This window comes from Leptospira licerasiae serovar Varillal str. VAR 010 (assembly GCF_000244755.1).
GTDB classification, from domain to species: Bacteria; Spirochaetota; Leptospiria; order Leptospirales; family Leptospiraceae; genus Leptospira_B; species Leptospira_B licerasiae.
In genome coordinates, this window is record NZ_AHOO02000005.1 from 1320258 (window position 1) to 1377648 (window position 57391).

The following is a 57391-nucleotide window of genomic DNA, read 5'->3' on the forward strand; positions in this document are numbered from 1 at the left end:
GTCCGAGTCCGTTTTGAGAATTTTCTGAATCATGCTCACCTCCTAAATGATTCCTGTTTATATAGTCTATTAGTTAATAGTTTATTATTAAAGTAATGGGCCGAAAAATCCGAAAAACATAGATCCCTCCTTTCATATTACGCTGATTTGAGTCCGACAGTCTTGCAGATCTGTCCTAAACTTTTGAGTTCTTCGTCGCTGAGGCAGGACATCTTGCCTTTCAGCTGCTCCAAATAATTTGGGAAAGAAGTTCCGATGAGTTCCTTCCCTTTATCGGTAAGATTGACAATGAAATAACGTCTGTCTTCTTCACTTCTGACCCTAACAACTAGACTTCTTTTTTCTAAGTTGTCTACGATCTGTGTAATATTTCCTTCGCAGGAAAATATTTTTTGACCGATCTCTTTTTGGCACATAGGACCTAGATGGTAAAGAGTTTCCAAACATCCGAATTGGCCGCTGGTCAGATTATATTGGTTCAGGAATTTTTCCTCCATCGTGCGAATGGAATCCGCACAACGGCTTAATTTGATGTAGGCATCGAGTACCTTTACATCTCTAGGCTTTCCTTTATAATGAGTGGCCATAATACTTTAAGATTGAACTATTAATGTATAGACATCCTAAAAAGAAAAAAGTCAACAAAAAAAGAAGCTAAACCCAAGTCTATTTACGCTCCGGTAGGATCCCAGCAAGTCCGAAAGTTCTCATTCCAGGTTTCCATTTCTTGCAGGTCGGAATTACTGAGTTTAAAATCGAATACTTGTGAATTCTCCAGGATCCTCTCCTTTTTGACTGATTTAGGTATTACGACTAATCCTTTGTCGATTGCCCAACGAATAAGAAGTTGAGCAGGAGTTTTTCCATATTTGTTAGCAAGAGAAACAAGTTTTGGGTCTGAAATTTTTTGACCGTGGGCGAGGGGACTATATGCTTCCAGAACTATATTATTTTTTGTGCAAGTGTTTAAAAGTTCATTCTGGTTTAAGAATGGATGATACTCCACTTGGTTCACAGTCGGAATAATCTCTGCATACTGGAATAATTCCTGCAAATGTGGGATCGTATAATTGCTTACTCCGATCGCGCGAACCAAACCTTCTTGATAAACTTTTTCCAATTCTTTCCAGGCCTGTTTTCTGGTTCCTGCGACCGGAAAATGAATAAGGTATAAATCGATCGTATCCAACCCTAATGCCTGCAATGATTCATCCAAATACTTGCGTGGATTTTTTTGGTCGCTATTCCATAGTTTCGTGGTGATGAATAATTCTTTTCGAGGGACCCCGCTCTTTTTGATGGCTTCTCCCACATCGGATTCGTTTCCGTAAATTTTAGCGGTATCTATGTGCCTATATCCGAATTCCAGCGCATTCAAGACTGCGTCTATACATTCTTTTCCGGATCTTGTTTTCCAAACTCCCAGTCCGAATACCGGCATCTCTACTCCGTTATTGAGTCGGATGGATTGATTCAAGGCTAAATTTTGCATATGTTTCCTTAGACTCTTTTGTTTTTAGATCGGATCTATTCTTCTTTCGAAATAACGGAGTTTATTTTTTATGGGAAGAAGCTGTCAGATCGGAAAAAGTTAGGGACTCTTCCTTGAGGTTTAAAACGGATTCCAGAATATTCTCCGCGTATACTAGATCGCTATATCCGGGGCCTTTGGGAAGCCAAGATCCCAAGGTTATAATTCCTAAGAGTTCCGCATCTCCTGGGAGTTGTTTGCCGGAAAGATTGACTCCTTGGACATTGTACAAAAGATCCAAAAACGTTCTTTCTTTGGGACCATTAGAGGACTTTAATGCAACACAAAGTATCTGATTGTCCTTTTCCATTCGTATCGTACGTACATTTCTGATGGAGGAGAGAGGGAAACTTCTTTCTTTATATAATAAACTGCTTAAGACAGGTATTCTGGTAGAATAACGAAGTTTCAATTCGATTGAATTTGCGATTACTTCCGTTTTTTTGAATAAAATGAAGACAGTCATAATTGTGACTATTCCCAAAAAGAAAACGGAAAAAGGGATCAAGAAGATTAGAAAGACCGGATTTTCAAAATTTCCAACGAAAGAGTTTGCGACCGTAAACCATGCCCCATAAAATAACGCTGGGACCAAGATCGTGATAAACGATTTTCCTAGGGATTTTGGTTCTATGATCTCTATCTTTGTTCCTTGGTCTTTCGATTCCGTTTTAACCCATGGAGAAGGTTCTATTTTTTTAGGATCTTGTTTATGAGGTATATCCTTTGAGTCAGGATTTGTTAGCCTTAGTTCCGATTTGTCCAAAATGGGAAGAGGAAGCCTTGTTTTAAAAAATTCTAATCCTTCTTTGAGAGAATTCCCGTCTCTAAAAGTTTCTAGTAAAATACAACTTCCGTCTCTGTATACCAAGTATAAGTCCCAGTATTTCCAAGTGCTGTTTGTATTAATACTAGTTCCGGAAGAATTGGGTCTTTCCATTCTGAATAATATCATGTAAGATATGAATTCGGAAAGAGGAAGCTCCACATCCGACTTACCGGTTTCTCTCAAAGAAAGTAGAGAAGTATTTGTCTGGATCTCAATCGTTTTTACTATATGAGATGCCTTTCTGTAATTTCTCATCGTGATAATAAAAATCGTAACGAGCGAAACACAGAAAAAGAATCCGAATCCCGGAAGGATCTTATCTTCTGCAGTTAGGAATATCACTCCGAAAAAAAAGGAGGCTATACTTCCGAATACGCCAAATGCCAAAATCCCAATAACGAATATGCATCCGCTTGAATAGGGATTTTTAATTTCCTTACGAATACTATCCGATCCGGAGATCCAAGAGTCCAAACTCATAACAAAAAGTCCTGAGAATAGAGAGGACTCTAGGAAAATCAATTTTAAAACGAATCCTTCTTGCATTTTGATTCGGATCGGATTCTTTGTTCGTCATGCAAATTAGTACTGCTATTTCGGATTTAGTATTGGCAATCTTCGCCGTATGGGCCGGTCTCTCAGTCCAGTCCTCTGCCAAAGGAAACGTCTCTAAAAAAGGAGGAGCCTATGGTCTTTTTTTGATCGGGTTAGGCGCTCTTCTTGGTGTTGTTTTCTTTTTAGGGGGAGATTGGATTAGCCCAATCTATAGACCTATCGTGCATGTTGCAGGAGTGGTTGGAGTTCCTTGGATCGGGATCGCATTTTTCAATGCAGGTTTCGGAAAGATAAACGGTAAAACTTGGAATCTACTTAGTTTGATCCTTTTGGTCTTAGCCGTATTAAGTTATCTTTATCCTTTGGGTCTATACGCTACGTTGATCGGTGCGATTGCATTGATCGCTGTTTTAGTAGTATGCATCCAAAAATACAAAGGTTCTCATAAGACAGCTGCATTGTATGGGATTGCAGGAGCCTTACTTTTCATTCTGTCCGGACTTGTGATTGGAACCGTGGGAACGATTGCCGGATTACCTAGAGTGGATCTATTCCATTACGGATTAGCCGCCGCTTCTTATTGTTTAGGATATTCTTTAAAAAGGATAGGATAATTCTAAAGAGCGCCGCAAAAGTAGTATGCAGTTGCGGCGTATACTTTCTTCCTTTCTATTCCACGATCCTCTCTTCCGATTTTTCTAATATACGATTTTTTACAGGATTCGATTTCTGATAAATTTCTTCTGCTTCAAGATCGAATCGTTTTGTAGATCTATGGGAGATTTCCGGAGTCAATTCTATGGAAATCGATCTGGTCGCCCCGCCTGCCGGTTTAGTAAAATTGGCCAAAGTGTCTCCTCCTTTGATGATGGAATGACTAGGTTGATTGAGCACTGCAAATATTATATGTTTTGCATATGTTAACCCCGCTCTTGTTCTAGGAGGGGCCAAGGGTTCCATAGGGATCCAACCGAAGGAAGGGTGCCATACTTCCGCAATTTTATGATTCAACTCCACTTTTTCTCCTACAGGGAGCCAGTTCCAAGCCATTCTGGCCGGTATCCCCGCACTCCTTAGTAGTGAAATCTGAGCGTAACTATGTTCTGTGCAGGAACCATGACCGTTTTGAAGAGCGATCGGTGCCGGATCGAATCTGCCATCTTGCTTATAGACCATGTTCTTTCGGATGTATCTATATACTGATTGTATATATTCTTCTACATTCGAGCTGGAGGATTTAAGCTCATCTCTGATCCGAATAATCTCAGGATCGGAGATTTTATAAGCAGAAGTATCCTCTAAATATTGTTTCCATTCATTCGGGATTTTCCAATCTTCCCAAGAGGTTTGGAAATTGGTAAGTCCGGAATCTATATTATATCTTGCTAATTTAGCTGAATATACCGTTTCTTCCCAGGTTTGTCCAGAGCTTAATGCAGGAATAGAGATGAGTAAGGTGCGATTGTTTTGTTTATCTTCGGTCAATTTTCCGTTCGGATGAAATTTTTCCTCGCTCAGAATTTGAGACGAAGTTTCCTGAGGCGGAATGGCTACTGCAATCTCCGTTTCGGGAGAATTTTCCTTAGGAGTGATCTTTAAGATAAAGCGTATTGTATCCTTGCTTGGTGAAAACCTATAACTTAGATTTCCTTTGAGTACGAAATTTTCCTGTCTTCCCGGATAATAATCGTTCCCGATCTTTATTAGATTTTGATAAATTTCGGACTCCGGGCTGAGGATCACCAGATCGTTTTTGAAACAGGAGATTCTACCTGCTTCTTTGGATTCCAAATGTACTGTAAAACTGTTTTTGATCTTATTCAAAATAGGATCATAAGAATGTAAATTTGTTCCGTCCTTAGAATGCCAAAAAAAGATTTCTTTTCCGGAACAATCGAACGCGAAAGAAACTTTGGGAATAGGCAGATCTTTTTGTTCTATTTCGGATCCTGTTTCCTTCTCGTAAAAAATGAGTTTATTCTCTCTGATCTCGAAAAGTTTTCCCTGAGCAAAACCGATGTTTCCCCAAAAGGCTGTTGTTTGAAAAAAGGGGATCCTTTTTTTGATTTCTAAGGAACCGTTTTTTAAAACTACAATCTCCTTTTTAAGCCTTACATAAATTTGGTCCTCGTCCTTATCCCATGCAAGACCTCTTACGGTTTCCTTTAGATCCAAACGGTTTGTGGCTCCGGTCTTTATATTCTTAATGAGGAGGCCACCTGTGTTCTTTTCGTTCATGTCCGGAAAATTGGCGGGTAAATAAAGATCTTCCCCTACCAATAAACTTCCTTGGGAGGACTTAATCTTCTCTTCAGGGGCTAAGGGAGAAAGAGGGAATGTTTTCGGTTCTGCGGCATCCCATTTCATTGAGGAATAAGCGGATTCTGAGGCCAATTCCACGGCGAATAAACAGAGATATAAGAGGATCGAGAATAAAGGAACGCGTAGATAATCCATCCGCTTTTGGACGGATTCGGCGCTAAAAATCAAACCGTTTTAAGCAGGGATCTGTTCGGAAACCTGGGTCACCCAGGAAGCATAATAGTTGGACAGAGTACGCAGGAACATTAGGTCCATATCGTTCTCGGTTCCTATCGCACGTAACGCGTTTGCGTATTGCGTCCTAAAATCGGTAAGAGGCGCAGTTTCTTGGATATAATTTCTCATAGACTGAGCTTGTTCCGGGCCAAAGCCGTATTCAGTCGACCACTTATCTATCAGTGTCCCGCAATTGTACTTACGGGAAAGAAGTATCTGGGCCAAAATATTTCGGAACATATTCTCAATGGAAACGATCGTGATCTCTTTATGATTTATCGAGATCTCGGTGATGATCTCGTCTTTTTTGTCGATCACCGCCTTAGAAGTCCCCATCTTATTGAAAAATTTAGAGAGATCGTTATAAGCTCTAAAATGTTTTAAGATCAGCTCTCTATCTTTTACATCCACAGTTCTTTGGTCTTCCGGGTGACTCATCTCTTGAAGGATAGATTCTATCACTTGGAACATGATATCGAACGTGAACTGAGTGGATTTGCCTAATAGATATCTGATCTCATTTTGGAATGCCGCATGAACGAATGAGAAAAATGCTTCTAACTTTTCGAGATTCAATACGGTGGAAGTTTTGAATACAGAGATCATATCCCGAACGAACTTGGTTCTGTCAAGGATGGGAAATAGTTCCGGGTGATTGGAATGCGTGCGGATGAAGGTCTCTTTAACTACTTTGACCGAGCCTCCCCGAACTTCTTCACTTCTGAACAATACTCGATAGAGAAGAACTGAGATCTCTCGGGAAGTTTTTTTATCTTTCAGAGTTTTTAAGTCGGAAGCTTCGAGAATTTCTCTGCTTCCTGCAGGTTTGCTCTGGATTTCACCCATGAATGGTTATGCCGATATTCCCGAACGATTGTTAGGTCGATCTTGCTAGGAAAAAGTTAATTGTAAAGCAGATTTGGTTGATGAGGTAGAAATCCCATTGATTTTTCAACTGAGCGTTCGAAAATCGAGCGAAATCTATGCAAAAAATTATCGGACCCGAAAATCAAGTACACTACGGAGTTTGGGATGGTCCGATCGAATTCAATCATCAAGATTTTACTCTTCTAGATTTTTTCGGAAAGGAGATCAAAGGGCTTAAAAAGAAGTTCGCGTTCCATTCTTTCAATTATCTAGGGATCATGATGGAAGACTGCCTGGTCGGTATTGCGGCAGTAAGTCTTGGATATGCGTATAACGTGTTTGCTTATCTGTATAAATTCGATCAGGGCAAGGTCTACGAATTCGATGTAAAAGGCCCCGACTTGGGTCTTGCTTTAAAATTCCCGGCCAATCCGGATGAATATGAGATCTCTTTCAAAAAGGGAAAGTCCTTCCTGAATATCCGAAAGTCCCATTCCGAAGGAAAACTTCTATTAGAATCAAACTTTGGAAATAAATTAGAGATCTCGGGAGAATTTCCGTATTCTCTGATCACTCATAATCCTCTTCGGGTCTTAAATCCTTCCGAACCGAGTCGTTGGACATTCACAGAAAAATGTTCTCCTTTGATCCCTGACCGTATCAGCGTAAAATACGAAAAAAAGGAACTGGTTAGTGATCCTTCCAGAACTACTATGGTTTACGATTGGTCGGGCGGTTATTTGAGAAGGGAGACAAATTGGTATTGGGCCGCGTTCTCCTCCGTTCTTCCGGATATGACTAAGATAGGGGCTAACTTTGCCGCTTTAGTAAACGAAAGTTTTTTTCCGGAGAATGCTTACTGGATCGATTCTGAAAGGCAAAGAGTTAGCAGATGTATATTTGATTTTTCTCATAAAGATCCTTATAAACCTTGGAGACTCTGGGACGAGGATGGGCGTATTCGTTTAGAATTCGAACCAAAGGGAGAAAGAAGAGAAAAAGTAAACCTGATCTGGACCAAACTATACTTCAGACAGTTTGTAGGGAAATTTTCAGGAAGTTTCAGGCCGGAAAAGGGAAGGGAAGTCCAGATCAAAGATGTCTGGGGTTTCACGGAATTTCATAGATCTCTTTGGTAGTATTCATAAATTGAAATCCGAAAATCGAATTCGTATCCTATCTATAGATCTTTTGAGAGGATTGACTGTAGCCGGGATGATCCTGGTAAATAATCCTGGCACCTGGTCCAATATGTATTGGCCTCTTAAACATGCAAAATGGGACGGGTGTACTCCTACCGACTTAGTGTTCCCTTTTTTTCTTTTTGCGGTAGGAGCTTCCATTCCTTTCTCCGTATCGAATGGAATACAAGAATTTCCTAAAATACTAAAACGTTCAGTCATTCTGATCTTTTTAGGATTGTTTTTGAACTTTTTCGGAGAATGGAGTTTTTCTAATCTTAGATTTCCAGGTGTTTTACAAAGGATCGGATTCGCGTACTTTTTCAGTGCGATTGCCTACCGTGAGAAAAATTTAAAATTCAGGATCATTCTATTTTTAACCTTATTGATTTCATATTGGTATCTTCAGGAGTTTATTCCACCTCCCGGAGCTGCGGAACCCAGTATGAAAGAAGGAAAAGACTGGGGGGCCTGGTTAGATCGAGAAGTTTTCGGACAGGCACATTTATGGAAATTCGGTAAGGTCTGGGATCCGGAAGGACTTTTGACCTCCTTTACTTCGATTGCTTCCGTATTCTGTGGGATCTTTGCGGGAGAATTTCTAAAAGTCCATTTGGAGAAAAAGGAATCTCCTCTTTCTATTTCAGGAAAGATTGTGTTGGGCGCTTTTGCTGTGTTGGTGGTAGGCGGCGTTTGGGGGATTTATTATCCTATCAATAAAAGTTTATGGACCGGGACATATTCTCTTTGGACAGCGGGCTGGGCCTTACTTGCAGTCTCGTTATTTCTAATTTTAGAAAAATATAATAGATTCGGATTTGGAGCTCTACAGGGCTTTCTTCTTCCTTTTGGTAAGAACGCTTTGTTAGTGTTTTTTGGTTCGGGGATATTTGCCAGGAGTTTGAATATAATCTTGGTCTCTTCTCCGGAAGGGAAAAGTATCCCTTTGAAAAATCTGATCTATCTAAAATATTATAAAAGCTGGATAGATTCCCCGGAGTTGAGTTCCTTTTTGTATTCGATAACTGTGCTGGCTTTGTGGTTTTTGGTCCTTTTCTTTTTGGATAGAAAAAGATTATATTGGAAAATTTAAGAACCGATTAGATGTTTTACCGCTGCGAGAAGGTCCTCGTCGTTAAAAGGTTTGATCATCCAACCCTTCGCTCCTGCTTCCTTTCCTTGCGATTTCATTGCGTCGCTTGACTCGGTAGTGAGAATAAGTATTTTCATACTTTTTCCTTTTTCAGTCTTTAGGACTTCCTTAGTGAGTTCTATTCCGGTCCTACCAGGCATATTTACGTCGAAGATGCCTATATCGAAAGGTCCTTCCGATTCTATTTTGGTAAGAGCTTCGTCCGGGCCGGCGGCCTTACATACGGAATAACCTTCTTCCGTAAGAGTGAAATCTAAAAGTTTTAAAACCGTGGGAGCGTCATCTACGCAGAGTATCTTTGTCATTTTTACCTTACCTTTGATTAATTATAACTGTTTGCCGTTCCGAAACATAGTTCCGAAATTTTTTCCGGAATATTATCGAGAGAGATTTGTTCTTTTACTCCACCCATCTCGTAAGCCTCTCTAGGCATTCCATATACTACGGATGTGGATTCGTCTTGCCCAAATGTTAATGCGCCTTTTTCGGAGAGTGCCTTGAGTCCTTTAGCTCCGTCCTTTCCCATTCCGGTGAGAAGAAAGGCGGCACAATAAGATGCCAAAGGAGATTTTGAAATTGAATTGAATAATACGTCTACGGAAGGTCTATGGCCTGAGACCTTCTCCCTTTTGTTTATTCGAATATTATAATATGGTGGATCTCCAAGTTCCATATGATGATCCCCCCTGGCTACATAAACGTTTCCTTTGGAGATACTTTGTCCTTCCTGCGCCTCCTGTACCCTTAGGGAAGAAACGGAATCCAATCTTTCCGCAAACATTCCCGTAAAATATTCGGGCATATGTTGCACTATCAAAATAGGTGGGAGTTCTGCGGGAAGATTTCGAAGCAAATATTCAATTGCTTGAGTTCCTCCGGTAGAAGCCCCTATAGCGATCAATTTAATCTTGGAAATTGTCGAACCTGTCTGTGATTTTGTTTGAGAGATTTTTTGGTTACGATTTATAACGTCGGAAACATTTGTTTTGGCGCAGGCTCGGATCTTATTCTTTAGTTCCAATACCATTCTAAGGAAATCCTCTTCGCTTCCGTCCGCTTTTTGAACGAAATCTAAGGCTCCTGCTTGTAATGAATCTAACGTAACTTTGGCCCCGGCTTCGGTAAAGGAGCTGAGCATAATGACTGGTATCGGGAATTTAGGCATCAGCCATTGTAGGAATTCGATCCCGCTTATATCGGGCATTTCCACATCTAACGTGATCACGTCCGGTTTGGCTTTTAGGATATCTTTCATCGCTTCGGTTGCTGTAGAAGATCCTACCACTGTAAATCTAGGATCTTCCTGCAATTGCGAGGCGATTATCTCACGGACAATCCGGTTATCATCTATGATATAAACCCTTATCATTCTAACTTATGCCATTCTTTCCAGACTTAGATTTGAATTCTCGCCGGTAGCCCCAGCGTTGGTCCCGTGGAATTTTTCGAATAAAAATTTGGTATCCAGAATTAAGCTCACTCTTCCGTTTCCTAAGATCGTAAATCCGTTCACTCCTTGGGCCTTTTGAATGGAAGTGGAAAGAGGTTTGATCACAATATTCTGATTTCCTAATACTTCATCCACGAGTATTCCCAAGTATCTGTCCTCATTTTCTAAAATGATCAAGACTGGATTTTTACTTTTATATTCCAGCCTTTCCCTGAGACCGAGTAGATCATTGATCCGTATCACAGGTATGTAGATCCCTCTCAGGTCCAGTACTTCTTGGTCCTTGTAAGGGTGGATTAATTTCTGATCTTTTAGACTGACCAATTCGCTGATTTCTATCGTCGGCAGGGTGAGATATGTTCCTCCCACTTCAAAAACAGTACCTTCGATAATCCCTAAGGTGAGAGGAATTCTTAGAATGAAAGTTGTACCTTCTCCTTTTTTGGAACGTACCTCCACTTTACCGTTCAGCTTTTTGATATTTTGCAGAACGATATCCATTCCGACTCCTCTACCGGAAATATCGGTGAGTTTTTCGGCAGTGGAAAATCCGGGTGTGAATATAAGTTGGAAAACTTCCTTATCACTCATCTCTTCCGGATTTCCTTTTAGGATTCCTTTCTCTCTCGCCTTGTTTATGATCTTTTCTCGATCAAGACCTCTTCCGTCATCCGCTACTAGGATCCAGACTTCGTTTGCGGATTGTCTTGCTTGTAGACGAATGATCCCTTTATCTTTTTTGCCAAGTTCAGCTCTTTCTTCCGACGATTCTAAGCCGTGATCAATGGAGTTCCTTAATAGATGGATGATCGGATCTTGTATGATCTCAACTACCGATTTATCTACTTCAGTGTCTTCTCCCCCGATCTTAAAATCCAATTTTTTCTGAGAACGTTTTTGTAAGTCTCGAACCAATCGATTCATTTTTTGGAATGTGGAAGATAGAGGGACCATCCTCATGGACAATGTGACCTCTTGCAGATCTCTGACGATCTTGTGGAGATGCCTGGCGGCCGAACGAAACCCTTCCAGCCTTAATCCTTCCAATTCAGGATGATGAATTACGTTAGACTCTGCTATTACCAATTCTCCCATGAAATCCATAAGTTGGTCCAGCTTATCAGTAGTGATACGAATGTCTTTTTTTCTCTCTACTGATTGGACTTCTTGTATAATCGGATTAACTTCTGGAGAAGTAGCCGGAAGTTTTTCTACGATTGCAGGTTTGCTCTCTTCTTCAAAAAATCCGAATCCTTTTGGTGGTGGAGGATTACTTTCCTCGAAAAACCCGAATTTGTTCTCTGCAGAAGAATTTTCCTTTTCCGGACCTTTGGAAATCCGATCCAATTGTTCTTTCAATTTATTACGGATAATCTCCGTTTCCTGTTCGAAGCCTGAGTCAGTCCTTTCCTCTTCTACTCGATCGAAAATTCTACGGAGAAGATCCAGAGTTTCCATTAAGTCGTCACTGAAATCGAACTCGGTAACTTTCTTCTGATTTCTTAATATATCAAGAAGGGTCTCTCCCAAGTGAGTGATCTTTACCACTGTTTCCAGTTTTAACAGACCGGAAGAACCCTTAAGTGTATGGAAAAAGCGAAAAGCTTTGTTTAAAGTCTCCGGGTTTCCTTGGCCTACGGTTTCAATCTCTTCTTCTAATGTTAGAAGAGAAGTTTCCGCAGAGTCGATCAGGTCGCGGGCTTCCGAAACGAATTCCGAAAGAAGATGTTCTCGATCCATATTTTATACTTTGATTTCGCCTGAGTTCTCTTCTGAACCGGAAGAATGTTCTGACTGGCTGGTTGCCTCGGAGTCTTCTTCGATCAGCGGGAGGAAATTTTTTCCGTTGGAAGCCTTTTTGGTATCACGTTTTGCATTTCCGAATTGGGAAGCGGCATGTTTCAGATCAAAATGAGGAGCATGGAAATGCGACTTGATCGGTTGATTTGTGATCGAAGTATCTCTATCCTGCTTTTTGGATTTTCCTTTGGAGGCAATTAACACTTCTTCTCTTATCTTGATCAGAGTTCCCATTACTTCTAAAAGAGTTTCCGCCTGTTCGTTTAATTCCTTTGCGGTAGAAGCTAACTCTTCGGATGCTGCTGCATTCTCTTGAGTAGCTTGGTCTAATTGTACCATTGCGGTATTGATCTGAGTGATACCTCTTGCTTGTTCATCTGAAGAAACGGAAATTTCTTGGATCAGCTTCGCAGTATTCTCTATACTTGGAACAATCTCTTCTATCAGTTTTCCTGCGTCTTCTGCACGTTCTACTGAATCTTTTGAAAGACCGTTTATCTCCTGGGCGGCAATTTGGCTTCTTTCAGCTAACTTTCTTACCTCGTCGGCAACCACCGCGAATCCTTTTCCGTGTTTGCCGGCTCTCGCAGCTTCGATGGCAGCATTTAACGCTAGTAAGTTGGTCTGGTACGCGATCTCTTCTATGATGTTTACTTTTCCTGAGATCTTTTTCATTGCATTTAAGGTTTCTAAGACGGATTTTCTGCCCTTACTTGCGTCTTTTGCAGAAGATTCCGCCATAGTGTTGGTCTCTTTTGCGTTATGTGAGTTTTGTTCAATGGTAGAAGACATCTCTTCTACTGCAGCAGTTGTTTCTTCTAGGCTTGCCGCTTGTTCGTTTGAGGATTGACTTAAGGAGAATGCGGTAGCAGAAACTTGAGCCGCCGCAGAAGAGACGGAACCTACTACTTCTAATGCAGTACTTAATGCCTTATTGACCGAAACTGTGATCCAAACGGCGCAACCCACGGCAATCAGAGAGGAAAGGATTGGGATGAGGATCATTAAGAAGGTAGTTTCCGCATACAACTCGTCCGTGTTCTTGTTTGCATCGTCCAATTCTTTTTGGGCACGATCGATCATTTGGTTTAGGAAACCTTCCATCTTGTCCAAATAACTTCTAAGCTGTATTTGGGATATCTGTCTTGCTTCAACGTTTTTGTTGATAAATGCGAGATCTAAGACTTTTTTTAGAGTGGCTCTATAATCTTTTTCTACTACTCTGAATTCCTCCATGTTTCTTTTACCCGCTTCTTGGAGCAGAGGATAGACTTCAGGTCCCAATTGGGATATGATTGCTAAGTTGGTTTCCGTTTCACCGATATATTTTTTCATATCTTCTTCTTCGGTAGAAAGGATTGTGTTTTTTTCCGCTCGAGTAACCTTGAGTATTGCAGTTCGCATTGCTAAGAGCATAGTCGATTTTTTAGCGGAAACATTAACCGCTTTAGTGACTACTGCATTAAAAGTATTCAATCGATATATTGCAAATCCCGCTACGAAGATCAGCAGAACAACTACGGTTGAGAATCCTATGGTTAATTTGGCTTTGACGCTCATTCTTCTATCCTTGCTTTATTATAAATTTCTTTTATTGGTTGTTTAGGCCGGAGTTCCGGTTTCAGGGAGTTTATCATGTAGGATCTCCAACTCATCGTCTCTCAGCAGTTTGCGCACATCGAGTAGGATTTTGACGGAATTTTCTACTTTACCAAAGGAGGCGATAAAACGGTTTGCTTCTCCATCTCCCATTTTTGGAGCAGGTTCTGTGTTTTCTGAAGGGATACTAACAACTTCGCGGACAGTGTCAACGATGAGCCCAAGGCTCTCTCCTTCGATATTTAAGATGATTACGCAGGTTTTTTCGGTATAGGGAATGGACTCCATGTGGAATCTCAGCCTAACATCGATTAATGGAACTACTTTGCCCCTGAGATTCGTTACCCCTTTGATAAAGGCCGGCATGTCGGGAACTTCCGTGATCGGTTGCATCCCGATGATCTCGATAATATATTTGATCTCTAATCCGTATTCTCTTTCGGCCAGTGAAAAGACTAAAAATTTATTCTCTAATGTATCTTCATCATCCGCTTCGTCTTCTTCCAGAAGAAGATCTATTTCGTTTTCTGCCATATTTATCCTCGATATTCTTCTTCGAATAACATTGATACTCGAAGAGAATTTGTTTTGTTTGTCTCGAATTCAACATAGCCCGTCGATTTTAACACAAAGATCGCGGGCAGACATACTAAAATAATTTATTTAAAACGATTCTTAGAGCCTTAAATTATGTCGGATCATTTTTTCGAAGCTTAGGGATCTTTCTAATACTTATGATGAATAATCCGAGTTTCGTTTTTTCAAACCGATCTTTTGCGGTTCTATCTTTTGTAAAAAACTAGACCGGTGAGATGTTCGATGGATAAAAAAATAATCCTAAAATATTTCTATTCTTTTTTGATTCCAGGCTTCTAAATTTTCGTAAGACGAACTTAACATAGAAAAAACGATACGGACTTTAAGATCTTATAAAATTATTTTAGTACTAGCTCTGAAAAAATAGAGCTAAAGGATTACTCGAGATTTTCTCGGATGAATTTTGTAGACGATTGTTCACTGTAATGCTTGATCCGATTTTGTATTTCAAAAAAACGTAAATAGATTTTCCGGAATTTCGTTGGGAATTTTCCGAAAAATATAATTTCTCTTTCTTCCTAGGAAACTGTTGTTACATTAGGTTGATTTTAAAAGTCGTATTAGAGTATACTATAGCGCAGGCGGATTGTTTGGAATCAAATCGAGTCATTGAGAAAGAGAAAAAAATCCCGTCGGTGTTTGTTAATGTAGGAGAATGTTTGTTTTCACAAACTCCGATTGCGATGAAAACCCTCTTAGGTTCCTGCGTATCGGTTTGCTTATTCGATCCGTTCAATGGATTTGGCGGAATGAATCATATACTTCTTCCAGGAAAATCGGGCGTAGATGATTCTGCAAGATTCGGGATCAATGCTATGGAATTATTGATCAATGAATTTGTAAAAAAAGGGATCCCCAGAAGTCGTTTGCAGGCAAAGATCATCGGTGGGGGCAAGGTTCTAAGGTTAGGTCCTAAAAGCGTTCCCATTGGCGAAAGGAACGTGGAGTTCGTAAAAGAATTTTTAAGATCGGAAGAAATTTCTGTTTCCGGCGAAGAAACCGGAGGGCAATATTATAGAAATCTACGTTTTTTCACTCATACTTTCGAAGTGTTTGTAAAACGTGTACAGATCGATCTAGAGAAAAATATGATCGAGAAGAATGAAGCGGCTTATTTGGACAAAATACGGGAGAATATGCGGAGAAAAACGCCGACCACTTTCTTTTAATTTCAAACGAAAATTTAGAAAGTTTGCAATTAACGATCGGCGCCGCCTAGGAGAAACGATTGAATTCCCTCGTACGCAATTTATTAGCACCCGCTATTCTTACCGAAGAGAACGGAAAAATTATAGATTCAAATGACAAGTTTGCCGAGTTGATCGGCAAAGAATTGGATGCTACTTTCGATTACCATGATTGGATCCATCCCGTGGACAGAGAGCATGAGGCCTCTTTATGGGAAAAGGATCCTAGTCTTAAACATTATGAAATGGTAAAACGTCTGAAAAATACGGACGAGATCTATTTGGCCTATCATACGGTCACTTCAAGAACGACAGACGGGAATTTGTTAACTCTATTTTTACCTATGGAAAATAGAGTTCCTTCCGATTTCAAAAATATCTCTATCCATCCGACCGGCGAAAGCGTGAAGAAGGCGGAAATTGAAATTTATCGTAAGGCTTTAGAGTTATTCGATTGGAAACAATCTCTCAAGGATAGATATTCTTCAACGGCTTGGATGGATTCCGCTATCAAGCAGATCAATATCACTTTAATGCAGGGAACCGGTGTAGGAAGTTTGATGACTGTACTTTCTATGATACTTTCCAAAGCAAAGAAAAAAGAAGGCGCGGAATTTGTAGAAATACGCTCTAATCTTTTCGATCTTCTGCAAGACGGGGTAGCAAGCGCTTCTAGGTTCACTAATTTTTTATCTTCCGCACAAGCACTTTTTGAGGAGAGCGAAACTCCGGATGAAGTAGGAACGGTCGCGGAGTTCGTGGACGTATTAAGGGAAGTTATCGATGATATCAGGCCTTCCGTCGCTCTCAAAGATCAGAAGATCCTCGTATCAGACAATTTGCATATTCTTTCCAATCGGTTGAGATTTAAGAAGCCATGGATCTTCACCATTGCGAAAGAGGTTTTGATTAACGCTTTAAAATATTCTCCGGAGAAATCCAGCGTTCTAATTTTAGTTCTTCGGATCGGAGATGAGCTACAATTTAAGGTAATCAACGATCCTCCTTTTGCAGGTTATCTCCAGGAATTCCATGAGGATCTTGTGTTCGAACCCTTCTATAGGGGTGTCAAGTTTATGGACGAACGTTTTGATCAAGAACAGTTCGGAATGGGCCTCGGTCTCCCGGTCGTTAAAAAATTGGTGGAATTACAGAATGGAAAAGTGCATCTGCAGACAATGAACCTGAATCTGGACGATACCAGAAAGGAAGGGATCTGTCTTACGATGCGTTTTCCGGTCATTGAGTAGAAGATCGATCTTCTAAACTTTTTGAGAAATGGGTAGATCCATTTCCATGAGCACCATTGTTTCTTCTTCCTCGTCCAAAAAGCTTGTCACATTGAACGTGGAAATTTTGCCCTCATGGTTCGAGACTATTTTTTCCACCAATGGCAGACCTAATCCATAATCCAAAGTTGGAATGTCTTCGTGTACATATTTTGTCAGTCTTGCAAAAGGTTGGAATACGAACTCCGATTCTTCGTTTGGGATCCCTTTTTTACTTCCTCCCTCTATCTTGGGAGAGTTTAGAACTGAAATCAAAAGTTTTCTTTTTTTCAGAGTAAATAATACATAGATCGTTGTTTCCGGTTCCGAAAATTTAATCGCATTCAGCAAGAGTTCTCCGACAGCTTTTTTAAAACTATCTTCGTGAATACCTACGATCGCTCTAGAACTTATATACTTGTCTTCGCAGATTTTTATGTGTAATCTTTTGAATCTAGCTAGTTCGTATACGTTCTGTATTTCTTTTCTAAACAGATTATGTATTTGAGAAATGGAATATTCTTCCTTAACCTGAGGGTTGTGGATAAAATAATCCATCTCGTTAAAAATTTCTATGATCCTATTTGCCGTTTCCGCATTGGATAGTAACAGATCTATTAGAGTGGCAGGAACCTCGTAATGTGTTCCGTTCCGTTTTGCCTTTTTGCGTATCAATCCGATCGCGGAGACCAATGCCCCAAAGCCGGAGCCTTGACTTAAGGAAGTTCTAATATTAGAGATCAGATAAGCGCTTTTTGTCTGTAGGTCTTTTCTGATAAGATCCTTACGAAATGAATTCCAATCTAGATCGCCCTGTATTTTGTTGAATCTTTCCGTTTCCAAATTATCCCGTAGTAGATCTAGCTCCCAATTCTCTTTTATATACCGGAGAGTTTCTTTTATCTCCTGGTGAGAAGTCTCTTTTACATCGATACAATCTAAAGCCCCCAATCGAAGCGCCTTGACTATAGTTTTAGTGTCGGGATCGTTCAGGCCCAATATAAAAGAAGGAGACCTTTTGACTGAGGAAAATTTTCGGGTTAATATCTCGAATTGAGTAATATCTAACTCAGAGTAAACGATCCCGAAGTCTCTGTCTATTTTCAGATCCTCTAATAGAGGGAAATGAAAGACCGTAAGGCCTACGTCCTCACAAATTTTGGTAATTAGTTCCGTCCTTTCGGGATCAGCCCCAACTAACAAAAAATTCTTTTTAGTCCGGTCTTCCGATAGCCGAACTTCTTTTTTTTCTAATTTAGCGTTCGTCATAGACGAGCTCCATCCAAAAGCATTCCCGAATACTCGGAAAATATCTATGTAATATATTTTTAATGAGCCATAACTCTAGAATAACGCAGGAAATTGAAATATTTAATTTTATGACTTTTGTATACTAAGATGATAAAAAGGAAAAAAATGTTTTTCTAAATTATGAGTATCAGATATTCAAAAATAATGTAACAGGAATTTTCAGAACAATAACACTTTTGGAGTATATTATAATTTACGACTAAATAGAATGTGTTAGGTGGTTCGATTGGGAATCTGGAGGCTGAATTCAAAAAAACGCCGCTTCCGGAAAGGAAAACGGCGTTTTGGAAAATCGAAAATTTGAAAGTTTAGATTCTTTCGATTACGGTCGCGATCCCCATTCCTCCGCCGATGCAGAGTGTAATAAGTGCGTAACGTTTATTCCTTCTTTCTAATTCGTCTAAAGCGGTTCCGAGTAGAATCGCTCCTGTTGCTCCCAGTGGGTGCCCTAAAGCGATCGCTCCTCCGTTTACATTGATCTTTTCCATAGGAATACCCAAGGTTTTTTGAGTGTAAAGAACTACGGAAGCAAATGCTTCATTGATTTCCCAAAGATCGATATCTTCGACTTTTAGTCCTGCCATATGCAGCGCTTTTTTGGAAGCGGAAACAGGCCCTGTCAACATGATGGTCGGGTCTTCTCCGGTAGCTACAGTGGATAGGATTTTTGCTCTTGGTTTTAAGCCGTATTTTTTGATCCCTTCGTCGTTAGCGATCAGAACGGAAGCTGCACCGTCTACAATCCCGGAAGAGTTTCCAAGCGTATGGATGTGGTTGATCTTTCCTACATCAGGATAGGATCTAAGTGCGATTGCATCTAATTCCTTTTCTCCTACAGTTTTAAAAACTGCACCTAATCCGGATAAGAATGCATAGTCAGACTCGATACGCGGGTTTTCATCGGTATCCACTACTGTACCATCTTCTAACTTAACCGGAATAATGGATTTTTTGAATGCACCTTCTTTGATCGCCTTGTCGGCTTTCAACTGGGATGATTCCGCGAATTTGTCCGCTTCCTCTCTAGTGATATTGTATTTAGTCGCAATCAGGTCCGCAGAAATTCCCTGAGGAACAAGATTATAATGTTTTTGAATATTAGGATTTCCTATATTAAAATCTCTATCTCCTAGATCCGCTCCCATTTTTACGCGGCTCATGGATTCAACTCCGCCTCCTAAACCTACAGCCATTGCTCCAGATTGAACATGATTGGCGATGTTGTTTACTGCTTGTAATCCCGATCCGCAGAAACGGTTTACGGTATATCCCGGAACGGAATTCGGCCATTGTGCAGCCATGACCGCGTAACGGGCAATACATGCAGCTTGGTCGTCCACTTGGGAAACACAACCTAAGACAACTTCTTCTACGATTTCTGGTTTTAATCCGTTTCTTTCTTGGATAGCAAGTAGAGTAGAGGCGGAAAGTTCTTGCGGGTGAACTGTTGCAAGAGTTCCTCTTTTTTTACCTTTCCCTCTTGGGGTGCGAACCGCATCGATAACGTATGCGTTGGACATAGTATTTCTCCTATAACGAAAGCCGTTCGGTTATTCTTGAACTTATGTTCAAAAACGAAATATGCTTCCAGCTTGAGTTTAGAAGAAAGGAGGGAAAAGCAAGCCGTTTTGTTTTAACGTTCTAATCGGTTTTGTCGGAAAACTTTTTGGATCTTATGAACTTCTTCTTATTCGAATATGACTTTATCGAAGACCCTAAAATACCAGCAGTCTCCCTTTAAGTTTTCATAAAATCCGTTATGACCGCCGTACTTTTGGATGAATATCCTTAGCTTGGAACTTTTAGGGATCTCTTTGAATTCGTCGGGACGTATAATCGGATCGTCCGCAGATGTTACTATTGTCAGATCCACTTTTAATTTTTCGAAATCCTTTGGGCCCAATGTATAAGAATTAAAATAATCGTCCGAGTCTTTGAACTCCGAGGAAGAAGCTACGATCCTATCGGTCATTTCCATGACGGTTTTTCCTTTCATAATATTCGGATAGGGATGTAGTTCCGGGAAGTGTACATTCTTTTTAGCTAAGGATTGTCTCCATTTGTCTAAGAAGTATTTTCCTATGATCAGTTTGGAATCCATCATTTCGGTCGCGGACTTTGGATGAAGTGGAGGGCTGACAGCGATACAATGTTTTAAATTCGGGATACTTTGTTTATTTCTGGAATGTTCTCTTGCAACTCGTATCGTAAAATTCCCGCCCATGGAAAATCCGGCCAAATATACCGGAAGTTTATGTCCGAAGTCTTTTGCCACTTTGCGGACAGCTTCGTAAGTCTCTCGTATTAAACTTCCATTAAATGGTTCCGGATTTAGATGGTGAGTGTCCCCATGATCTCTTAAGTTCAATCGAAAGATAGAAACCCCTTTATCGTAAAATCTTCTGGAAGTCCTTTGAATGTAATTTGAATCCATACTTCCTTCCCATCCGTGTATAAGCACTAGTAAGGCTTTATTTTGCGGCGATCTGGAATAATGACCTAATAATCGAACACCTTTACCCGCATTTATAACGATAGGAGATGCGGCCTTATCCATAGGATGATCCGGAGTATTCTGCCTCATTAAAGATGCTAATACAGTTTGCACAAAAGGATGTCTAAGATGAATGGGAGGTTTAAAGGGACGAAGAGTGTCCATGCCGACAATTTTTCGGATCTGGTTTTGTTAGACAAGCATTCGTCAGAGAAAATCGGTAAGAACTTTATACAATTGTTTTGGTTGGAATGGTTTGCCGATAAAACCTTCTATTCCGTGCTGAGCGCATTTTTCATAAGCTTCCGAAAAGGAACTAGCCGTAACTGCAACGATAGGAGTTTTTGCATTAGAGGAATGTAAAGCATGTATAGCGTCGGCGGTATGGTATCCGTCCATCTCGGGCATTTGTAGATCTAATAGGATTAGATCGTATTTTTTTTCGTTCGTATCTAAAAGTTTTAACGCTTCCTGACCGCTTAGAGCGGAGTCGGATTTGATCCCGGTTTTACTTAAGTGTTTGGCAAGGATCTTCAAATTGATCTCGTTATCATCCACAATAAGAACTGAACTTGAGGAGAATAAAGGAATGTTTTCGGATTGGTTCTGAGTCGGTGTGAAGGCGGATTCCGTCCCTGTTCTCAAAGGAAGAATGACGGAAAATTCAGAACCATAACCTGGTTTGGAATCTAAACGGACTTCTCCTTTCATTTTAGAAGTAAGTCTTTTGACTATATAAAGTCCAAGTCCCACTCCTTTGTATTTGCGAGTGTCCGCTAAATCTTCTTGGTGGAATGCGTCGAATATTCTTTGCCTTGCTTCTTCCTTAATTCCAATACCCGTGTCTTTTACCTTGAACACGATCGATGTCTCTCCTTCGAGATCCAAAGAAAGTGTGACCGATCCTTTATCGGTAAATTTGATGGAGTTCGTAATTAGGTTCAGTAGCACCTGTTCTATTCTTGTCCTGTCTCCTACGATCACTCTAGGAAATTTTTCGGAGATAAATATCTTGAATTCGATATTCTTTTCAGAAGCTTTAGGTTCTATTAATATACGTATAAAATCTATGAATGTTTTGATCTCGAAAGGTTCTTCCTTGATCTCCATTTTTGCGGAATCCAAGGTGATGATCTGTAGAAGATCGTCGATCAATCTGGATAAGATCTCCGTGGAATCTGAAAGATCTTTTAGATATTCCTTCTGTTCCGGATCTAATTTAGAACCTGATAGCAGGTTTGCCATTCCGAATATTCCGTTCAAAGGAGTTCTCATCTCATGCGAGATCATTCCTAAAAATTCTGACTTGGCCTTGTCTGCTTGTTCGGCCCTTTCTTTTGCTTTTTCTAAGGCCAGCTCCGATTGTTTTGCAGCGGAGATATCGGTATGAGTTCCTACGATACGCGTAGGGTCTCCATTCTCATCTTTGATGATAAGTGCTCTAGAACGAATAAATATATACTCTCCCGATTTTGTTTTGAATCTTAATACTTTATCGAATCTTTCCGTTTCTTCGGACTGATGTCTTTGGAATGCAGAAAGCGCAATCCTCAAATCTTTTGGATGAACCAATCTTCTCCATACTTGAGTGTCGTCGGAAGGAATCTCTTCGTCCGTAAATCCAAGCATCGTTTTCCATCTTTCGGAAAGAAAAAGTCGCTCAGTCTTCATATTATAGTCCCAGTATCCGTCATTGGATGCCAGATAAGTGAATTCTAATTGTTCTTTTTGTATTCTAAGTTGGTTCTCTACGTTCCGAATTTCCGTAATATTCTTACTACTAATTACGAGACCTTCGTAAACACGGCTGATATGGAGAAGATAAAATTTTAAATTTCCCTGAGCGTCTTTGATCTCGTATTCTTTTTTTTCCGCCTGTTGCGTGAGATATACTTTCTTAAAATGATCGAACATCCCTATATTCACATTTTGAGGGAATATACTATATAAATTTTTGCCGATCGAGATCTCTTTAGGAATTCCCATTTCAGCTTCTGCTGCTGGATTCATATCCTTATATGAAAAATCTATAATGGATCCTCTCTCATCGAAGACCGGTTCCAAATAATAGATTGCATCCTCATTCCTATACGCTGCCTCTCTGAAAATATCCTTTTCTTTGATCTCTTGGTTTAAGTCTTTTGCGATGGAAATGATCCAATCGTCTTGGTGGCAGAGCATAGTGGAGTCAAAATACTTTCCTGAGATTACGGACTGACGAATTCCTCTCCATTCTGAGCCGGCTTTACTGATAGATTCCATAAAAGCAGCGAACTCAGGTTTAACTTCATTCACGTCGGATCTTAGCTGTGTGAAATTTCTTCCGATAACGAAGTCCTTCTCCATTTTCAAAAGTTTAGCGCCTTGCTCATTACAATAGTGGAGTTTTATATCTTTGATCTTACCTTTATCGTCTCGGAGAAGTTCGTTCAAGTATACGGAAGTCCCATCCGAATTTTCAAAAAACTTAATAAATGTAAGTATGTCAGTCGGGATCTCGTTCATCTTCGTACTGGGGTTTTTACATCATTATAGGACGGTAGAGATCGCGAAAAAGGCCTGTAATTTCCGGAAAGAAGGCCTTAAATCCTAAATGAAAATAGCCCAGGTCTAGTATCTAAAAGAAACGAGTTGGAAAGGATTTTTTACAGGGGAGAAGAAGAAAATTCTCCCATCAAGAAACTTCCTCATCCGGCCCTGGACTTAAGGATCCATCTTCGGGGACTGCTGGGGGAGTAAGTTTCCAAAGATCGGATCTCAAAGGGTAGGTTTCTGCGATTTCCGCGGTTCGTTGTTTGGATTCTAATTTATTGCATAGATCTTGGAAGGGATGGCGAAGAAAGGAAGCTCCACGTATGCTCATATCCTCATAATTTAATAATGAGACTCAATATCAATAAAATCTTTTCCTTTTGAAAATTTTTATATTGACATTGGAAACAATAAAAGGTGATTTTGTTTCCAATGGCTGGAAACAAAATATACTATAAATGTTTCCCATTGGATGTTATGCAGCACAAACAGAATCAGGCAACCTTTTACAGCTTTGTTTACTTAGGCATTTTTCTAAGTTCATTTTCTATCTTCGGAGATACTCGAGACGATCTAGAGAAGGAAAGAGTTTGGACCACCACATCTCTTATTCGTTACTCTTTGGAGAATTCAGTTCAGGCAAAGATGAGCCGGCTGGACTTAGAGAACTCCGAATATGATTGGGAGAAGGAGAACGGTAAATACAATTTTATCGGAACCTTATCCGCTAATACGCAGAAGACCAATAATTTACCTCTTCCTCAATACACTTTGCAAGGTAGAGAGATCACAAGTAACACACTCTCCGCGGGTCTATCAAAAGTTTTTAATACAGGGACCACTGCTAGTTTAACCGTTTCCGATAACCGTTACGAAACTGACGCGGGGAAAAGACCGGAGCAACAGGGCACGATCGCTCAACAATTCGCGCAACCAAGTCTTCATTTTGCAAATCTCGGTTTTACTTTGAAACAGGAATTATTGAAGAATATTTTCGGGTACCAGCAAAGAAGATCTTTGGAGATCAGTCGGAGAAGTTCGGCTGCAAAAAGATTGGATGCGATGAATACTCTTTCCAGATCCGTAGTCCAGTCTCTATTATCTTTTTGGAATCTATCGTTAGCGGATGAAAATCTTAAAACCGCAGAGCTACTCGTCAAAAGTGTAAAAAATGTAAAAGATATTACAACTTCTAAGGTGAGGATGGGAGTGGCTGAAGATTACGAGTCCGGGCAATGGGCTGCACTTTTAATTTCGGCGGAAAACCAACTCAGACAGGCGAAACTTGAAAAGGATAAGGTTAGAAGGGACCTATTGGTCTCGCTTGGGAAAGATCCGGAGACTAAGGTGAATTTTTCCCTGGTCCTGGATGATTCTCTCCCTTCTTTAGGCGCAGAAGATTCCGAAACGGAAGAAGCCTTTCAACATCGATACGATTTCAAGAGTCTCGCATTACAAAAACAAAATGCGGGGACTGCACTGGAGATCTCCAAGAACGGATTATTGCCCTCTCTCTATGTGAGTGGGACTTATAATTCCCGCGAATACGATCGTAATTTTCCGCAGAGTTTTGATGGAATAGGTGCGGGGAGATTTACCCAGAATTCAGCAGAGATCAAGATGGATTATCCCCTCGGAAATGATACTGCTAGAGCGGAATATAAGAATTCTTTAACACAAAGTAGAAAGATGGATCTTCTTTTGGAACAAACAAAAGAGCAGGTCAAAACAGACGTAAGACAAGGGTTACAAAAGATCAGCACCACTTACGAGATCCTGGAAGAATCCAAAAAGAATCTATCTCAAGCGGAGAAGTTTTACTCGGGCATTCTGCCCAGATACAGATACGGAAGAGCCACGTCCGTAAACGTTAAGAACGCATTGGACCTGGTAGCCCAGGCTAGATACGGACTGATGCAGGCAAAAGTGAATTATAACTCGGCCCTAGTACAATACGAACTCTCTAAGGGCACACTATTCCGCAAATACGGAATGGATGCCGAAGAAGTTCTGAACCAAAACACCGGAGATCAAAAATGAATTTTGCGGAACTATCGATCAAACGACCGATATTTATTACCTGTACGGTTCTCATCATTCTTGTTTCGGGATATCTTTCCCTGAATAAGTTGGGAGTAGACCTTTTTCCTAACGTAACAATTCCGGTGGTCACAGTAACTGTGCCTTATCCGGGAGCTGCACCCAACGAGATCGAAACTCTGATCGCCAAACCTGTGGAAGACGAACTTTCCACAATCTCAGGAGTAAAAAGGATCCGATCTACTTGTAGTGAAGGGTCGGGAACGATCATCCTTGAATTTACCTTGGAAACCGACGTAAAATACGCGGAACAACAGGTAAGAGATAAGGTCTCCGCTGTAAAACCTAAATTACCGAACGATATCAAAGAACCGATCATCAGAAGGATAGACCCTGCGGATCAGCCGATCATCATTCTTGCATTGAATGCAAACTTAAGTGAAGCTCAGATCTACGATATCGCAAACGAAGAGATCAAACAGAATCTTTTAACTGCAAAGGACGTGGGAAATATCACGATCTATGGCGGTCGTAAAAGAGAGATCCATGTCGCTTTAGATAGACAAAAATTAAAACAACATATGATCCCTGCTTCTGTGGTTTCCAATCGTTTGGCTTCCGGTGGTACTAATATCCCTGCAGGTAAAGTGAGTAAGGCGGATTCGGAGTTGGTATATAGAACCATCAACGAATTCAAATCTCCTCAAGAGATCAGGGACACCCCGATTTCCTTATTCGGGAACGAGGTTCCGGTAAAGATAGGACAATTGGGTGAAGTAGTAGATACTTTAGAGGATGAAAGTACTCGCGCGTATTTTAACGGTAAGAAAGCAGTCTTCTTATTAGTATTTAAACAATCAGGGTCGAATACTGTTGCGGTAGCGCAAGAGGTCAAAAAAAGGATCGATGATTTGAATAAGGAACTTGCGAGAAGAGAAGGTGGCGCAGTCCTTTCTATTGCAAACGATAATTCCATTCAGATCGACGATAACATCTACGATGTAAAAGAAACGATCATCATAGGTATCGCACTCACGATCGTAGTGGTTCTATTATTCTTAGGAAGTGTTCGATCCACAATTATTACCGGACTTGCATTGCCTAATTCGCTTTTGGGCGCATTCATCTTGATGGCGGTTGCAGGATTTACCGTAAACGTGATGACACTTCTTGCATTGAGCTTGGCAGTCGGACTACTCATCGACGACGCAATCGTAGTTCGGGAAAATATTTTCCGACATAGGGAGATGGGCAAAACCGCAAGAGAAGCTTCTACCGAGGGAACTAAGGAAGTAACATTAGCGGTAATCGCAACTACTATGACGGTGATCGCAGTGTTCTTGCCGATCGCATTTGTGAGCGGAGTAGTAGGGCAGTTCTTAAGAGAATTCGGACTTACAGTATGTTTCGCACTTTTGATCTCTCTTTATGATGCACTTACGATCGCTCCGATGTTATCCGCGTATTTCGGCGGAAAAATCTCAGGATCGCATGCGCATGCAGGTCATGGAAATTCTTCGCAAGAATTCTTAAGCGTTCCATCAGACGGAAAGAAAAAGAAGAAAAACGGTGCAACCACCGCTTTCGAAGAGATCGCGTTTTCTAAGATAAGGGCACAAGAAGCTCCGAAAGGAATTATTTCCAGGATCTTCTCTGCTGTATTTGAGCTCTTAAAATTCGTATTCGGAGTATTAGGAAGAATTCTTTCACCTGTAGAGAAGGGTTTGGATAAGGTATTATCCGGATTTAACGTATTCCAGACTTGGTTGGAGAATATCTACGCAAACGTTTTGAAATTCACTTTAAAACGTCCGGTATTCATATTGAGTAGTGCGGTCTTAATCTTTGTTGCCAGCTTGATGCTGACCAAGTATATTCCTAAAACATTCTTACCTGCGCAGGACCAAGGAAAATTCCAAGTTACTTTGGACATGCCTCCCGGCACTTCCGTACAAAAGATGGCGGAGATCGCTCAGGAAGCATATAAAGAGATTTCTTCTCATAAAGAAGTTAAATTGGTGGCTATGTTCAATACGAACAGGACTGCGACAATGTTTGTGGAGATGATCCCTGCGAAAGAAAGAAATATGAACACTTCTCAGTTCAAGGATCTTCTTCGTAAAGAATTGGAATCATTTTCCTACGCAAACCCGATCGTTAAAGATGTGGATAACGTGGGTGGAGGACAAAGGCCTTTTACTCTGGTAGTCAGCGGACAGAACGGAAAAGTAGTGGAGGAATATTCCAGAAAACTTTTCGAAAGATTAAGAGAATCTAAAGCTCTTTTGGATGTGGATACAAGTTATAGAGCCGGCGCTCCGGAATTCAGAGTGGTGCCTGATCGCCAAAGAGAAGTTCTACTCGGAATTCCGGGAACTGTGATCGGAACGGAATTAAGAACTCTTGTGGAGGGAACTACTCCCGCTGTCTATCGTGAGAACGGAGTGGAATACGATATTCGTGTTCGATTGAAAGAAGGACAGAGAGATTTGAAGGACAACTTTTATAATTCTTTCGTTCCTAACTTTAACAATATGATGATTCCAATTCAGAACGTCGCAAAAGCGGAAGAGACGACAGGTCTTGCTACTATCAACCGTATGAACAGGAACCAATCAGTTGAGATCTATGCCGACGTAAATCCGGATGGGCCTGGTATGGGCGGAGCAATGGAAGAAGTAGCAAAACTGACACAGACAGAAATGCCTCTTCCTCCAGGAGTCCGTATCGGATACACGGGACAGGCTGAGAACTTTAAGGAGATGGGAACTTCTCTCGGGATCGCTATGGGACTCGGTGTGTTATTCATCTATATGGTCCTTGCATCCTTGTATGAAAGTTTTATAACACCTATCGCGATTATGCTGGTCCTTCCTTTGGCGCTTTGTGGAGCGTTCATCGCTCTATTCTTGACCCAAAAGTCTTTGGATATATTTTCCATGATCGGGCTAATCATGCTCATCGGAGTGGCTACAAAGAATTCGATCTTACTCGTGGACTTCACGAACCAGCTCATACAAAGAGGTGTGGAAATGAAAGAAGCGATCATAGAAGCAGGAAGAGAACGTCTTCGCCCTATCCTGATGACATCCTTCGCTTTGATTGCAGGTATGGCTCCTATTGCGATCGGACTAAACGAAGCGTCCAAACAAAGGACGAGTATGGGGGTCGCGATCATAGGCGGATTGATCTCTTCCACCGTACTTACGTTAGTAGTAGTGCCGGCAGCGTTTTCCTATATAGAGAAGTTGAATAATCTAGTCCGTAGGAATTCTCCGGATCCGGATGCGCGATAAATATCATGGATTTCTCCGAGAAAAAAAATAGGCTCCGAGTTTTACTCGGAGCATCTAGAGTCTTTCTGCGGAAAGGTTATGCGAAAACTAAAATGGAGGATCTTGTAGAAGAATCCAAAATCGGAAAAAAGACCTTATACGAATACTACTCGAACAAAGAAGAAATTTTAAAAGCCGCTGCCGACTATCGTCAAACCAAGGCTGCCTTTAAACTTAAGAAAATTCGAAACAATGGCGCTCTGGACTTCTCTAAACGATTTGTGAAGATGAGAAAGGAGCTGTTGGATGTTTGTAAGCCCGGCCATTTCGCATTATGGAAGGAATTGCAGGATCAAATTCCGGAAATATGGAGAATGATTAAGACAAAAAGGGTCCAATTAATAGATACTGAAATAGAAAGGTTATTAGAAGAGGGGAAAAAATTAGGAGAATTCAGAGCGGACTTGAGGCCTGACTTGTTCATCATGGCATTAATTGCCTGTTCAGATGCGGTTTACAAGTGGGAGCAAAACCCGACCGAGCGTCGGGCCAATATATCCGAACTGGACAATATTTTTCTTTATGGCATAATACGCAGAGGAAAGGAGACGTTAAAATCGTCTTGAGATTGAAAAATCGTTTCCTAAGCGAAAGGGGGATAATAAAGTGCACAGCGCCGTGGAACAAGAACTAACCCAAGAGAAGGACGAAGTACGTCAGAGAATATTCGAAAAATCGTTCGAGCTATTTTTGCGATACGGTTTTGCGAAGACTCGAATGGAAGAGATCGCTCGAACTCTTAGGATCAGTCGTAAAACACTTTATAAACACTTCGCCAATAAGCATGAATTGTTAAAAGAAGTGATGACTGATAAACATCTCAGAATTCACGGACGTATTGAAGGGATTTTCCAAGACCCGGAAAAATCCATTAAAGAAAAGATCCAATCAATGAGAGGTTGTCTCTCTTCCGAGATCCCTCACGGAATGAACGAATTTTTAAGAGAGATCCGTGACCAGGCTCCTGACATTTGGAAACAAATCCAGTCTCTAAAAGAAAAAAATATAAACAGAACAATGAGAAAGATGATCGAGACCGGCATCAAGAACGGTGAAATCCGTTCGGATGTGAATCCTGATATCGTACTTCTAATTCACTCAGCAGCTTCCGAAGCGATGTTCGACCCGAACTTTTTAGCGCAGACCCCGTATTCTATCCGAGATCTGGTCCAAGAGCTGGATAATATTATTTTTTACGGCATTGTAAAAAGAGAAGATACATAAAAGTAGGAAAGTTTTACACTTTTGATCGTATTCTTTTTTTTTCTCATCTTCTTCTTTTCGACCGCAGTTTGTTATCTATTCTTATCTAGATATAAAGAGTTAGGAAAGATTGGCCTTGCGGTCACATCTGTCTCGATAGTCTTACTTTGGATAGGCCTTACAGCTTTTCTGTTGACTGCCTTTGGGCTTTATCGTCTCGACAGAGTAATATATTCTATCACATTTTTAGCAAGTATCAGTCTGGCTATTTTATTTCAGCGCAGACAACATGGTTTAAAAGAGAAATTTTCCATTTTGGAAATTGGAAAAAAAGAACTTTTGTTTCTCATTCTCTTCTCTTTGTTTTCATTTTATCTTTATGCATGTTTTCCCACTCAATACATAGATGGTGGAAGGGATCAGGGACAATATACAATTTTTGGATACGTGATTGCAAAGACAGGCGGGTTTAATCTGGATATACCAGATTCACAATTGATCCGTAATGTTTTTGGAAGTTCAGTTTTGCTCGATTACCAGGCTATCACCTTGGATCCAAGAGCGGAAATTGATCGTAGATTCCCTGCTTTTTTTCATCTATTACCTTCCTATTTAGCAATCGGGTATGATCTATTCGGGATGTACGGACTGCTTGGAGTAAATTCCGTTTTCGGATTTATTTCTGTTTTTCTTTTTTATTTAGTCCTAAGAAGGCTTTCTGACCCGTTAGTAGCGGGCGCCGCTTTGGTTTTATACGTTCTAAATGCATCACAATTATGGAATATTCGCTCGACTTTATCTGAGCCAATTTCCCAGTTTCTGTTATTACTAACAGCCTACTTATTGCAAACATTCTTCAAGACCAAGAATGGATTTATAATGTCAGCGATAGGAGCTATTTTAGGGATCAGTTGTCTTGTTCGAATTGATGGCTTTACCTATTTCCCCGCATTAGCTTTATATTCTGTTTATCTGGTGTTAGTCTCTCCTAAATACTTTAGGAATTTCTTATTCTTTTTTCTTTCATTCTCCTTTGTGTGTTTCATTGCGGCAATATATTCCTATTGTCGCTCTTTAATGTATGTCGAAGCTCATTGGCTATATGTAAAACTTTTAATTATCAGTTTCTGCTTTTCGGTTGGATTGGTCTTTTCTGAGGCGACGGTGCTAAAAGTGACACCTACTATTTTGGAAGATCTAAGAGTCTGGTTGAAGAATAAGAAAAAGACTCTGCGAATTATTACTTATATCCTAATTGTTAGTTTAATAGGTCTTGTTTATTTAATTCGATCCAATTTTGTGAATCAACTGAGTAACTTTGCTAATCCCGCTAATAAAGAGATAAATTTCGTATCCGCCTTCTTTTGGTATGTCCCATTTTGGCTTTTTTTCTTTCTTCCTTTCGCATTTGACTTTTTTTTGTTTCGAAGAAGGGGAATTCGATCTTCTTTTTTATTCTTCATAGGTTCCTTACTATTGTTTTTATATTTATTAGATCCTAGGATTCATCCGGATCATTTTTGGGCAACACGACGGTGGGTCATTATTTCAATTCCGTTTGCCATTCTATGTTCTTTCCTGGGAATCCGATCGATCCCTGGTTTAAAAGAGAGATGGAAAACTTATATTCTGATTTTAGGGTTTTTATCTGGACTTGCATATACGATCTGGCGATCCAATCTGATTTTGTTTCAACCAATGATGGGGTCATATTTGGAGGGATATGAACGATTCTCCAAATCGTTACCGCTCGACCGAGGAATATACTTTACTACTAAAAGAGCGATTGCAAGCCCTCTACGTTACATGTATGGAAGAAATATTTTCTTAATTCAAAATTCTATGGAATTTCTAAATAGGGTTCCCGAACTTTTGAAATTGGGAAAGAAAGTTTATATCATACAGAATGGAGATTTTTCGGGGTACAAATCTAATTTAAAATTCTATAAAGTAGCAAGTCTGAATTTAATGGGGAAATTTCCGATTGAATCAGTATACAAATTTCCCGAGTTTCTATATCATAAAAATTTGAATCTTCAAGTTTTCAGGGTCGAATCATCTGACAGAATACCTTCTGATGAACCTATCGAAATGACATGGAATCCCGCTGACGGAGGATTTCTATCCAAAGTGGGTATGATAGAAGAAGATGGGACGATCTCTGCAACAAGACATCGCGGGCCTCTCGTTTATGGTCCTTTTCTCACCCTACCTGGTGGAAAATATGAATTACAATTCATTGGAAAAAATCTTCGGAATGCAGAATTTGACATAGTATGCAATGGTGGTTCAGATCGGTTGCTGGAAATTCAAAAAGGTACTAAAGATAGTATTGAAACTTTGGTATTTGAAGTGAAGCGTCCGATTGTGGATGATTTGGAATTTAGAGTTTTTGTAGAAGGAAAATCTGGTGTCAAAATTGATAAGATTTCCTTGAAAACAATAATTAAAAAATGAGATTATAAGAAATGAAGAGGAATTTTATGCGTTATGCTTTGGTTTTTTCAATATCGTTACTACTTTCTTTAGGTAGTACATATGCCGGGGACAAAGATAAGGGAGACTCCTGTAATAGTGATATCCAATGTGGATATGGATTGCAATGTACAGGCGGAGTTTGTACTAAAAAACAAGAATTCGATCATGGTAATAGTGGAAAATCAGGAAACCAATGCAATAATGACGGAGATTGTATCGGATCAGGAAAATGTGTATCCGGTTCTTTCGGAAAAAAATACTGCAGCGGTAATTAATTAAAGCGTAATCTTACGCCAGACAAGTATTCTTGATCCATAATCTTCTTTTCGATAGAGTTGATTCTTATCGAAATAATGTATCATTTCGCTTACTGATTTGCTAGCTGGCACTAATTCTTCTTCCGGACTGCGCAGAACTACCAAGTCAGGATACCATTTGCCGGACTCTATATTCTTCCAATCATGGTAAGGCAGCCTAATATCGTTTCCACAAAATAGATATGTAGCATAAGAAAAAGAAGCGAAAACTTTTCCTTCACATCCGGATCTTAAGCGAACCAATGTGAGAGTGTCTTGGATAGAATTTGATACGCTGGCTTTCCCTCTCTTGATCAATTTAGCCACTGTAGGTCCGCGGCCGCTATAATTCCCAGGAAAAAGTAGAAGGAAGATCGATATGAAGATAAGTCCAATTGTAGGAACAAGAATCAATCTTTTGTCCTTTCGGAAATGGGTGAGTCGACTATATAGGTTCGAGATCGCGAAAGGAATCGAATAATAAAATAATAATATAGCAGGAAGCCCGAAGTAAAAAGAAAAAAAAGCTCTGTCCTGAGATATGGACGACATCCAGAGCCCAGCTACTGCGATTCCGGGAAGAGCTCTCCATCCGGAAAAAATAGGTAGGGCTAGTACACTCGCAAATAAATACTTGAACTGTCCGGAAATCAGAAGTTTGAAATATGAAAAAGGATTTTGGAATAGGTCGATCAAGATCTCGGATTTACTTTTACCCCATTTATCGGAAAAATGCGAAACCTTATCCGGAAAATACATTGGGGTAAACCAAACTAATACTATTCCTACATATAATAATATCACAAAGAAATATAGTAATAATATTTTTCCGCGCGCTTTCCCGAAAAGTAGAGATGTTGTCCCAATTGCATATATCCAAGCGTCTTCTTTGACCATTAATGCAAGCAAAAGGAAGGGGAGGGATATTAAAAAAGAGCCTCGATTTGCATATAGTAAAAAGCCCGAAAAGAGAGGGATCCATAATGTCTCAAAATGAGGATAAAGGTGCGCGTGAGTTACATATGGGTTTAATAAAAATGTGATACTCAAAATCCAGGAATATTCGAATTCAGGTGCTATTTCTGAAAAATAACGCTCTAACAGTACGATACCTAAAGATATACTAACACATTGTATGATTAGCCATAACTCTATATAGGGGAAAAAATGAAATAGAAAAGAGAGCAAACCAAGTATATACGAGGAATGTTCTTGAAGAAACGGAACGCCGAACTCATAAGACCAAAAATACCCCACAGACTTCGGAGTTGCCAGTGCATATAAAATCGATCCGGAATCATGCCATTCGACTTGAAGAGTGACGTATTGGATACCGGATAGAGTTATTAAATAGATTAAGGAAACTAAGAATAAAATCCAGGACTTTCTTTCGGTTCCGTATCTAAGAAGATTCATAAGAAATTACGAACCAATTTCTATAAGCGGAAACCGATTGAAAATACTTATTTTTACTCTCCGGGATTCTTGATCAATCCACTGAAATTTTTTTCCGAACTGACGGCTTACTAATACTCCTCAATTTCCCCAATTCGTCTTTGATCTCCTCGATCGATAATTCTCCCCCTCCTGAATTTTCGGAGATGGACTTTAAGATCGGTTGTAATTTGGAAGCTTCTTCTTTGGAAACGGAGATCCCTGACTGCATTAGAATTTCATAAATTGCAGATTTGCCTGATTGGCTTGTGAATGCTATCCTATCTCCTTCCGGTCTTCCGATCAGATCTGCATCGAAAGCACGATAGGCTCCCTTTTTCATATCCTTAGTTTTGGAGACTCCGTCTTGGTGGATACCACTTCTATGAGCGACCACGTCCTCTCCGATCAAAGGAGCTTTTTCAGGGATAGGGACGCCTGACATACGAGAAACGATACGAGATGTCTCGTAAATCGTCTGAAGATCCAAGTTCACTTTAACTCCGCAATTATGAAGAGCGATTGCAACTTCGTAAGTGTTTGTATTTCCGGCTCTTTCCCCCAAACCGTTTAATGCGGTTTCCAATTGGGTGGCTCCTGCAAAAAAACTTTCCACAGTCGTTGCGGTGGCCATTCCCAAGTCGTTATGAGTATGGACCGAAATTTTACTTCCTTGGGGCAAAGAATCTGCGACTTTGCGGACCATCGCTACGAACAAATAAGGCCTATACCTTTCCACAGTATTAGGAAGGTTCACAACATCTGCGCCTGCTTCCAATGCCACTTGGAATGCTTCCACGGCAAAATCCATATTCTCCAAAGAATCTCCGAAATGTTCTCCGGAGAATTGGACCTCTCCGTAGTTCCCCGCTAATTTACGAGCGTATGAAACGGATCGTATTATGTTTTCTTTAACTTCTTTTTCGGAAATCCCCAATACATTTCGGATCGTAAAATCGCTGATCGGATAAACTATATGGATCCTTGGGCGAGGCGCCTTTTTGATCGCTTCCCAAGAAAGATCTATCTCCTTTTCCACGGCTCTGGAAAGGCTGGAGATCGCAATATTCTCCGGAGCCAAAGAAGCAAGATAAGAACATGCTTCGAAGTCTTGTTTACTTGCGGAAGCAAATCCAACTTCTATCCCTTGCACTCCTAACTTAACAAGTCTCTTAAATATGATCTCTTTTTCTTCCAGGTTCCAAGGTTTACGTAGTGCTTGGTTGCCGTCCCTTAATGTAACATCCATGAAGAATGGAGATACAGGAGGAGTTTTCAAACCCTGACCGGGAATGATCATCTCTTGGATGGAAGGATATTGTGTCGCGGAGATCGCGTTTGATTTTTGTTCCATGGTCACTCTCTTTTTCCGGCCTCGAGCGAGAGATTTTGCCGGGAGAAAGCCCTGATACAAAAAAACCCGCTCAGAGGAGCGGGTTTTTGCACGCGCAAGTTTTCCGTCCTCTCAACTCCAAAGAAGGAGTAAGAGGAGACCGAGCATATTAGCTTGGAAGAAATTCTGCGCCATACTTATACTTTTAGACTCGGCAAATTGGAAAAGGAAGTCAAGTAGAAAAGAAAAAATTTGGGCGACTCCTCGCGAACGACCCGTAGGGAGTGAGCGAGCTCGAGATAGCCGGAGGCGTTATCGAGAGCACACCAAACTGTAATCTTCGCGGGGCCGCGCTGCTGCGGGTTCGCGCATTCGCGCTCATCCGGGCAAGGCCCGGACTAAAGCCCTACGCATCGCTGTCGCAGGCCCTGATCAGATATCTTCTTCTTTTTTGAGAAAACTCCAGATGCCGCCTTGTTCGAATTGTTTCTCTTCCAGCAATTGTTTAAGTTGAAGATATTCTTTTTTGACCTGGTCCGGGATGCCGACAATCTCCAATTTATGGAAAGTTTCTCTGGCTTCTTCGAAACGATTTGTTCTTACATAACAAATCGCTAATGCGTATAGAGTAGGAGAATCGGACAACTCCGATTCAGGCAAGTCCTTAAGAAGATCCAACGCCCTATCAAACTTAGAGGCGCCTGTATAAACAGCCGCCAAATTTTTTTTAGCGAATACGTCATTATCGTCCAACTCTAAAGCTTTAGAAAGATGGAATTCAGCTTTAGGTTTATCCTTTTTACGAGCGAACAAAACTCCGAGTCCCACCCAAGCTTGGACATGCGCCGGTTCCAAACGGATACATTCTTGGAGAGCTGATTCAGCAGGAGCCATTTCGCCTAATTGAGAAAGGCACATTCCTAAATGAAAGAATGCGTTAGGATTATTCTGTTCCGATTCTGTCCAAGATATCAGTACGGACTTAGCGGAATTCGAATCCCCTTTTTTCAGATAATCCAATGCGGTTTTCAGTCTTGGATCCATTCTTTTTCCATTTCTTTTCTTCCTTATGGATACGACTATCTTTTTCCTCTTTAGTTTCTCTATTACAATGTTGGGAAGAAGCTCTCCATTCCCATTCCGCGTTGATCTTGAGCCATTCTTTGTCTATCTGGTATTTTTCCATGAGAGTATCCAATAAACGAACGTCGTCCCAATCGTCCGCGTTCACAAAATGATTGGATTCTTTCATAAATTCCTTTTTCCAACGGGAAACAAATTCGTCCAAATGATCTTCTTTAAAATCTTCTAAACTGTCTTCGGAGTTTGCGCATTCATTGATCAGGAACTCTACATGTTTTTTTCTGATCTTAGCTTCCGAAGTTTCGGTAACTCTTTGGTAAGTTACGTAGATGGTCCCTAAAATTAAAGTGGTTTCGAAAGCGAACGGAACGGGAGTAATGGCTGCAATCGCAAGTACTCCTCCCAATTTTCTCACTATGGAACTGCTGTCTTTTTTGAGTTCGGATTTATACAAGGAAACCTCTTTGATCCTTTCCGTGTATTTTTGTTTTTGAGGACCTATGAATTCGATGTCGAATTTTTCCAGATCCGAAAATGCGTCTTTGTATTTTGTCTTAAGACTCAAGTCCGTTCTATAAACGTTACCTTCTTCATTCGTATAAAACAGGGAATACTGATGTTCTCTTGAAATCAAAGACTTATCTCCTCTCGGAAAAGAAGAGCAAGAGTAGATGGATAATAAAATCAAGATTTGAATTCGTTTGGAAAGTTTGCGTTTTTGTTTTATGGGGGAAAATATTAGAAGTATTTGATGGTTTATGGCTAAATGTCGCATAATAGGCCTTCCCGATCGGTCTTGGCGCTTATTTTATATCCGGTCCAAATTCAGAGTCGGACATAGGAAATAAATTTCTAAACCTTGTTTTGTATGTAACCTTTGCCGATTTGTATCCGTCCAACTGCGATTTTAGCTGGACAGAAATTCTTTCCGGGGTTTCATAGAGGCGACGGACATTCTATGAATTCATTCTTTAAATATTCTATTATATTTTTTGTATCCGCTTCTTCTCTGTTTGTATCTTGTTCCGGTGCGGAAAAGAAAAACCCAGAAGTTCAGTTACCTTCTTCCGGAGAGCAAAGATCCGAAATGCCTGTGCTGGTCCAATTCGAAGATGATCTGGAATATGATGTAAAAACTTTGATGGCAACATTTGCTACAGGGACGGAAGGAAAGGACAGAAGATTAGATCGAGAATATGCAAAATTTCCAATCTTGGTCGGGACAGGCGCCAGATCCAAAGAATTGGAATTAGAAGGTACAGTCACTCGAAGAGTTTCCTGGAGCAAATCCGAAAGAAAAGAAGTGCTTATCTCAATCGAAGGAAACAAGCTCACTCATAACTGCGGTTTAGGAATCACCGATAAGTCCCTAAACTTCTCAGACTCAGGCAAAAAGCCGTTTAGATCCGTTCGTTTATTCTTCCAAAGTACTGGAGTGAGAGATACTCCTCGCACTGGGTTTGCTTGGGTTTTAGGGTTCGGGACTTACTTACTCTATCCTTTGATCTATACCGGTTTTGTGGTCGAAAAGATGGATTGTGGATTGGTCTTAGAAGGTTAGATCATAATTTTGCTTTTCGAATTCGTCTAATAGGAAGAATATAACAGAAAGGAAGAAGAATATGCCTTATATGGCTGTCGGATCTCGACAAATTTTATATTCCGATTCTTCGGCTCCTGCCTTAGTGGGAGACCAACCCAGAGAAGTAGCTTCCGTTTCGGACAACGCTGTAGTGCAACCACAAACAGTGGTGGTCCCTCCGGGCGGATTACCTCCTCATTTGGGACAGTTCCTAGATTCTACAGTTTAAGGACATAGATGTACAGACTTCTTTTTTCCGTTTTACTCCAATCCTTGGTAGTAGTTTTCGTTTTTCCTCTGATCGATTCGGATTTTCGTATCAGCAATAATGTTTGGGATGTAATAGTAATCGTTCTATTCTTCGGCTTTTTGAATTTTATTCTAAGATGGTTCCTTGTTCTGGTCACATTCGGGGTCGGATATCTGGTTTATCTTTTGAGCTTAGGGATAGCAGGTCTCGTCGTGAATGCAATCGTTCTATCTTGGATTGCAAATATTTTCCCTGATAAGATTTTTGTGCCCGGTTTTTGGGCCGCTTTCTGGGGAGGGGCAATTTTAACTCTGGCAAATTACGTAGCGAAAAAAGAAAGCAGAGAGGAATATTCTAGATCTGAACGCAAAAATAAAAAATCCTATTAAATTTTCCGAATGATTCGAGAGATCCAAGCAATTTTCAAGAATGACCCTGCTGCCAGGGGGTTGGAATTTATACTTTACCCAGGGTTACATTCCATCCTGATGCATAAATATATTGCATATCCTTTATATAAGATAAGATTAAAGTTTCTGGCACGGTTTGTTTCTCAGTTCAGTCGTTTTCTTACCGGAATAGAGATCCACCCGGGAGCAAAGATCGGTAGCGGACTATTCATAGATCATGGGATGGGGATCGTGATCGGCGGGACTGCAGAGATTGGAGATGATTGTATCTTATTCCATGGGGTTACTTTGGGAGGAACAGGAAATCACCAAGGGAAACGTCATCCTACTATCGGAAATAATGTTCTTATAGGCGCAAGAGCCACGGTCTTAGGTCCTGTCCATGTGGGCAATAATGTGAAGATAGGAGCGGAAGCAGTTATCATCGACCATGATATTCCTGACGATTGTACTGTGGTGGGAGCGCCCGGAAAGATCGTAAGATTAAAAGGGAAGAAAGTAAAGATCCCCCTGAAGAAGACCAAAATAGTTTAGGTTTTTATGATGCTTTTTTCAATTCGGAAAGCATCTCCTCTTCTAACTCGTTAAAATATTTGGGATCGTGGGTCATCACGTAAAATTGTGAATTTCCCTGGAATAATTTCAGGAATAGTTCAGCCTTCTTTCTGGAATCAAAGTTTGTCGGAAGTGCAGAGACCTTTTTGCTCCTTTCGAAATAATTTTCTAAACAAGAAGTCCAGGACTCCAATACGTTAGAACTTCTTGCAGCAAGATCCGGTTCAGGTTTATCTAAACTTCCCATAAATCTAGCGAGAGGGCATCCGAAATATTTCCCGGATTTAACCTGTTTTTTCAAAAGAGCCATCCATCTATGCACAAACTCTTGGGGTGTTTCGGATCTTTCCATGAGTCTCTCCCAACCTACTTGAAAATCCCTTCCTTGGCGCTCTAGGTATTCTTTTCCCAGATCTTCTTTGGTTGGGAAATATCTATAAAAGCTGGCCTTATGAGATTCAGACTCGTCGATTACCTGGTTGATAGAGGTCCCAGCATAACCTTGGGAATACATCAAGCGAACGGCAGTGGATGCTATCCTTTCGAAAGGACCTTCCCCGGAGGCAGATTCCTGTTTTCGTTTGCTCATCAGACTAAAATAAAATTGTAGACTAACTGGTCTATCCTATTTTTATGAGGACGATTGCGGGTAGACTGATTGGTCTATTGGAGGAAAACCATGCAACAATTGTTATTTTCTAAAAGAAATCGCGTGGAATGGGAAGAAGTTCCTGATCCTAAACTTTCCGGACCGAACCAGGCATTGGTCCGTCCCTTGGCGGTTGCCAGATGCGATTTGGATCTTCCTATTTTAAGAGGACAAACATTATTTCGCCCTCCTTTTCCTTTGGGCCATGAGTTTGTGGGAGAAATTATAGAAACAAGCGAAGAGTTATCTTCACTCTTTCCTAAGGGGACTCGAGTTGCAGTTCCGTTCCAAATTTCCTGCGGGCATTGTGCAAATTGTGAAACCGGTCTGACTAAAAGTTGTAGTACCGTTCCTCATACAAGCGCTTACGGAATGGGAAAAGGTGCAAAAGAATTTGGCGGGGCTATTTCTGATTCCGTTCTTGTCCCTTATGCAAAGGAGATGTTAATTCCTTTTTCCAATAAGACCGATCCGGCTGCGATTGCAAGTATCAGCGATAATATTGTAGAGGCTTGGAAACTAGTAGGTATACATCTCCAACAAAACAAGAATAGATCCGTTCTTGTTCTGGGAGGTTTTGCCTCGAGCATCGGCTTGTATACTGCGGCTCTTGCAAAACATATGGGTGCCGCTGAACTTGTTTATGTAGACACGGATAAAAAACGTTTGCAGATCGCGGAATCTTACGGAGTGAAAGTGGAGCAGGTAACTTCCTTTCCGAAAAGTTTAGGTAAGTTCGATATAGTCGCGGATGCGAACGGAACTGCGGAAGGTTGGGACTGTGGTCTTAGATCTCTCGGAATAGAGGGAGAGTTCGGATCTGCATCTATTTTCTGGACGAATAGTATTCCGATCCCTTATTTAGAATTGTATAATAATGGAGCAACAATCCGTTTAGGAAGAGTTAGATCCAGAGAATGGATCCCTGAAATTTTGAGATTAGTAGAAGAGGAAGGATTCGATCCTTCTAAGGTCACCACTCGTAAGGCATCCTGGTCGGAAGCGGCGGACGCTTTTCTGGAAGAGGAGACCAAGTTGATCGTTGTCAGATAAAGTACATTGGCATTTAAGGACGAGGAAACTCGTCCTTCTTTTTTAATATTGCCCTATAGATCTGAAATAGTCCCCTAAAAGAGCATCCACCTCTTCAAAGGAAGAGTATCCTTTGGTTAAGATCCCTCTGTCTAAACCGTCCGAAAATACCAAACAAGGAAACCCGGTCACACCTAAGATATATCCGTAATTGAAATCATTCCTTGTTTCTAATAAAGTTTCTTCTCTATAGTATAATTCTTTGAATTCATCTAAAGGGAAGGAAAGCTCCGAGGCTATCTCTGCGTATGTCTCGAAACTGCTTGGGTCCTTTCCCTTGGAATGAAAACTTTCCAGCAGCTTATCTAAAAAAGAGAAGGATAAGCTAGGATTGATCCTTTGCGCCGTGATAACCGCTCTTGAACCAGGTTCTGAATCGTATCTTATGTTTCGATCTTGGAGTATATCGTAGTGGAAATTTCGTTTGGAGATCCGTTCCACTTCCTTCCAAAGATATTTAAGTTTTTCAGTAACTTCTTCAGTGAAGTTCTCCGCTTCCGGTCCGTATTTTAATCCACCGAGTACGAGTGTGAATTCTATTTTATCCGAGTATTTTTCTCTGATCTTTTCAAAAACAGGAGAGAAGCCGTAACACCAGGCACACACCGGATCGGCTACGTAAAGGATGGAATGTTTGGTATCCGGACGTTTGAATTCTAGGCTCACAGAGAACAGGGATAATTCTTCTTTTATCTTTTCCAACTAAAAAAGGCGGGAACATGTCCCGCCTTCCTTTCCTTTTCAATTAGGAGGATTCTTTTTAGATTTCGTTCGGGTGTTTGACGTAGTAGAGCGATAGCCATACTACCCCGAAAAGTACCCCCGCGTAAGCTAGGATCGCAGTTGCGATGTCGATCATAGGAAGAACAGCAGCTATAGGTGTAACTTTAACCGCAGTAATCTTCGTAGCTTCACCAAGAATTAGGAAGAGACCTCCCAATCCGATTAAGTGATAGCGATTCATCGCATCCTTGGATACTCGGGCAAACCGGGCAAACACAGGAACAGCCAAAAGCGCTAATGCGAAGATGGTCACTGTATCCATGTTCATACCTCCTTAAGGTACTAGGTTAGACCGATGAGGAGGTTCATACATTTCACTATAGTTAAAAAATTATTTTAAAAAAACATCATGTAATATAACGGATGATTAATAATAAGATCAGGGTTATAGTTCTTAAGGGTTAAATCATATTTTTATTTTATGTATCACGAAAGTGATGGTTTTTATTTAAAGATTTTGATAATGATTAGTATATTATAATACTATAACATGATTATATTTTTTGGGTTGCCGTGAATTGTCCTCTGTTAGGGTCGGTCAGGGCCGACCGACCTTCTTCTTTTCATGGAATCGTAATCTAAAGGTAAAATTTTTTTTTGGACCGGAAAACGGCGTTAAGTATGTTCGTGATTCAGTGGACGTATTATCGTACTATTTGGAAACCTACGAAGCCTGTAGAAAGGCCTTTCTATCTTACAAGAAGCAATTAAAATCCAAGTTTGCTCGTTTCGACTATGAATGTCTTGAGATCCCGAAAGAAGGGGGACAACTGGATGTTTATTGTTTGGGAGAAAAGAAAAAGCCGGCAAAACGTTTGGTCGTAATGAGCTCTGGTATCCACGGAGTGGAAGGATTTGCAGGTTCGGCATTCCAGCGCAGATGGATCGAGGAATTCCTGCTGGATGATAAAAGCGCTTATAAACTCCCTAAAAATTCAGATTTTCTGATCTTACATGGGATAAATGCACACGGCTTCAAAAACTTTCTAAGAGTAAACGAAAGGAATGTGGACTTAAATCGTAACTTCGCATTAAAAAGAGAGAAGTTGCATAAGAAGTTCAAAAACAAAAAATATAGAAAGATCCAAAGTTTCTTAAATCCGAGTTCGGAATTCGGTAATTTTTTATTCGAGTACATATTCTTTATTATCCGGTTTTTAGGAGTAGTGATCCGTTTCGGGGCTAAATACGTTTTGGATGCAGCGGTAAACGGCCAATACGAATTTCCGAAAGGGATCTATTATGGCGGCAGAAAGCCTGAACCCGTTGTCAGAGTTTTGAGAAAGTATTTCAAAAAAGTCTTAAAACCTTACGATCGTATTTTGATCTTAGACTTTCATACCGGTTACGGGGCTAAGAATGGACTTAGCTTAATGCATAATGCTGAAAATGGCTCAAGGACGGACAAAAATCTAAATAAGGTCTTTGGAGATTTTGGTCTTCTTTTAAACGAAGGTGAAGAGGATTTTTATAGGACCTCAGGGGATTTTACTGATTTTTTCGGTAAAATTTTCACTCAAGAAAAAGATCTATATCCAATCACTATCGAGTTAGGAACTTTCGGAAACCTGAATGTAATGGGAGCTATTCGAGGAAGTTTTTTAATGATTAGCGAGAATCGTATTCGATTTCACGGCTCCAAATCCGAATCGGAAGCCGATAAGGTAAGAGAAGAATTTAAACAAATGTTCTATCCGAGTAGAGAAGATTGGAGACTCGCCGCAATGGATCATGTCTTCGGGATCGTTCCGGAAGCGATTACTAGGTTTTCTAAGCTTTAACAGTTCCCCGGTCATTTAGGCCGTGAAGACGATCTTAAACTCTGTCCACGATCAACAGAGTAACATCATCTTCGAAATCGGATCTATGGCAATAAGTCCTACATTCTTTGATCAGACTTTCCGCGGCTTCCGCCGAATGGGACTGGGAATGAGTTCGAACGGCTAGGGTCAGTAGGTCTTCGCTATATCTTCTTGTTCTGTCCGAATTGGAATGTTCAGTGAGTCCGTCTGTGTAAAGCACCAATCTGTCTTGGGGTTGGAAAGCGGTTACATATTCTTCGAAGAATAGATCAGGGATCACTCCGACTAATTTTCCTTTTGTTTCAAGATGTAAGGAACTTCCTTCCGATCTCCTATACAAAATCGGAGGATTATGACCTGCGTTCGTATAAGACATCGTATTTGTGCCTGTATGGATGATCGCATAAAAAGCGGTGAGGAAATTTCCCGCTAATTTATTATACAGCGCGTAGTTGAGTGCTGTAAAAAATTTGGAAGGGCTTCCCAATGTTTCGGAATCGAATGTGCTTACAACAGTATGTATGACAGTGGCTACTACCGACGCAGAAAGTCCGTGGCCGGAAACGTCTGCGATCAGAACAGCACTCCGATTTTCATCTAGCTTTAGAATATTATAAAAATCTCCACCTACATTATCGTAAGGGATATGTTGAACTCCGAACTCCAATCCGCCAACATAAGGAAGGCTAGATGGAAGTATCTTATGCATTACTTCTCGAGCACGTTTTAGCTCTCTATCAGTATCCAGAACTTTATGGAATAAATTCGCGTTTTTAATGGTGACACTTAGCCTATTCGCGATTGCTCCCAACATTTCTAAATCCGCATGTGTGAACGCAAATCCTGAATACTTATTGTTTACGCTGATAACTCCTAATAGCTCTCCTCGGAAAAGTAAAGGAGCCGATATAAGTGAGTTCGCTTCGAATTTATATTTTGCGCTTTTATCATATCTTGGATCTTCGTCCAGGTTTTGGATAAGTAGGCTTTGTTTTTCTTTTGCAACCCAGCCCGAAATTCCTTCTCCGTAAGGTACCTGTATATTATGGATAGCTTCTTCCGGAATTCCTCTAGCGGCTAGGACTCGTAGGACTTCCAAAGTCGGGTCTGCCAAATAGATGGTCCCTGCTTTTGCTTCTAAGAATTCGAGTACCTTGTCTAAGAGCCAATTTCCTAATTCATTGATACTTTTTTCGGCGACCGTTAATTTTTCGAATTCGTAAAGTAGTCGTAGCTCCAACACCCTCTTCTTCAGGGTTTCGTGAGCTTGTGCATTTTTGATCGCGATTGCCGCCATTTCAGAAAGTGAGTTTAACACTTCCAGATCCGAATTTTCGAAACTTCTGTTTTGGGACTTATTTAAGATCTCTAAGGTTCCGATCACCTTGTCTTGGATGAATAATGGAACGCAGGCGAGCGATCTGGTCCTAAATCCGGTCTTTTGATCTAAAGCAGGATTAAATCTTGGATCAGTATAAGCGTCTTCCAGAATGATCGGTTTTTTTTCTTTTGCCACCCAGCCTGCGATTCCCTGCCCAGGTTCTAATCTCGCGTATTTCTGGATGATCTCTCCTTTTTCGCCCAAAGCTACTTCGCAGTATAAAAATCCGTCCTTTTCCTCTAAAAGAAATAAGGAGCTTGCTTCCGCTTCCAACAGATCTTTGGAATACAGCATAATCAAAGGTAGAAGTTGGTAAAGGTCCAGATTGGCGTTTAGGATCGTACTCGTATTCAGTAGGCTTTTGTATTTTCTGGTTTCCGAGTCAATAGTGGACATAGATGGGGCAAGACTCTCATGGATCGGCGAGTAAGTCAACGGATTGTCGTTTTCCTTCGGAACAAAATGTGAGAAAGGCGTTTTTTGGAGGAACTCCAACCCTTTTTTTCGGTCGGATATATTAGTCTGGCAATGGAGTTCGATTTGCAAAGGTTAGTGATTTTTCTCAGTGTTTTTACAGTAATTCTTTTGATAGGTTATTCTTATGCGACCAGTCGTTTGATCGCGCCTTTCGAACTCGGAACTTTTCAGGAGGTCTCTCTATGGATTGGAGTGGTTTTTCTGGTCCTTCTTACTCCTAGCGCTTATCTTTTGAGTTTGTTTTTTAGAGAAACCCATTGGCAAAAGTTCTGGGCTTATTCCGCTTTTACTACTTTGGGATTTGCAACCATACTTGTTTCCTTCGTGGTCTTCAAGGATCTGGGAAATTTGGTCTGGAAAGGCGTCGTATATCTTTCGGACCTTTTGCAGCCTAATAGTATTTCTGTCGCATCAGCCGAAACCGAAGCATTATTAGGGTCGGAAAAATTCGGAAGAGCGGATTTTTTAGCAAGGTTCTCTTCCTTCGCACTTTTGGGAATTGCAGGCGGATTGACCGCCTTCGGATTCTACCAGGCTAAAAAAACTCCTACGATCAAGCAGGTAAGAATTAAAGTAAAGGATCTACCCGACGGCCTGGACGGTTTTAAGATCGTGCAACTTTCCGATATCCATATCGGACCTACGATCAAAGGAAAATTTTTAGAAGGTGTGGTCTCCAAGACAAACTCTCTGCAGCCGGATCTGGTAGCGATTACCGGAGATTTGGTGGATGGAACAGTCGGCATGTTGAAACATCATGTGTCTCCTCTAAAAAATCTGGAATCCAAACATGGTACATTTTTCGTAACCGGGAACCACGAGTATTATTCTGGAGTGATCGCTTGGATCAGAGAATTAGAGGATCTTGGGATCAATGTATTATTAAATCAGAATAAACTAATAGATCATAACGGGGCAAAGATCGCTGTAGCAGGTGTGACTGATTATAAAGCCCATACTGTGATCCCTGGCCATAGAACGGATCCAAAGCAGGCTTCTCTCGGAACGGAGGATGCTCATTATAAAGTGTTACTTGCTCACCAACCGAATTCCATTTTTGAGGCAGCTAAAGTAGGCTACGATTTACAACTCTCCGGCCATACTCATGGAGGTCAGTACTTTCCGGGAAACTTGTTCATCCATTTATTCCAAAAATTTGTGGCCGGATTGAGTAAATGGGAAGACACTCAACTTTACGTAAGTAGAGGGACGGGATATTGGGGGCCTCCTTTAAGAATAGGAGCTCCTTCCGAGATCACTCTGCTAGTTTTGGAAAAACAGTCTTAGAACTTTATTGACATTCTGATCTTCCCGGGCTCTCTGTAGGGAATCCGGGATCCAGAATGGTCAAAAAAATTTTTAGTTCGATTGTATTATCCTATTTCTTAATTTCCTGCTGCTTCTTCTTTTCCGATTGTTCTAAACCAAAGCCAAAGTCCAACCAAGAGATCGAAAGATTAAAACCCAAAAAGAAAGCGGACGATAGAGACCAAGACTCTGATATTTCTTCCAGAGAATATTTTGACGAAGATGCAGACGGCAAACCTATCGAAAAAAAACCGGAGCCGAGTCCGGGAGTTAACTTAAGATTTTTTGCAAACGGTTCTCCCGGATGTAAAAAAGGGAATTGTAAGAACGGAGAAGGTATCTATGTCTACGATACCAAAGACGTTTACTCGGGCAGATTTGTAGGAGAGTTGAGAGAAGGTTGGGGGACCTTGGCTTATTCGGACGGAGATAGATACGAAGGCAATTGGTCCGAAGATAAAAAATCAGGAGCGGGACGTTATGTGTTTCGGGACGGCTCCGTTTTTAGCGGTTCATTCACATCGGATGGTAACGGAAACGGTAAGTATACCAAAGCGGGTAGGACCGCACGATGCAGATTGGAGAATAGAAAACTATTCTGTAAATAACCTTTATTAAACGATAATCCTTTCGGATGAGTTTAGATATATATTAATAAACGATTGTTCGATTATATTAGATCTCTTTTTTGCAAGAGGTCTTGATTTTCAAAAAAAGAAAGATAGAATGTTCCATCGCAGGACGGAGGTCCTTATGGAAAGATGGCATGATTGGTTAGAGACTCATCGGGATTGGTGGATCGATATGGTCCGCGTGTATTTGGGCGGGGTTCTGGTGTATAAGGGACTTGCATTCCTTGCAGATACGGATGCGCTTATCCGACTCATGGAGTTGAATAATGCTCCTTATGCTTCTACATTACTAGCTCATTATATAGTGATCGCTCACATTTGTGGTGGTGTACTGCTGATGGTAGGACTTCTGACTAGATTCTCCGCGATTTTACAATTGCCTGTACTAGTCGGGGCCGTTTTGTTCATCCACGCAAGAGAGGGGTTTGTTTCCGCAGGATCAAATCTGCCTTATGCATCCATGATCCTACTCTTACTTTTACACTTTTCTTTGTATGGATCAGGTCGTATATCGGCCGACTTCTATATAGAAACACATAAGAGTGTTTAAGGAAAATTTCGTTAGCTCTTTGGACTTATTTCGAAAGAGCTAACGACCATTTTTATCTTAGGCAGGTTCGGATACTTTGTCTAAGAGTCCTATCCAATCGGTTCTTTCCGCTTGTCCCGGTTTTCTTTTACCGAAAAACTGAACGATCAATTCTCCATCCGCGTCGTATACTTCCATAGAGTGGATCACTCCGTCTTTGGATGGTTTCGCTACAATATAAACTTTAGAGATCAGATCGGATCTTAAGTGAAGATTGAATTCTGAATCCAGAACATTCCACCAAGATTCTAAAACTTTAATGTTGGTGACTTCTCCTGTGTGGATTTGGATAGACCCCGGATTTCCCACAAAAACCATGATTGGAGTTCTGTCCAAAGAAGCCATTTCCAACATTCTCAATACCGCTTTTGTCTCTACAGTTTTTGTGAATTTTCCATCGGCGATCTCCATGGATTGGATCCTTGATACACCATGTTTCTTTAATAGTGAGAAAAATTCATGAGTATCTTCCAATTTTCCCCAATCATTCAGAAATTCTTCTTTGGTTTCGGGACTAAGTCCTTTTTTCTCCGCAATTTCGGTTTTCTTTTCGGTTCCAGAAGAGAATAGAGAGGAGAAGTCCGGAGACTCGTTTTTGAATTCAGATCTTAGCTTTTCCCAAGCAGATATGTTCGATCTATCGGTAAGGAAAAGTTTGAACATTGCTTCTCCGCTCTCATTGAAGAATTGAAAAGATCTTTGTATGGAATCTTGTTTAGGTTCTTCTACTGCGAATCCGAATTTCCAAATACCAGGGAAAAGCCTTAGGTCTATATCCGCTCCAACGACTAGGATGTGTCCTGGACCTGAACTTACTTTTTCGAATATTCCTTTTCTTTCATGTACGCAGGCTTCATTACGAGTGAGGACCATTACATGTCCCAACTCTCCGAATTTTGCGAATAATTCTCCCCAATTAGTTAGAAGAGAAGAAACTTGCGGGAATCCTTCCGCCTTGGAAATTTCAGAGGCAGCCAATAATCCGCCTTCCGAGGTTTTTAGTTGGGAAGCGATCTCTCTCATTCTAAGACGAGGTTGTGTTTCTTTGATCGTTTTCCAATCTTTGACGATATTTTCGATCTCTAACGATTCAGCGATGGACATTTTCTTTGACTCCTTTAGCATCTATTGTATAGGGTAGGGCGGTTGTTGTGTTCGGTTCTGCGGGACCGAGAGGGATGAGATAATATCCTCCTTCGGGGAACGGGATTTTTTTAGTTCTCAATCGGAAATGTTCTAGGACAAATACCTCATTTAGTATATGTTCTGGAATTCCATCGGCTAGTATTTTGCCTTCTTTTAATACTGCTATCCGATCCGCGTATCTCAATGCGAGGTTCAGATCATGAAGGATGCAGAGGACACCTCTTCCTTCTTTACTGAGTTGTTTCGCTTTTTCTAATAGAGAGTGTATTCTATTCGGATCTAAAGAGGCTCCCGGCTCGTCCAAAAGCACATAACTCTCTCTTTGGGTAGGTTCCTTGTCCTGGACTAGGACTCTTGCCATCTGAGTTCTTTGTTTTTCTCCTCCGGAAAGTTTATTATACGTTTGGAATCTTTCTCTTTCACCCAAATGTACTGCACAGAATGCATCCTCTGTGATCCGGTCTTCTAAAGGTTTAGGAACTCTTAATTTAGAGCAGGACCTTCCCATTCGAACGATCTCATCCGCAATAAACGGAAAATGGATCTCGGATTCTTGAGAGAGGACGCTTCTTCTGAGAGCTAAGTCTTCCGAATCGTACTCGGACAAAGGGATCCCATCCAATAGCACCAATCCTTTGTCAGGAGATATTTCTCCGGAAAATAATTTCAATAGAGTTGATTTTCCCGCTCCATTTGGACCGAGCACGATCAAAAGTTCTCCTGGATACAAACTTAAGTTGACCCCTGATAATAAGAACCTTCCACCTCTGGATAAGGAAATGTCCGATAATACTAAACTCATCTGAATTCTCCTTCTCTACGTTTTGCTTGTAAGATCAAAAATAGGAAGAATGGACCGCCTATTCCAGCCGCAATAATACCGATAGGAAGTTCGGAGGGGAAGGCGACTGTGCGTGCGGCCAAGTCTGCAACCGAAAGAAGAAGTGCTCCTCCGAATAAGGAAGCAGGGAGTAACGTTCTATGACCCGGTCCTAAAACCATTCTTAAAATATGAGGAACGATCAAGCCAACGAATGCTATATTTCCACATATAGAAATGCTTACCCCTACTAATAGACTAGCGAGAACGATAGTGAGATTTCGGATCCTTCTTACCTTGAAACCAGTATGAAAAGCTTCCGCCTCTCCTAATGCTAAAGCATCCAGACCTCTGCTTAGGACCGGAAAAAAGAAAATTACGATCAGTAGAACTGCACCCAATAGATAAATTTTATGCCAGCTTGCGACGGCCATACTTCCCAAACTCCAGAAGGTCAGGTTCCTAAGTTGTGCATCATCCGCTAGATAAGATAAAAATCCTAAAAGAGAAACTACAGTTGCATTTACTGCGATTCCAGCGAGCACTAGAACTAAGGAGAATCCCCCTCCTTCTCTTTTGGAAACCATATGTAGGAAGAATGAAATTGAAAGAGCTCCACTAAAAGCGCATAACTGTAGGAGGAAACTTTCCTTTCCTCTTAGTTCCGCCGGTAAGAATGTGAGTATTTTTTCGGAAAATACGATCCATGTAGAAGCGGCTAATGCTGCTCCAGGACTTACTCCTATAAATCCTGGTTCTACCAATGGATTTCGGAATAAACCTTGTATACAAACTCCGGCTGAAGCGAGACAAGCTCCGACTAACATAGATAATGCGAGTCTAGGCATTCTCAAATTCCAAACTAAAACGGAATGTGGGACCTCCAACTCGGATAAGGAATCCTGTCCTAATAAAAATACCCTTAGGATCTCTTTCGTGGAAAGTTCTATGGATCCGAATTTAAGGGAAAGTATCCCGATCCCGAAAAGCCCCGCAATTAACACTGCATAGACGAGTATAGGCGGGACTTTTCGTCCCGTTTTTTTCTTCTTATCTTCCTCTCTATGTTTTATTTCCGAGGAAGAAGTTTCCGGAGAGGATACGATCATTTTTTATCAGGCGTTTTAGAATGAAATGCTTCGAATAATTCTTCGATCCCCTGACCGAGTCTTGGACCGAAACCTAAAAGAACTAGGTCATCTATAGCAACTACTCTGGATTTTTTTCCAGCAGGAGTATCTTTCACACCTGGAAGGGAGAAGACTCCGTCTTTTCCTCCAAGACTTTCTAAACCTCTGCTTGGAATTAAGATAATATCCGGTTGTGCTGCGATTACTGCTTCCGGAGTGATCGGTTTAAAACCTTTGAATCCGTTTACTGCATTGATCCCTCCGGCGAGTCGGATCATTTCATCCGCAGGCGTTTCCGTTCCGGATACTTGTGCAAGGCTTGTGCCTCTATGATATACGAATAAAATTTTCGGTTTGGATCTTAATTTGGAGACCTTCTCCGCAATTTTGGATTGTTTGTTACGGATATCTTTTACGATCTTCTGAGCCTCTTTCTCGGCCCCGATCTCTTTTCCGATCGCAAGAATATTATTTAGCGAAGGATCTACTCCGGGCGATCCCGGATAGATAATCACTTTTAAACCTGCAGATTTAAGTTGTTCGATTACTTCAGGAGGGCCTGCATATTCTAAGCCCAAGATCAAATTCGGTTTTAGGGAAAGAATACCTTCTGCGGAGAGTGCTCTTTGATAACCTACTTTAGGAAGAGCTAACGCTTCCGGAGGATAAAGGGAAGAAGTATCGTTGCCTACTACTAATTTACCTTTTCCTAATGCGAAAACGATCTCGGAAACGGTCCCGTTTAACGTTACGATCCGAAGTTCTTTTGTCTCTGCGAAGATAGCTTCAGGCAGACAAAGGAATAAAGCCCAAAGTATGATCTTTTTCATATAAGTTCTCCGATTTTTAAAATATTTTTGTATAGATCTAAAACGGCGGATTTTTCCATCACCGAACTCCGGGTGTGGGCGAGGTAGATGGCATGGGTGCTGCGGAATAATCTGTAGCAACCGAACCTGCGCTGAATCTTCCGTCTATACCCACATAGTAGAATCTAGGTTTTTGCGGATTATAAGTAAGATCGAACGTATCTAAAAGGTTATCCACACCTGCGAATATTTCAAAGGTCCCTAATATTTTTTGGGAGACTCTTATATTCAAATTGGTATGAGGATTCACCATTCTAACGCCGTAAGTCGGCCCAGTGGTACAGTAAGACAAATTCCTTTCCGTACAGTATTCTTGGATACCACCGGGAATATTTCCGAATAACGCATTGATCGTATTCGTCGCTTGTGTAGTAAGCTGGGCGCTAAGAGCGGAAAATTCCGTAGGTAACTGAGGGTCGCACCAAAGCGGATTTTTCTGGCAATAATAAGGTTGTTTCCCGAAGATCACCGCGAATAGAGAGAAGCTGAATCCGCTAGGTTGATGATCTATTCGTATATTCGCATTCCATCTATGGTAACCTCTTCCTTCGAGGGGAAGGTTAGTCAGTTCGTCCCTTGTATCTGTATACGTATAACCGCCACCCAACGAAATATTTTGGTGAACTCTCAGCGTTACGGAGGATTCGAATCCTTTTGTAAGGGCCTTTTGATAATTAGATGTATTAAAGATCTGTAATCCGGACGCATCTCTTGTAGGATTTGTCCTGAATCCGATCAGGTTATCGATATTATTATAGAAGAAGTTAAAGCTGAACCAGAATACTTTATTCGGTTCCCATTCTCCCCCCAAGTTATAACTGCGAGATAGTTCGGGTTTTAGATCCGGATTTCCCGCGACCCTATATCCTACTCCCGGGTTTATGAAATTATAATATAGATCCTGAAAGCTGGGCGCTCTGTATCCTAACCCGTTGGCGGCTCTAATACGGAATTTATCGGTAACGTCGTATCGGACCGCCAATTTTGGAAGTACTTGTCCGCCATAAATGGAGTCATGGTCGGAGCGTATTCCAGGAACGATCTGAATTCTAGGTGCGCTGGAAATTCTCCATTCGTCCTGTACGTAAAAAGCGTTTCTTTGTCTTTGAGCGTATCCGTTTTGAGTTTGGTAAGTATCAGTTCCCAGGATATCGCTCGCACAAATATATGGAAAATTTCTTTTACAATCGGGGGCAATTCTCGCGGAAGAGAATTGATCTATGAGAGTTTCCGCACCGTAGGAGATTACATGTCCGTCTGCGATCTTATGATCTAAACGAGTTCGCAGTTCGGTAACTGCGTTATCCAGCTTTTCCCTTTTATCCTGAGCGTCGGACTTTCTTTGATCGTATGTATAAGTATCGAAAAAACGGGCGTAATTGGTGTTTACATTTAAGTTTAACGTTTTGGTAATTTCCCAATCCGCGTTGACCGCACCCATGAAGTCATGAGTCTTGTTGCTTCTATCGTAAACTCCTCTTGGAGGAACCGCATCTACTGCATTTTGATTTAGATATCTATAATAGAATTGGAAACCTATTTTCAAAGTTTCGGAAATATCGAAAGTAGTCTTATTGGAGACGTTTATATCTTCGAATGCGCTACCCGAAGTGGATTCTAAAGGCCCTTCATAAGGAAGTTTTTTACGGTAAATATATAGTTTTGTCCATAAAGGAGTGTCCGTCGGGAAAGGAGAATAACTAGGAGAAAGACTTTCTATTCTTCCATTTTTAGGTCCTAAGGTCGCATCCGGAGTTAAGTCGTAACCGTCTCCCCTATGCCAACCTGCGGTAAAGTTGGTGGAAACGATCCCTTTGCGAACTCCTACCGACGCATAGTTACGGAACTCCGTCCCGGTTCCGTAGTATACAGGATTTCCTCCTCCCATAAAGGTCCTGAAGTTCGCGGAGTAAGGATCTTTTTGTTCCTTAGTGATGATATTAATTACACCGGCTATCGCATCCGAGCCATAAAGAGCGGATGACGCGCCTTTTACGATCTCGATCCTCTCTATATCTTCCGCTTTAAATCTGGTTAAATCGATGGAACCGCTGAAACGCCCGGTGGTCCTTTGTCCGTCCACTAAGATCAGAACGTTTTGTCCTGCAAGACCTTGCAAACGTACAGTGGATCCTCTTTCTCCCGCTTGAGCGGGACGTACTTCGATACCCGGTACGTTACCAAGAGTTTGAGATATATCTCTCGCTCCCATCGCATCTATATCTTTTCTGGTGATCACCTCGGTGGTGATCGTGGAATCTTTTAAAAAACCTTTTCTACGAGTACCGGTTACGGTGATAATGGAGCCTCTGTCATAATTCCCATTATTAATATCTTTTCCGGCTTCCGGAGTTATTTTCGGTTTATCAGAATCTTCTTTTTTTTCTTCCGTCTTTTTTTCGGGAAGGACTTCTCCTTGAGAGAAGATGGGGAACCCTAGAAGGCATAAACCTGAGAATAAGATCAGATAAAGCGTTCTGGGAAGGGAAGAAGGTTTTACTTTCCCCATCAAAGTTCCTTCCAGATGAATTTAGGAAATCCGCTTGTACTTGCGTTGTCGTAATAATCCGTCATTTCCAATCCGAAGGACGAAGTTCCATCCGAACCTTGGATCAAGTATCCTCTTGATTTAGGAGTTAGGATATGGGTGGTTCCGTTATAATCATACCAATCCCAAAGAGCAGGGCTTGCGTTTTCAGTCGCGGTTCCAAATCCGCCTCCTCCGGTTTGGGACATGAGCTCATCTACTTCCGGAGTACAATCCCCGCCGGTTACGCTAGCCAAGTTCGTGTCTCCTGCATTAAAACAAGAACCCGCACTTCCGGAGCCGCTGGTTCCACTATTCGTACCGATTACGAATCTTTTGAATTTTAGATCCCATGTACCTGACTTGGTAGTTTCGACTCCGCCTGCTTTGAGATCTAAGTAAACCCAACAGCCGCTCGCAGTTGCATTGACTACCGTGGTAAAAGTCCCGGAACCGGTTGTGGTTGTATCGCCGGGGGCCCTAATACATCCATTACCTCCGTCTTCCAATGCGGCTAAGATCGCAAGACCATCGTCTCCTCCGGTGCTAGGCCCGCAAAAAACGGTAAAAGTCGCTATGAGAATAATGAAAATTGAATATAATGTTTTCATTATCGAATCCCCCTTCTTCATAAATTAATAATGACAGTAGGCGACCTAACATCCGGCCGCCTAAAATTCCTAAAGCGCAGTAGTACTATAAGTGACTACCTTAGTCGCAGTTACTCCGGAAGCAGAGCTGCCGGTTTTGTAGTATGTGCTAGTGCTTCCGGTTGAGCCGATACCGGCGCCGCTTGGCCAATCGGCTTTATTGATGATCGCGTTGGATTCCGTAAGGGTACATCTCTTCTTACAGTTTGCACCTTTGTATCCGCTTCCCCAAACGGTAAGTTTAGGAGTGGTATCCGCACTGATATCGAAGCAAACGTCGCTTGCAGTAGTGGTGAAGGAAGAGAACAAACTAGTTCCAGTTCCTCCAAGTGCTGCAGTTGCAGTTCCATCATCTGTTCCGTAAGCTGTGGTTGCGGAATAACCTGAGTAAACCATAGGTCCGCCTTGGTAGATGTTAACTACGAGTCTTCCGTCGCCTGCAGTGGTAGTAGGTGTGGAAGAAGTTCCAGCCAAACCATCCGTGTATCCGGTCGCCAAGTAAATGGTGCCGTGTCCGCTTAGAGCTTGTAGAAGAACTCCTTCTAATCTGATATGTCTTGCCGCACCTGCAGTTGGGATGGAGATCAGTTGGAAAGTGTTGATCCCGGCAGTGATTGCGGTTTCTGCGATCTCATCATCAGTCACTGCGGCATCTACGCAGGCACCGTTTAAGGCCCCGAGTACTAACGCAGAGTTCGACTCTTTAGAACCTTGGTCGCAATTCATTAAGAAGGATATTCCTAGAATCATCGTCAATAGCGTCTTGGTTGTGTTCCGTTTCATGTTTTCTCCTGTTGAGACTCAGTTCTCATTAGTAGGAGTCATGTTTCTATATATAGATATTGAAATGAGTCTAAAACTCAAAATCAAAATCTCTCGGAATCTGTCAATCAAGAATGAGAACAATTCTCAGAAGCGATAAGAAAAAGTCCACTAAAGAATTCCTGAAAAGTCGGGCATTTTGGCTGTCCGGAGGAGCGATATTTGTCCGCCGAAATTCTATATCTTCAGAAGGATTTTGGATTTAGAGAGATTCCATTTTAACACAGAAAGTATATTTCATTTTTCTAATCCTTAAAGAAGAAGGTTTTGGGAAAAGTAATTGATAGGTCTTCTTCCTTGGGTTAAAACTATCTTCGCCAAATCCGTATCTTTAGGCTACGGCAAGTTTCATGAATAGGAGGGTAAAGTATGAAGAAAAAATGGGTGGTGGTTGCAAACCGAAGCGAGGCAAAAATTTTCGAATACCAAGGACCGACTAACGGTTTGAAGCTGGTGCAAACAATGGAGAATCCCGAAGGCCGACTCCGAAACTCGGATTTAGTTACCGGAGCCGGTCAGGCTTCAAGATCTGATTTTGACTTCTTTCACGAACCGAAAAAAAGGGTAGCTGCGGCGTTTGCCGGCAAACTTAGCGATTTTATGAACTTGGAAAGAAAGAAGGACTCCTTCTCCAATTTTATTTTGGTTTCCGAACCTGGCTTTATGGGAATGATCCTAGGCAAACTGGATGAGAAATCTAGAGAAAGGATCTATCATAAGATGCCTAAAGACATCGTGCATGAAAGAGAGTCCAATCTAATGAACCATCTCAAGAGTGTGCTTGTAAGCGAAGCTTGAGATCCCTTCGAGTTAAGGCCGCCTCATGGCGGCTTTTTTATTGACGCAGCCGAATCCTAGAGGATTCTACCTCAGTAAAAATTGGAGAGAGTCATGGCTGCCACAAAAGAAAAATATATTCTTTCTATCGATAGTGGAGGAAGCGGGATCCGAGCTATCTTATTCGATAAGAAAGGCAGAATTGTCTCTCGCCAATACGAAAAGACTCCCCCTATCGTAAGTGAGCCCGGAGCCTTGGAGCATGATCCGGAAAAACTTTGGCAAGCACTTGTCTCTATCCTCAAAAAAACCTTTAAGAACAAAAAGTTCCAAGCGGTGAATGTGGATGCACTTGGTATCTGTAACCAGAGAGGATCATTTCTTCTTTGGGATAAATCTACAGGCAAACCTTTAACTAAGCTGATCAGCTGGGCGGATGTAAGAGCCGGCAAAACTTCTGAAGAAATGAATTCAAATAAGATCTGGAAAGTGATCCAATTCGTTTCTAGGATTTTAGGAGCGATTACAGGCAATCCAATGTTGATCGCAACATATATGCTCAAGTTCACAACGGATCATGCTTCGGTTCGTTTGAAATGGGCGTTCGACAAAAATCCGGAACTTAGAAAGAGAGCAAAGAACGGCGAGATACTTTTCGGCACATTAGATACTTGGTTTGTATATAAACTTACAAAAGGAAAAGAACATATCAGCGATCCTTCTAACGCTACCGTGACCGGAATGTTTAATCCTTTCCAATTGCAATGGAATGCTCCTCTTTGTGGGATCTTCGGGATCCCTATGAGAATTTTTCCGCATGTAAAAGATACTGCTGCTGATTTCGGAACTACAGATCCTTCTTTATTCGGAGTCGGGATCCCAATCAGAGCCGTTGTGGGAGATCAGATGGCGGCTTTATTTGGACATGCATGTTTCGAAAAAGGCGGGGTCAAAATTTCTCAAGGCTCAGGTGCATTCGTAGATATGAATATGGGAGATAAACCTAAAATTTCTAAAAGAGGTTTGTTCCCACTCGTTGCTTGGAG

54 protein-coding genes (2 of these 54 only partly in view) are annotated in these 57391 nt (G+C 41.1%); 22 read left to right on the forward strand and 32 right to left on the reverse strand.

All coding sequences use genetic code 11. From position 1 onward, the window contains the following. From LEP1GSC185_RS06720 to LEP1GSC185_RS06735, 4 genes are all read right to left on the reverse strand, one after another. Positions 1–33: the beginning of a DoxX family protein gene (locus LEP1GSC185_RS06720; RefSeq protein ID WP_008593766.1), read on the reverse strand. 405 nt of this gene lie to the left of the window's left edge; 33 of the gene's 438 nt are visible here — the first part of the coding sequence; the start codon lies at positions 31–33; its stop codon lies beyond the left edge, outside the window. 104 nt (positions 34–137) lie between these two features. Beyond that, positions 138–587 carry a MarR family winged helix-turn-helix transcriptional regulator gene (locus LEP1GSC185_RS06725; RefSeq protein WP_008596046.1) on the reverse strand — a complete coding sequence of 150 codons (450 nt, stop codon included), beginning with the start codon at positions 585–587 and terminating at the stop codon, positions 138–140. An 83-nt stretch (positions 588–670) separates the two neighbouring features. Continuing rightward, positions 671–1492 (reverse strand): aldo/keto reductase, encoded by an 822-nt coding sequence (locus tag LEP1GSC185_RS06730; protein ID WP_008595046.1) that lies wholly within the window; start codon positions 1490–1492, stop codon positions 671–673. A gap of 61 nt (positions 1493–1553) precedes the next feature. Continuing rightward, positions 1554–2906, reverse strand: coding sequence for a hypothetical protein (locus tag LEP1GSC185_RS06735; protein WP_008594290.1), 1353 nt, complete (start codon positions 2904–2906; stop codon positions 1554–1556). Between the two features lie 62 nt (positions 2907–2968). Between LEP1GSC185_RS06735 and LEP1GSC185_RS06740 the strand changes: the two genes are divergently transcribed. After that, positions 2969–3529 carry a hypothetical protein gene (locus LEP1GSC185_RS06740; RefSeq protein WP_008595661.1) on the forward strand — a complete coding sequence of 187 codons (561 nt, stop codon included), beginning with the start codon at positions 2969–2971 and terminating at the stop codon, positions 3527–3529. Between the two features lie 55 nt (positions 3530–3584). On the opposite strand, the gene LEP1GSC185_RS06745 is transcribed toward LEP1GSC185_RS06740, so the two are convergent. Further along, positions 3585–5282: a transglutaminase-like domain-containing protein gene (locus tag LEP1GSC185_RS06745; RefSeq protein WP_232298490.1), complete on the reverse strand. Its 1698-nt coding sequence runs from the start codon at positions 5280–5282 to the stop codon at positions 3585–3587. Between the two features lie 129 nt (positions 5283–5411). Beyond that, positions 5412–6299: an LIC_13029 family protein gene (locus LEP1GSC185_RS06750; RefSeq protein WP_008594875.1), complete on the reverse strand. Its 888-nt coding sequence runs from the start codon at positions 6297–6299 to the stop codon at positions 5412–5414. A gap of 137 nt (positions 6300–6436) precedes the next feature. Between LEP1GSC185_RS06750 and LEP1GSC185_RS06755 the strand changes: the two genes are divergently transcribed. Beyond that, on the forward strand, positions 6437–7459 hold the full coding sequence (locus LEP1GSC185_RS06755; RefSeq protein ID WP_008595069.1) for a DUF2804 domain-containing protein: 1023 nt from the start codon (positions 6437–6439) through the stop codon (positions 7457–7459). After that, on the forward strand, positions 7419–8594 hold the full coding sequence (locus LEP1GSC185_RS06760) for an acyltransferase family protein (RefSeq protein ID WP_008596257.1): 1176 nt from the start codon (positions 7419–7421) through the stop codon (positions 8592–8594). The genes LEP1GSC185_RS06755 and LEP1GSC185_RS06760 overlap by 41 nt, the downstream gene beginning before the upstream one ends. On the opposite strand, the gene LEP1GSC185_RS06765 is transcribed toward LEP1GSC185_RS06760, so the two are convergent. The 5 genes from LEP1GSC185_RS06765 to LEP1GSC185_RS06785 are packed head-to-tail and all read right to left on the reverse strand — an operon-like array spanning position 8591 to position 14037. Next, positions 8591–8959, reverse strand: coding sequence for a response regulator (locus LEP1GSC185_RS06765; protein WP_008595906.1), 369 nt, complete (start codon positions 8957–8959; stop codon positions 8591–8593). The two genes, LEP1GSC185_RS06760 and LEP1GSC185_RS06765, sit on opposite strands and share 4 nt — an antisense overlap. Before the next feature lie 17 nt (positions 8960–8976). After that, positions 8977–10023, reverse strand: coding sequence for a protein-glutamate methylesterase/protein-glutamine glutaminase (locus LEP1GSC185_RS06770; protein ID WP_008596465.1), 1047 nt, complete (start codon positions 10021–10023; stop codon positions 8977–8979). Between the two features lie 6 nt (positions 10024–10029). Next, positions 10030–11844, reverse strand: coding sequence for a chemotaxis protein CheA (locus LEP1GSC185_RS06775; protein WP_008594858.1), 1815 nt, complete (start codon positions 11842–11844; stop codon positions 10030–10032). A gap of 3 nt (positions 11845–11847) precedes the next feature. Beyond that, a complete protein-coding gene (locus LEP1GSC185_RS20270) occupies positions 11848–13464 on the reverse strand; it encodes a HAMP domain-containing methyl-accepting chemotaxis protein (protein ID WP_008593538.1) in 1617 nt (538 codons plus the stop codon). A 42-nt stretch (positions 13465–13506) separates the two neighbouring features. Continuing rightward, positions 13507–14037: a chemotaxis protein CheW gene (locus tag LEP1GSC185_RS06785; RefSeq protein WP_008595335.1), complete on the reverse strand. Its 531-nt coding sequence runs from the start codon at positions 14035–14037 to the stop codon at positions 13507–13509. A 722-nt stretch (positions 14038–14759) separates the two neighbouring features. On the opposite strand from LEP1GSC185_RS06785, the gene LEP1GSC185_RS06790 reads away from it, so the two are divergent. Further along, a complete protein-coding gene (locus LEP1GSC185_RS06790) occupies positions 14760–15269 on the forward strand; it encodes a chemotaxis protein CheD (RefSeq protein WP_008593484.1) in 510 nt (169 codons plus the stop codon). Positions 15270–15328: 59 nt separating this feature from the next. Continuing rightward, on the forward strand, positions 15329–16537 hold the full coding sequence (locus tag LEP1GSC185_RS06795; RefSeq protein WP_008595536.1) for a sensor histidine kinase: 1209 nt from the start codon (positions 15329–15331) through the stop codon (positions 16535–16537). Positions 16538–16549: 12 nt separating this feature from the next. Here LEP1GSC185_RS06795 and LEP1GSC185_RS06800 read toward each other — a convergent pair whose 3' ends face one another. The 5 genes from LEP1GSC185_RS06800 to LEP1GSC185_RS06820 form a co-directional block, all read right to left on the reverse strand. Next, on the reverse strand, positions 16550–17824 hold the full coding sequence (locus LEP1GSC185_RS06800) for a sensor histidine kinase (RefSeq protein ID WP_008595021.1): 1275 nt from the start codon (positions 17822–17824) through the stop codon (positions 16550–16552). A 350-nt stretch (positions 17825–18174) separates the two neighbouring features. Next, on the reverse strand, positions 18175–19386 hold the full coding sequence (locus tag LEP1GSC185_RS06805; RefSeq protein ID WP_008593922.1) for an acetyl-CoA C-acetyltransferase: 1212 nt from the start codon (positions 19384–19386) through the stop codon (positions 18175–18177). Positions 19387–19553: 167 nt separating this feature from the next. After that, positions 19554–20525 carry a YheT family hydrolase gene (locus tag LEP1GSC185_RS06810; protein WP_008595317.1) on the reverse strand — a complete coding sequence of 324 codons (972 nt, stop codon included), beginning with the start codon at positions 20523–20525 and terminating at the stop codon, positions 19554–19556. 42 nt (positions 20526–20567) lie between these two features. Continuing rightward, positions 20568–22865 carry a hybrid sensor histidine kinase/response regulator gene (locus tag LEP1GSC185_RS06815; protein ID WP_008594699.1) on the reverse strand — a complete coding sequence of 766 codons (2298 nt, stop codon included), beginning with the start codon at positions 22863–22865 and terminating at the stop codon, positions 20568–20570. 169 nt (positions 22866–23034) lie between these two features. Beyond that, on the reverse strand, positions 23035–23223 hold the full coding sequence (locus LEP1GSC185_RS06820) for a hypothetical protein (RefSeq protein ID WP_008593573.1): 189 nt from the start codon (positions 23221–23223) through the stop codon (positions 23035–23037). A gap of 101 nt (positions 23224–23324) precedes the next feature. Between LEP1GSC185_RS06820 and LEP1GSC185_RS06825 the strand changes: the two genes are divergently transcribed. The 4 genes from LEP1GSC185_RS06825 to LEP1GSC185_RS06840 are packed head-to-tail and all read left to right on the forward strand — an operon-like array spanning position 23325 to position 29491. Next, positions 23325–24932, forward strand: a complete 1608-nt coding sequence (locus tag LEP1GSC185_RS06825) for a TolC family protein (protein ID WP_008594379.1) — start codon at positions 23325–23327, stop codon at positions 24930–24932. Further along, on the forward strand, positions 24929–28228 hold the full coding sequence (locus LEP1GSC185_RS06830) for an efflux RND transporter permease subunit (protein ID WP_008595495.1): 3300 nt from the start codon (positions 24929–24931) through the stop codon (positions 28226–28228). The genes LEP1GSC185_RS06825 and LEP1GSC185_RS06830 overlap by 4 nt, the downstream gene beginning before the upstream one ends. A gap of 5 nt (positions 28229–28233) precedes the next feature. Beyond that, positions 28234–28833 carry a TetR/AcrR family transcriptional regulator gene (locus LEP1GSC185_RS06835; RefSeq protein ID WP_008595752.1) on the forward strand — a complete coding sequence of 200 codons (600 nt, stop codon included), beginning with the start codon at positions 28234–28236 and terminating at the stop codon, positions 28831–28833. Between the two features lie 40 nt (positions 28834–28873). After that, positions 28874–29491: a TetR/AcrR family transcriptional regulator gene (locus LEP1GSC185_RS06840; RefSeq protein ID WP_008594247.1), complete on the forward strand. Its 618-nt coding sequence runs from the start codon at positions 28874–28876 to the stop codon at positions 29489–29491. A 1283-nt stretch (positions 29492–30774) separates the two neighbouring features. Here LEP1GSC185_RS06840 and LEP1GSC185_RS20130 read toward each other — a convergent pair. After that, positions 30775–30933 (reverse strand): hypothetical protein, encoded by a 159-nt coding sequence (locus LEP1GSC185_RS20130; protein ID WP_232298492.1) that lies wholly within the window; start codon positions 30931–30933, stop codon positions 30775–30777. 13 nt (positions 30934–30946) lie between these two features. Here LEP1GSC185_RS20130 and LEP1GSC185_RS20135 point away from each other — a divergent pair, with 13 nt between their 5' ends. Both LEP1GSC185_RS20135 and LEP1GSC185_RS06850 read left to right on the forward strand, forming a co-directional pair. Beyond that, on the forward strand, positions 30947–31927 hold the full coding sequence (locus tag LEP1GSC185_RS20135; protein WP_232298493.1) for a hypothetical protein: 981 nt from the start codon (positions 30947–30949) through the stop codon (positions 31925–31927). An 11-nt stretch (positions 31928–31938) separates the two neighbouring features. Further along, positions 31939–32223 (forward strand): hypothetical protein, encoded by a 285-nt coding sequence (locus LEP1GSC185_RS06850; protein ID WP_139032639.1) that lies wholly within the window; start codon positions 31939–31941, stop codon positions 32221–32223. Here LEP1GSC185_RS06850 and LEP1GSC185_RS06855 read toward each other — a convergent pair whose 3' ends face one another. The 4 genes from LEP1GSC185_RS06855 to LEP1GSC185_RS06870 all read right to left on the reverse strand — a co-directional run bounded on the left by LEP1GSC185_RS06855 (position 32224) and on the right by LEP1GSC185_RS06870 (position 36728). Continuing rightward, on the reverse strand, positions 32224–33660 hold the full coding sequence (locus LEP1GSC185_RS06855) for a DUF2079 domain-containing protein (RefSeq protein WP_008595157.1): 1437 nt from the start codon (positions 33658–33660) through the stop codon (positions 32224–32226). Between the two features lie 73 nt (positions 33661–33733). Continuing rightward, positions 33734–34978, reverse strand: coding sequence for a 2-isopropylmalate synthase LeuA2 (leuA2, locus tag LEP1GSC185_RS06860; RefSeq protein WP_232298514.1), 1245 nt, complete (start codon positions 34976–34978; stop codon positions 33734–33736). Between the two features lie 465 nt (positions 34979–35443). Further along, a complete protein-coding gene (locus LEP1GSC185_RS06865) occupies positions 35444–36055 on the reverse strand; it encodes a tetratricopeptide repeat protein (RefSeq protein WP_010513579.1) in 612 nt (203 codons plus the stop codon). Further along, positions 35994–36728 carry a hypothetical protein gene (locus tag LEP1GSC185_RS06870; RefSeq protein ID WP_232298494.1) on the reverse strand — a complete coding sequence of 245 codons (735 nt, stop codon included), beginning with the start codon at positions 36726–36728 and terminating at the stop codon, positions 35994–35996. The genes LEP1GSC185_RS06865 and LEP1GSC185_RS06870 overlap by 62 nt, the downstream gene beginning before the upstream one ends. Positions 36729–37052: 324 nt before the next feature. On the opposite strand from LEP1GSC185_RS06870, the gene LEP1GSC185_RS06875 reads away from it, so the two are divergent. From LEP1GSC185_RS06875 to epsC, 4 genes are all read left to right on the forward strand, one after another. After that, complete coding sequence (locus LEP1GSC185_RS06875; RefSeq protein WP_008594913.1) at positions 37053–37655, forward strand: hypothetical protein; 603 nt, start codon at positions 37053–37055, stop codon at positions 37653–37655. Positions 37656–37716: 61 nt separating this feature from the next. Beyond that, positions 37717–37905 carry a hypothetical protein gene (locus LEP1GSC185_RS06880; protein ID WP_008595192.1) on the forward strand — a complete coding sequence of 63 codons (189 nt, stop codon included), beginning with the start codon at positions 37717–37719 and terminating at the stop codon, positions 37903–37905. Positions 37906–37913: 8 nt separating this feature from the next. Beyond that, positions 37914–38315, forward strand: coding sequence for a phage holin family protein (locus tag LEP1GSC185_RS06885; protein ID WP_008595469.1), 402 nt, complete (start codon positions 37914–37916; stop codon positions 38313–38315). A gap of 9 nt (positions 38316–38324) precedes the next feature. After that, complete coding sequence (epsC, locus tag LEP1GSC185_RS06890; RefSeq protein ID WP_008594335.1) at positions 38325–38870, forward strand: serine O-acetyltransferase EpsC; 546 nt, start codon at positions 38325–38327, stop codon at positions 38868–38870. 4 nt (positions 38871–38874) lie between these two features. Here epsC and LEP1GSC185_RS06895 read toward each other — a convergent pair whose 3' ends face one another. Then, on the reverse strand, positions 38875–39480 hold the full coding sequence (locus tag LEP1GSC185_RS06895) for a TetR/AcrR family transcriptional regulator (protein ID WP_008595436.1): 606 nt from the start codon (positions 39478–39480) through the stop codon (positions 38875–38877). Between the two features lie 90 nt (positions 39481–39570). Between LEP1GSC185_RS06895 and LEP1GSC185_RS06900 the strand changes: the two genes are divergently transcribed. Then, positions 39571–40593: a zinc-dependent alcohol dehydrogenase gene (locus tag LEP1GSC185_RS06900; protein WP_008593521.1), complete on the forward strand. Its 1023-nt coding sequence runs from the start codon at positions 39571–39573 to the stop codon at positions 40591–40593. A gap of 42 nt (positions 40594–40635) precedes the next feature. On the opposite strand, the gene LEP1GSC185_RS06905 is transcribed toward LEP1GSC185_RS06900, so the two are convergent. Together LEP1GSC185_RS06905 and LEP1GSC185_RS06910 are read right to left on the reverse strand one after the other, a co-directional pair. After that, a complete protein-coding gene (locus LEP1GSC185_RS06905; RefSeq protein ID WP_029607843.1) occupies positions 40636–41298 on the reverse strand; it encodes a DsbA family protein in 663 nt (220 codons plus the stop codon). Between the two features lie 94 nt (positions 41299–41392). Further along, positions 41393–41677: an LIC10816 family protein gene (locus tag LEP1GSC185_RS06910; protein WP_010513568.1), complete on the reverse strand. Its 285-nt coding sequence runs from the start codon at positions 41675–41677 to the stop codon at positions 41393–41395. A 373-nt stretch (positions 41678–42050) separates the two neighbouring features. Here LEP1GSC185_RS06910 and LEP1GSC185_RS06915 point away from each other — a divergent pair, with 373 nt between their 5' ends. Further along, a complete protein-coding gene (locus LEP1GSC185_RS06915; protein ID WP_029607842.1) occupies positions 42051–43196 on the forward strand; it encodes a M14 family metallopeptidase in 1146 nt (381 codons plus the stop codon). 34 nt (positions 43197–43230) lie between these two features. On the opposite strand, the gene LEP1GSC185_RS06920 is transcribed toward LEP1GSC185_RS06915, so the two are convergent. Then, positions 43231–44994 carry a GAF domain-containing SpoIIE family protein phosphatase gene (locus tag LEP1GSC185_RS06920; RefSeq protein ID WP_008593803.1) on the reverse strand — a complete coding sequence of 588 codons (1764 nt, stop codon included), beginning with the start codon at positions 44992–44994 and terminating at the stop codon, positions 43231–43233. 132 nt (positions 44995–45126) lie between these two features. Here LEP1GSC185_RS06920 and LEP1GSC185_RS06925 point away from each other — a divergent pair, with 132 nt between their 5' ends. From LEP1GSC185_RS06925 to LEP1GSC185_RS06935, 3 genes are all read left to right on the forward strand, one after another. Beyond that, positions 45127–46362, forward strand: coding sequence for a metallophosphoesterase (locus LEP1GSC185_RS06925; RefSeq protein WP_010513563.1), 1236 nt, complete (start codon positions 45127–45129; stop codon positions 46360–46362). Positions 46363–46418: 56 nt separating this feature from the next. Continuing rightward, positions 46419–46991: an MORN repeat-containing protein gene (locus tag LEP1GSC185_RS06930; RefSeq protein WP_008595499.1), complete on the forward strand. Its 573-nt coding sequence runs from the start codon at positions 46419–46421 to the stop codon at positions 46989–46991. A 145-nt stretch (positions 46992–47136) separates the two neighbouring features. After that, positions 47137–47565, forward strand: coding sequence for a DoxX family protein (locus LEP1GSC185_RS06935; RefSeq protein WP_008595326.1), 429 nt, complete (start codon positions 47137–47139; stop codon positions 47563–47565). Between the two features lie 57 nt (positions 47566–47622). On the opposite strand, the gene LEP1GSC185_RS06940 is transcribed toward LEP1GSC185_RS06935, so the two are convergent. From LEP1GSC185_RS06940 to LEP1GSC185_RS06970, 7 genes are all read right to left on the reverse strand, one after another. Then, positions 47623–48708, reverse strand: coding sequence for a hemin-degrading factor (locus LEP1GSC185_RS06940; RefSeq protein ID WP_008593884.1), 1086 nt, complete (start codon positions 48706–48708; stop codon positions 47623–47625). Beyond that, positions 48695–49552 (reverse strand): ATP-binding cassette domain-containing protein, encoded by an 858-nt coding sequence (locus LEP1GSC185_RS06945; protein ID WP_008594115.1) that lies wholly within the window; start codon positions 49550–49552, stop codon positions 48695–48697. The genes LEP1GSC185_RS06940 and LEP1GSC185_RS06945 overlap by 14 nt, the downstream gene beginning before the upstream one ends. Then, entirely contained in the window at positions 49549–50679 is a 1131-nt protein-coding gene (locus tag LEP1GSC185_RS06950; protein WP_008594790.1) for a FecCD family ABC transporter permease, read from the reverse strand. Before LEP1GSC185_RS06950 ends, LEP1GSC185_RS06945 begins: the two co-directional genes overlap by 4 nt. Then, on the reverse strand, positions 50676–51530 hold the full coding sequence (locus tag LEP1GSC185_RS06955) for a heme/hemin ABC transporter substrate-binding protein (RefSeq protein WP_008594499.1): 855 nt from the start codon (positions 51528–51530) through the stop codon (positions 50676–50678). Before LEP1GSC185_RS06955 ends, LEP1GSC185_RS06950 begins: the two co-directional genes overlap by 4 nt. 58 nt (positions 51531–51588) lie before the next feature. Further along, positions 51589–54078, reverse strand: coding sequence for a TonB-dependent receptor plug domain-containing protein (locus tag LEP1GSC185_RS06960; protein WP_008595888.1), 2490 nt, complete (start codon positions 54076–54078; stop codon positions 51589–51591). Next, the gene (locus LEP1GSC185_RS06965; RefSeq protein WP_008594207.1) at positions 54078–54707 is read right to left on the reverse strand and encodes an HmuY family protein; all 630 of its coding nucleotides are present in this window, start codon (positions 54705–54707) and stop codon (positions 54078–54080) included. Before LEP1GSC185_RS06965 ends, LEP1GSC185_RS06960 begins: the two co-directional genes overlap by 1 nt. Before the next feature lie 69 nt (positions 54708–54776). Next, positions 54777–55529 carry a hypothetical protein gene (locus LEP1GSC185_RS06970; protein WP_232298495.1) on the reverse strand — a complete coding sequence of 251 codons (753 nt, stop codon included), beginning with the start codon at positions 55527–55529 and terminating at the stop codon, positions 54777–54779. Positions 55530–55937: 408 nt separating this feature from the next. Between LEP1GSC185_RS06970 and LEP1GSC185_RS06975 the strand changes: the two genes are divergently transcribed. Together LEP1GSC185_RS06975 and LEP1GSC185_RS06980 are read left to right on the forward strand one after the other, a co-directional pair. After that, complete coding sequence (locus LEP1GSC185_RS06975; RefSeq protein ID WP_008594114.1) at positions 55938–56366, forward strand: host attachment protein; 429 nt, start codon at positions 55938–55940, stop codon at positions 56364–56366. Between the two features lie 93 nt (positions 56367–56459). Further along, positions 56460–57391, forward strand: the 5' portion of a protein-coding gene (locus tag LEP1GSC185_RS06980) for a glycerol kinase 5 (RefSeq protein ID WP_008595774.1). The gene runs 616 nt beyond the window's last position; the window shows 932 of its 1548 coding nt (coding positions 1–932); its start codon is at positions 56460–56462; its stop codon lies off the right edge, out of view.

Bases quoted from the DNA above. Each gene is read 5' to 3' on its own strand.
- LEP1GSC185_RS06835 (WP_008595752.1), top strand. From the start codon at position 28,234: ATGGATTTCTCCGAGAAAAAAAATAGGCTCCGAGTTTTACTCGGAGCA.
- LEP1GSC185_RS06730 (WP_008595046.1), bottom strand. From the start codon at position 1,492: ATGCAAAATTTAGCCTTGAATCAATCCATCCGACTCAATAACGGAGTA.
- LEP1GSC185_RS06955 (WP_008594499.1), bottom strand. From the start codon at position 51,530: ATGAAAAAGATCATACTTTGGGCTTTATTCCTTTGTCTGCCTGAAGCT.
- LEP1GSC185_RS06950 (WP_008594790.1), bottom strand. From the start codon at position 50,679: ATGATCGTATCCTCTCCGGAAACTTCTTCCTCGGAAATAAAACATAGA.
- LEP1GSC185_RS06975 (WP_008594114.1), top strand. From the start codon at position 55,938: ATGAAGAAAAAATGGGTGGTGGTTGCAAACCGAAGCGAGGCAAAAATT.
- LEP1GSC185_RS20130 (WP_232298492.1), bottom strand. From the start codon at position 30,933: ATGAAGAATAAAAAAGAAGATCGAATTCCCCTTCTTCGAAACAAAAAA.
- LEP1GSC185_RS06810 (WP_008595317.1), bottom strand. From the start codon at position 20,525: ATGGACACTCTTCGTCCCTTTAAACCTCCCATTCATCTTAGACATCCT.
- LEP1GSC185_RS06925 (WP_010513563.1), top strand. From the start codon at position 45,127: ATGGAGTTCGATTTGCAAAGGTTAGTGATTTTTCTCAGTGTTTTTACA.
- LEP1GSC185_RS06805 (WP_008593922.1), bottom strand. From the start codon at position 19,386: ATGTCCAACGCATACGTTATCGATGCGGTTCGCACCCCAAGAGGGAAA.
- LEP1GSC185_RS06760 (WP_008596257.1), top strand. From the start codon at position 7,419: ATGTCTGGGGTTTCACGGAATTTCATAGATCTCTTTGGTAGTATTCAT.
- LEP1GSC185_RS06825 (WP_008594379.1), top strand. From the start codon at position 23,325: ATGGCTGGAAACAAAATATACTATAAATGTTTCCCATTGGATGTTATG.
- leuA2 (WP_232298514.1), bottom strand. From the start codon at position 34,978: ATGATCATTCCCGGTCAGGGTTTGAAAACTCCTCCTGTATCTCCATTC.
- LEP1GSC185_RS06895 (WP_008595436.1), bottom strand. From the start codon at position 39,480: ATGAGCAAACGAAAACAGGAATCTGCCTCCGGGGAAGGTCCTTTCGAA.
- LEP1GSC185_RS06735 (WP_008594290.1), bottom strand. From the start codon at position 2,906: ATGCAAGAAGGATTCGTTTTAAAATTGATTTTCCTAGAGTCCTCTCTA.
- LEP1GSC185_RS06750 (WP_008594875.1), bottom strand. From the start codon at position 6,299: ATGGGTGAAATCCAGAGCAAACCTGCAGGAAGCAGAGAAATTCTCGAA.
- LEP1GSC185_RS20270 (WP_008593538.1), bottom strand. From the start codon at position 13,464: ATGAGCGTCAAAGCCAAATTAACCATAGGATTCTCAACCGTAGTTGTT.
- LEP1GSC185_RS06765 (WP_008595906.1), bottom strand. From the start codon at position 8,959: ATGACAAAGATACTCTGCGTAGATGACGCTCCCACGGTTTTAAAACTT.
- LEP1GSC185_RS06800 (WP_008595021.1), bottom strand. From the start codon at position 17,824: ATGACGAACGCTAAATTAGAAAAAAAAGAAGTTCGGCTATCGGAAGAC.
- LEP1GSC185_RS06820 (WP_008593573.1), bottom strand. From the start codon at position 23,223: ATGAGCATACGTGGAGCTTCCTTTCTTCGCCATCCCTTCCAAGATCTA.
- LEP1GSC185_RS06970 (WP_232298495.1), bottom strand. From the start codon at position 55,529: ATGAAACGGAACACAACCAAGACGCTATTGACGATGATTCTAGGAATA.
- LEP1GSC185_RS06900 (WP_008593521.1), top strand. From the start codon at position 39,571: ATGCAACAATTGTTATTTTCTAAAAGAAATCGCGTGGAATGGGAAGAA.
- LEP1GSC185_RS06885 (WP_008595469.1), top strand. From the start codon at position 37,914: ATGTACAGACTTCTTTTTTCCGTTTTACTCCAATCCTTGGTAGTAGTT.
- LEP1GSC185_RS06745 (WP_232298490.1), bottom strand. From the start codon at position 5,282: ATGAAATGGGATGCCGCAGAACCGAAAACATTCCCTCTTTCTCCCTTA.
- LEP1GSC185_RS06940 (WP_008593884.1), bottom strand. From the start codon at position 48,708: ATGTCCATCGCTGAATCGTTAGAGATCGAAAATATCGTCAAAGATTGG.
- epsC (WP_008594335.1), top strand. From the start codon at position 38,325: ATGATTCGAGAGATCCAAGCAATTTTCAAGAATGACCCTGCTGCCAGG.
- LEP1GSC185_RS06880 (WP_008595192.1), top strand. From the start codon at position 37,717: ATGCCTTATATGGCTGTCGGATCTCGACAAATTTTATATTCCGATTCT.
- LEP1GSC185_RS06945 (WP_008594115.1), bottom strand. From the start codon at position 49,552: ATGAGTTTAGTATTATCGGACATTTCCTTATCCAGAGGTGGAAGGTTC.
- LEP1GSC185_RS06830 (WP_008595495.1), top strand. From the start codon at position 24,929: ATGAATTTTGCGGAACTATCGATCAAACGACCGATATTTATTACCTGT.
- LEP1GSC185_RS06850 (WP_139032639.1), top strand. From the start codon at position 31,939: ATGAAGAGGAATTTTATGCGTTATGCTTTGGTTTTTTCAATATCGTTA.
- LEP1GSC185_RS06965 (WP_008594207.1), bottom strand. From the start codon at position 54,707: ATGAAAACATTATATTCAATTTTCATTATTCTCATAGCGACTTTTACC.
- LEP1GSC185_RS06755 (WP_008595069.1), top strand. From the start codon at position 6,437: ATGCAAAAAATTATCGGACCCGAAAATCAAGTACACTACGGAGTTTGG.
- LEP1GSC185_RS06960 (WP_008595888.1), bottom strand. From the start codon at position 54,078: ATGGGGAAAGTAAAACCTTCTTCCCTTCCCAGAACGCTTTATCTGATC.
- LEP1GSC185_RS06770 (WP_008596465.1), bottom strand. From the start codon at position 10,023: ATGATAAGGGTTTATATCATAGATGATAACCGGATTGTCCGTGAGATA.
- LEP1GSC185_RS06920 (WP_008593803.1), bottom strand. From the start codon at position 44,994: ATGTCCACTATTGACTCGGAAACCAGAAAATACAAAAGCCTACTGAAT.
- LEP1GSC185_RS06855 (WP_008595157.1), bottom strand. From the start codon at position 33,660: ATGAATCTTCTTAGATACGGAACCGAAAGAAAGTCCTGGATTTTATTC.
- LEP1GSC185_RS06910 (WP_010513568.1), bottom strand. From the start codon at position 41,677: ATGGATACAGTGACCATCTTCGCATTAGCGCTTTTGGCTGTTCCTGTG.
- LEP1GSC185_RS06785 (WP_008595335.1), bottom strand. From the start codon at position 14,037: ATGGCAGAAAACGAAATAGATCTTCTTCTGGAAGAAGACGAAGCGGAT.
- LEP1GSC185_RS06875 (WP_008594913.1), top strand. From the start codon at position 37,053: ATGAATTCATTCTTTAAATATTCTATTATATTTTTTGTATCCGCTTCT.
- LEP1GSC185_RS06725 (WP_008596046.1), bottom strand. From the start codon at position 587: ATGGCCACTCATTATAAAGGAAAGCCTAGAGATGTAAAGGTACTCGAT.
- LEP1GSC185_RS06865 (WP_010513579.1), bottom strand. From the start codon at position 36,055: ATGGATCCAAGACTGAAAACCGCATTGGATTATCTGAAAAAAGGGGAT.
- LEP1GSC185_RS06815 (WP_008594699.1), bottom strand. From the start codon at position 22,865: ATGAACGAGATCCCGACTGACATACTTACATTTATTAAGTTTTTTGAA.
- LEP1GSC185_RS06930 (WP_008595499.1), top strand. From the start codon at position 46,419: ATGGTCAAAAAAATTTTTAGTTCGATTGTATTATCCTATTTCTTAATT.
- LEP1GSC185_RS06775 (WP_008594858.1), bottom strand. From the start codon at position 11,844: ATGGATCGAGAACATCTTCTTTCGGAATTCGTTTCGGAAGCCCGCGAC.
- LEP1GSC185_RS06935 (WP_008595326.1), top strand. From the start codon at position 47,137: ATGGAAAGATGGCATGATTGGTTAGAGACTCATCGGGATTGGTGGATC.